At 65.5% G+C, this 56,269-nt stretch carries 55 protein-coding genes and 4 tRNA genes (1 of these 59 cut by a window edge); 19 read left to right on the forward strand and 40 right to left on the reverse strand.

All coding sequences use genetic code 11. The features are described 5' to 3' along the window. The first annotated feature begins 584 nt into the window (after positions 1-584). From J8I82_RS30695 to murI, 4 genes are all read left to right on the forward strand, one after another. A complete protein-coding gene (locus J8I82_RS30695; protein ID WP_280908553.1) occupies positions 585-1,505 on the forward strand; it encodes a DMT family transporter in 921 nt (306 codons plus the stop codon). A 109-nt stretch (positions 1,506-1,614) separates the two neighbouring features. Continuing rightward, positions 1,615-2,172 carry a TIGR00645 family protein gene (locus tag J8I82_RS30700; protein WP_209763320.1) on the forward strand — a complete coding sequence of 186 codons (558 nt, stop codon included), beginning with the start codon at positions 1,615-1,617 and terminating at the stop codon, positions 2,170-2,172. A gap of 192 nt (positions 2,173-2,364) precedes the next feature. Then, the gene (locus J8I82_RS30705; RefSeq protein WP_209763321.1) at positions 2,365-3,888 is read left to right on the forward strand and encodes a fumarate hydratase; all 1,524 of its coding nucleotides are present in this window, start codon (positions 2,365-2,367) and stop codon (positions 3,886-3,888) included. A 106-nt stretch (positions 3,889-3,994) separates the two neighbouring features. Then, entirely contained in the window at positions 3,995-4,804 is an 810-nt protein-coding gene (murI, locus tag J8I82_RS30710) for a glutamate racemase (RefSeq protein ID WP_209763322.1), read from the forward strand. A gap of 30 nt (positions 4,805-4,834) precedes the next feature. On the opposite strand, the gene J8I82_RS30715 is transcribed toward murI, so the two are convergent. Further along, positions 4,835-7,135 (reverse strand): AAA family ATPase, encoded by a 2,301-nt coding sequence (locus J8I82_RS30715; protein ID WP_209763323.1) that lies wholly within the window; start codon positions 7,133-7,135, stop codon positions 4,835-4,837. A 502-nt stretch (positions 7,136-7,637) separates the two neighbouring features. On the opposite strand from J8I82_RS30715, the gene J8I82_RS30720 reads away from it, so the two are divergent. The 4 genes from J8I82_RS30720 (at position 7,638) to J8I82_RS30735 (ending at position 10,118) form a co-directional block, all read left to right on the forward strand. Continuing rightward, positions 7,638-8,291, forward strand: coding sequence for an energy transducer TonB (locus J8I82_RS30720; protein ID WP_209763325.1), 654 nt, complete (start codon positions 7,638-7,640; stop codon positions 8,289-8,291). Between the two features lie 89 nt (positions 8,292-8,380). Further along, positions 8,381-9,109, forward strand: a complete 729-nt coding sequence (locus J8I82_RS30725; RefSeq protein WP_209763327.1) for a MotA/TolQ/ExbB proton channel family protein — start codon at positions 8,381-8,383, stop codon at positions 9,107-9,109. Between the two features lie 21 nt (positions 9,110-9,130). Next, positions 9,131-9,544 (forward strand): ExbD/TolR family protein, encoded by a 414-nt coding sequence (locus J8I82_RS30730; RefSeq protein ID WP_116322220.1) that lies wholly within the window; start codon positions 9,131-9,133, stop codon positions 9,542-9,544. 244 nt (positions 9,545-9,788) lie between these two features. After that, positions 9,789-10,118, forward strand: coding sequence for a hemin uptake protein HemP (locus tag J8I82_RS30735; RefSeq protein WP_209763329.1), 330 nt, complete (start codon positions 9,789-9,791; stop codon positions 10,116-10,118). Between the two features lie 286 nt (positions 10,119-10,404). On the opposite strand, the gene J8I82_RS30740 is transcribed toward J8I82_RS30735, so the two are convergent. The 3 genes from J8I82_RS30740 to J8I82_RS30750 form a co-directional block, all read right to left on the reverse strand. Next, positions 10,405-10,812, reverse strand: a complete 408-nt coding sequence (locus J8I82_RS30740; protein ID WP_209763331.1) for a heme-binding protein — start codon at positions 10,810-10,812, stop codon at positions 10,405-10,407. Positions 10,813-10,955: 143 nt separating this feature from the next. Further along, on the reverse strand, positions 10,956-11,213 hold the full coding sequence (locus tag J8I82_RS30745) for a hypothetical protein (RefSeq protein ID WP_209763333.1): 258 nt from the start codon (positions 11,211-11,213) through the stop codon (positions 10,956-10,958). Positions 11,214-11,488: 275 nt separating this feature from the next. Continuing rightward, the gene (locus tag J8I82_RS30750) at positions 11,489-11,821 is read right to left on the reverse strand and encodes a hypothetical protein (protein ID WP_209763335.1); all 333 of its coding nucleotides are present in this window, start codon (positions 11,819-11,821) and stop codon (positions 11,489-11,491) included. Positions 11,822-12,030: 209 nt separating this feature from the next. Between J8I82_RS30750 and J8I82_RS30755 the strand changes: the two genes are divergently transcribed. Next, positions 12,031-12,117, forward strand: a tRNA-Leu gene (locus J8I82_RS30755). 109 nt (positions 12,118-12,226) lie between these two features. Here the strand turns inward: J8I82_RS30755 and J8I82_RS30760 are convergent. Next, positions 12,227-13,330 carry a YeiH family protein gene (locus J8I82_RS30760; protein ID WP_209763337.1) on the reverse strand — a complete coding sequence of 368 codons (1,104 nt, stop codon included), beginning with the start codon at positions 13,328-13,330 and terminating at the stop codon, positions 12,227-12,229. Between the two features lie 94 nt (positions 13,331-13,424). Between J8I82_RS30760 and J8I82_RS30765 the strand changes: the two genes are divergently transcribed. Further along, complete coding sequence (locus J8I82_RS30765; RefSeq protein ID WP_209763339.1) at positions 13,425-14,354, forward strand: LysR family transcriptional regulator; 930 nt, start codon at positions 13,425-13,427, stop codon at positions 14,352-14,354. 57 nt (positions 14,355-14,411) lie between these two features. Here J8I82_RS30765 and J8I82_RS30770 read toward each other — a convergent pair whose 3' ends face one another. From J8I82_RS30770 to uvrC, 6 genes are all read right to left on the reverse strand, one after another. Beyond that, a complete protein-coding gene (locus tag J8I82_RS30770; protein WP_209763340.1) occupies positions 14,412-15,641 on the reverse strand; it encodes a cation:proton antiporter domain-containing protein in 1,230 nt (409 codons plus the stop codon). 420 nt (positions 15,642-16,061) lie between these two features. Next, a tRNA-Cys gene (locus J8I82_RS30775) sits at positions 16,062-16,135 on the reverse strand. A 107-nt stretch (positions 16,136-16,242) separates the two neighbouring features. Then, positions 16,243-16,318: transfer RNA gene (locus J8I82_RS30780), tRNA-Gly, on the reverse strand. 60 nt (positions 16,319-16,378) lie between these two features. Then, positions 16,379-16,454: transfer RNA gene (locus tag J8I82_RS30785), tRNA-Gly, on the reverse strand. Between the two features lie 172 nt (positions 16,455-16,626). Next, positions 16,627-17,226 carry a CDP-diacylglycerol--glycerol-3-phosphate 3-phosphatidyltransferase gene (gene pgsA, locus J8I82_RS30790; RefSeq protein ID WP_029046324.1) on the reverse strand — a complete coding sequence of 200 codons (600 nt, stop codon included), beginning with the start codon at positions 17,224-17,226 and terminating at the stop codon, positions 16,627-16,629. A 107-nt stretch (positions 17,227-17,333) separates the two neighbouring features. Next, positions 17,334-19,445: an excinuclease ABC subunit UvrC gene (gene uvrC, locus J8I82_RS30795; protein ID WP_245180311.1), complete on the reverse strand. Its 2,112-nt coding sequence runs from the start codon at positions 19,443-19,445 to the stop codon at positions 17,334-17,336. 112 nt (positions 19,446-19,557) lie between these two features. Between uvrC and earP the strand changes: the two genes are divergently transcribed. Next, positions 19,558-20,718 carry an elongation factor P maturation arginine rhamnosyltransferase EarP gene (gene earP / locus J8I82_RS30800; protein WP_209763341.1) on the forward strand — a complete coding sequence of 387 codons (1,161 nt, stop codon included), beginning with the start codon at positions 19,558-19,560 and terminating at the stop codon, positions 20,716-20,718. A 213-nt stretch (positions 20,719-20,931) separates the two neighbouring features. Then, positions 20,932-21,492, forward strand: coding sequence for an elongation factor P (gene efp / locus J8I82_RS30805; RefSeq protein WP_029046321.1), 561 nt, complete (start codon positions 20,932-20,934; stop codon positions 21,490-21,492). Between the two features lie 91 nt (positions 21,493-21,583). Here the strand turns inward: efp and nagZ are convergent, their stop codons facing one another. From nagZ to J8I82_RS30920, 23 genes are all read right to left on the reverse strand, one after another. Further along, the gene (gene nagZ / locus J8I82_RS30810; protein ID WP_209763342.1) at positions 21,584-22,633 is read right to left on the reverse strand and encodes a beta-N-acetylhexosaminidase; all 1,050 of its coding nucleotides are present in this window, start codon (positions 22,631-22,633) and stop codon (positions 21,584-21,586) included. Positions 22,634-22,647: 14 nt separating this feature from the next. After that, a complete protein-coding gene (gene acpS / locus J8I82_RS30815; protein WP_209763343.1) occupies positions 22,648-23,070 on the reverse strand; it encodes a holo-ACP synthase in 423 nt (140 codons plus the stop codon). After that, positions 23,067-23,849, reverse strand: a complete 783-nt coding sequence (gene pdxJ, locus J8I82_RS30820; protein ID WP_209763345.1) for a pyridoxine 5'-phosphate synthase — start codon at positions 23,847-23,849, stop codon at positions 23,067-23,069. The genes acpS and pdxJ overlap by 4 nt, the downstream gene beginning before the upstream one ends. Positions 23,850-23,884: 35 nt before the next feature. Next, a complete protein-coding gene (gene recO / locus J8I82_RS30825; protein WP_209763346.1) occupies positions 23,885-24,772 on the reverse strand; it encodes a DNA repair protein RecO in 888 nt (295 codons plus the stop codon). 29 nt (positions 24,773-24,801) lie between these two features. After that, positions 24,802-25,737, reverse strand: coding sequence for a GTPase Era (gene era / locus J8I82_RS30830; RefSeq protein WP_209763347.1), 936 nt, complete (start codon positions 25,735-25,737; stop codon positions 24,802-24,804). Further along, positions 25,734-26,504: a ribonuclease III gene (gene rnc / locus J8I82_RS30835; protein ID WP_029046315.1), complete on the reverse strand. Its 771-nt coding sequence runs from the start codon at positions 26,502-26,504 to the stop codon at positions 25,734-25,736. The genes era and rnc overlap by 4 nt, the downstream gene beginning before the upstream one ends. A 1-nt stretch (position 26,505) precedes the next feature. Continuing rightward, complete coding sequence (locus J8I82_RS30840; protein ID WP_209763348.1) at positions 26,506-26,919, reverse strand: DUF4845 domain-containing protein; 414 nt, start codon at positions 26,917-26,919, stop codon at positions 26,506-26,508. Positions 26,920-26,969: 50 nt separating this feature from the next. Beyond that, positions 26,970-27,869, reverse strand: a complete 900-nt coding sequence (gene lepB / locus J8I82_RS30845) for a signal peptidase I (protein WP_209763349.1) — start codon at positions 27,867-27,869, stop codon at positions 26,970-26,972. Positions 27,870-27,958: 89 nt separating this feature from the next. Continuing rightward, positions 27,959-29,752, reverse strand: coding sequence for a translation elongation factor 4 (lepA, locus tag J8I82_RS30850; protein WP_209763351.1), 1,794 nt, complete (start codon positions 29,750-29,752; stop codon positions 27,959-27,961). Between the two features lie 210 nt (positions 29,753-29,962). After that, positions 29,963-30,247 (reverse strand): glutaredoxin family protein, encoded by a 285-nt coding sequence (locus J8I82_RS30855; protein ID WP_209763353.1) that lies wholly within the window; start codon positions 30,245-30,247, stop codon positions 29,963-29,965. A gap of 19 nt (positions 30,248-30,266) precedes the next feature. Beyond that, on the reverse strand, positions 30,267-31,751 hold the full coding sequence (locus J8I82_RS30860) for a DegQ family serine endoprotease (protein WP_209763354.1): 1,485 nt from the start codon (positions 31,749-31,751) through the stop codon (positions 30,267-30,269). Positions 31,752-31,881: 130 nt separating this feature from the next. Then, positions 31,882-32,961, reverse strand: coding sequence for a MucB/RseB C-terminal domain-containing protein (locus J8I82_RS30865; protein ID WP_209763355.1), 1,080 nt, complete (start codon positions 32,959-32,961; stop codon positions 31,882-31,884). 8 nt (positions 32,962-32,969) lie between these two features. After that, a complete protein-coding gene (locus J8I82_RS30870; protein WP_209763356.1) occupies positions 32,970-33,593 on the reverse strand; it encodes a sigma-E factor negative regulatory protein in 624 nt (207 codons plus the stop codon). A 131-nt stretch (positions 33,594-33,724) separates the two neighbouring features. Beyond that, complete coding sequence (gene rpoE, locus J8I82_RS30875) at positions 33,725-34,324, reverse strand: RNA polymerase sigma factor RpoE (RefSeq protein ID WP_012353313.1); 600 nt, start codon at positions 34,322-34,324, stop codon at positions 33,725-33,727. Positions 34,325-34,451: 127 nt separating this feature from the next. Further along, complete coding sequence (locus J8I82_RS30880) at positions 34,452-34,982, reverse strand: hypothetical protein (RefSeq protein ID WP_245180312.1); 531 nt, start codon at positions 34,980-34,982, stop codon at positions 34,452-34,454. Next, a complete protein-coding gene (gene fabF, locus J8I82_RS30885; RefSeq protein ID WP_209763357.1) occupies positions 34,963-36,195 on the reverse strand; it encodes a beta-ketoacyl-ACP synthase II in 1,233 nt (410 codons plus the stop codon). The genes J8I82_RS30880 and fabF overlap by 20 nt, the downstream gene beginning before the upstream one ends. A gap of 189 nt (positions 36,196-36,384) precedes the next feature. Next, positions 36,385-36,624 (reverse strand): acyl carrier protein, encoded by a 240-nt coding sequence (gene acpP, locus J8I82_RS30890; RefSeq protein WP_008644813.1) that lies wholly within the window; start codon positions 36,622-36,624, stop codon positions 36,385-36,387. 180 nt (positions 36,625-36,804) lie between these two features. Then, positions 36,805-37,554, reverse strand: coding sequence for a 3-oxoacyl-ACP reductase FabG (gene fabG / locus J8I82_RS30895; protein ID WP_209763358.1), 750 nt, complete (start codon positions 37,552-37,554; stop codon positions 36,805-36,807). Positions 37,555-37,601: 47 nt separating this feature from the next. Continuing rightward, the gene (gene fabD, locus J8I82_RS30900) at positions 37,602-38,531 is read right to left on the reverse strand and encodes an ACP S-malonyltransferase (RefSeq protein WP_209763360.1); all 930 of its coding nucleotides are present in this window, start codon (positions 38,529-38,531) and stop codon (positions 37,602-37,604) included. A gap of 76 nt (positions 38,532-38,607) precedes the next feature. Further along, positions 38,608-39,588, reverse strand: coding sequence for a beta-ketoacyl-ACP synthase III (locus J8I82_RS30905; protein WP_209763362.1), 981 nt, complete (start codon positions 39,586-39,588; stop codon positions 38,608-38,610). Between the two features lie 52 nt (positions 39,589-39,640). After that, a complete protein-coding gene (gene plsX / locus J8I82_RS30910) occupies positions 39,641-40,720 on the reverse strand; it encodes a phosphate acyltransferase PlsX (RefSeq protein ID WP_209763364.1) in 1,080 nt (359 codons plus the stop codon). 163 nt (positions 40,721-40,883) lie between these two features. After that, positions 40,884-41,063, reverse strand: coding sequence for a 50S ribosomal protein L32 (gene rpmF, locus J8I82_RS30915; protein WP_029046300.1), 180 nt, complete (start codon positions 41,061-41,063; stop codon positions 40,884-40,886). A gap of 117 nt (positions 41,064-41,180) precedes the next feature. Beyond that, positions 41,181-41,771 (reverse strand): YceD family protein, encoded by a 591-nt coding sequence (locus J8I82_RS30920; protein WP_209763365.1) that lies wholly within the window; start codon positions 41,769-41,771, stop codon positions 41,181-41,183. Positions 41,772-41,966: 195 nt separating this feature from the next. Here J8I82_RS30920 and J8I82_RS30925 point away from each other — a divergent pair, with 195 nt between their 5' ends. Both J8I82_RS30925 and J8I82_RS30930 read left to right on the forward strand, forming a co-directional pair. Beyond that, positions 41,967-42,566 (forward strand): Maf-like protein, encoded by a 600-nt coding sequence (locus J8I82_RS30925; RefSeq protein ID WP_209763367.1) that lies wholly within the window; start codon positions 41,967-41,969, stop codon positions 42,564-42,566. A 16-nt stretch (positions 42,567-42,582) separates the two neighbouring features. Beyond that, positions 42,583-43,314 (forward strand): SAM-dependent methyltransferase, encoded by a 732-nt coding sequence (locus tag J8I82_RS30930; protein ID WP_209763369.1) that lies wholly within the window; start codon positions 42,583-42,585, stop codon positions 43,312-43,314. A gap of 65 nt (positions 43,315-43,379) precedes the next feature. On the opposite strand, the gene J8I82_RS30935 is transcribed toward J8I82_RS30930, so the two are convergent. From J8I82_RS30935 to J8I82_RS30950, 4 genes are read right to left on the reverse strand one after another with little or no spacing between them, the layout of a single operon-like run. Next, entirely contained in the window at positions 43,380-44,555 is a 1,176-nt protein-coding gene (locus J8I82_RS30935; RefSeq protein ID WP_209763371.1) for a S49 family peptidase, read from the reverse strand. A gap of 55 nt (positions 44,556-44,610) precedes the next feature. After that, positions 44,611-45,009, reverse strand: a complete 399-nt coding sequence (locus J8I82_RS30940) for a Rieske (2Fe-2S) protein (protein WP_209763373.1) — start codon at positions 45,007-45,009, stop codon at positions 44,611-44,613. Beyond that, positions 45,002-45,661 (reverse strand): HAD-IA family hydrolase, encoded by a 660-nt coding sequence (locus tag J8I82_RS30945; RefSeq protein WP_209763374.1) that lies wholly within the window; start codon positions 45,659-45,661, stop codon positions 45,002-45,004. Before J8I82_RS30945 ends, J8I82_RS30940 begins: the two co-directional genes overlap by 8 nt. Before the next feature lie 29 nt (positions 45,662-45,690). Beyond that, positions 45,691-46,695, reverse strand: a complete 1,005-nt coding sequence (locus J8I82_RS30950; protein ID WP_209763375.1) for an RluA family pseudouridine synthase — start codon at positions 46,693-46,695, stop codon at positions 45,691-45,693. An 813-nt stretch (positions 46,696-47,508) separates the two neighbouring features. Between J8I82_RS30950 and J8I82_RS30955 the strand changes: the two genes are divergently transcribed. The 5 genes from J8I82_RS30955 to J8I82_RS30975 all read left to right on the forward strand — a co-directional run bounded on the left by J8I82_RS30955 (position 47,509) and on the right by J8I82_RS30975 (position 54,400). Beyond that, the gene (locus J8I82_RS30955; protein ID WP_209763376.1) at positions 47,509-50,646 is read left to right on the forward strand and encodes an Rne/Rng family ribonuclease; all 3,138 of its coding nucleotides are present in this window, start codon (positions 47,509-47,511) and stop codon (positions 50,644-50,646) included. 213 nt (positions 50,647-50,859) lie between these two features. Then, a complete protein-coding gene (gene moaA / locus J8I82_RS30960) occupies positions 50,860-51,984 on the forward strand; it encodes a GTP 3',8-cyclase MoaA (protein WP_209763378.1) in 1,125 nt (374 codons plus the stop codon). A gap of 18 nt (positions 51,985-52,002) precedes the next feature. Further along, on the forward strand, positions 52,003-52,602 hold the full coding sequence (gene mobA, locus J8I82_RS30965; RefSeq protein ID WP_209763379.1) for a molybdenum cofactor guanylyltransferase MobA: 600 nt from the start codon (positions 52,003-52,005) through the stop codon (positions 52,600-52,602). A gap of 29 nt (positions 52,603-52,631) precedes the next feature. After that, positions 52,632-53,936 carry a molybdopterin molybdotransferase MoeA gene (moeA, locus tag J8I82_RS30970; RefSeq protein ID WP_209763380.1) on the forward strand — a complete coding sequence of 435 codons (1,305 nt, stop codon included), beginning with the start codon at positions 52,632-52,634 and terminating at the stop codon, positions 53,934-53,936. Between the two features lie 182 nt (positions 53,937-54,118). Continuing rightward, a complete protein-coding gene (locus tag J8I82_RS30975) occupies positions 54,119-54,400 on the forward strand; it encodes a hypothetical protein (RefSeq protein ID WP_029046288.1) in 282 nt (93 codons plus the stop codon). A gap of 83 nt (positions 54,401-54,483) precedes the next feature. Here J8I82_RS30975 and J8I82_RS30980 read toward each other — a convergent pair whose 3' ends face one another. Together J8I82_RS30980 and J8I82_RS30985 are read right to left on the reverse strand one after the other, a co-directional pair. Beyond that, positions 54,484-55,971: a DNA recombination protein RmuC gene (locus tag J8I82_RS30980; protein WP_209763381.1), complete on the reverse strand. Its 1,488-nt coding sequence runs from the start codon at positions 55,969-55,971 to the stop codon at positions 54,484-54,486. A 37-nt stretch (positions 55,972-56,008) separates the two neighbouring features. Continuing rightward, positions 56,009-56,269, reverse strand: partial view of a 2-hydroxyacid dehydrogenase gene (locus tag J8I82_RS30985; protein ID WP_209763382.1) — the end only. 735 nt of this gene lie beyond the right edge of the window; 261 of the gene's 996 nt are visible here — the last part of the coding sequence; its start codon lies off the right edge, out of view; it ends in the stop codon at positions 56,009-56,011.

The raw sequence follows: 56,269 nt of genomic DNA on the forward strand, positions 1-56,269 counted from the left end.
CGGGCGTGGCGCGCCCAGAAGCCTTCGTAGTCGCGTTCGGCTTCGTCGCACAGCGCCTGGTAGGCCTCCATGCTGGGAACCGCGGCCTGGCTGGCGAACGACTCGGGCGGGTTGAACACGCGGTGCTCGTGCATCACCGATTCGATGGCGGACATAGACTCGTCTCCTGATTTTGGACTGGCTTTGGCTGCCAAGTTACGCCCGACGGCTTACTTAAACCTGACGGTCGGCGGCTGCTGCTTGCGGTGATGGGGCACGAACCCGCTGCGATGCATGCTGCAACGCAACGGGAAAGATCCTGCCTTCGGGGGCGAAAGTGCAGCCTTCTCCATTAGGCTAGCACAGCTATAATGCCGCGAGCCCTATACCTGAACGCGGCGCTTACCCTTGCCGCGGCCAACTCCACGCTTGCACCGGCTTGATCCGCAATCCATCGCGCCACCCGCGATCGTGGCCGCCGGCTGACCAAGGCATCGAACGTGCCCGCCAACACCTCCCCCGCTGCGACTGCGACTGCGACTGCGACTGCGACTGCGACTGCCACTGCCACTGCCACTGCCCAACTTTTCTCCCCGGTCCATGCGCTGTTCCTGCTCGGATCGATGGCTCTGGTCGGCAGCAATGTGGGGCTGGGCAAATCGATCATCGCGCATGTGCCGGTGTTGCTGTTCGCGCTGCTGCGCTTCGTCATCGCCATCGTCTGCCTGGCGCCCTGGTACCGGCCGGCGCGCATGCGCCGGGTGTCGCGCGCCGAATGGCTGAACCTGTTCCTGCAGGCGTTCTTCGGCACCTTCCTGTTCACGCTGCTGATGCTCAACGGCGTGCGGCTGACCAGCGCCATGGCCGCCGGGGTCATCACCAGCACCATTCCCGCGACGGTGGCGATCCTGTCCTGGGTGGTGCTGCGTGAACGTCTGTCGCGGCGCACCGTGGCCTCGGTGCTGCTGGCAGTGGCGGGCATCACCGTGCTCAACATCGCCCGCGGCGAAGCGCACGGCGCCGGCGCGAACAGCCAGGCATGGCTGGGCAATCTGATGATCCTGGGCGCGGTGCTGTGCGAATCGATCTACGTCATCCTGTCGCGACGCCTCACGCAAACGCTGGCCGCCATCGAGATCTGCGCCTATACGCACCTGATCGGCGGCCTGCTGATGCTGCCCCTGGGGCTGGTGCCGCTGCTGACTTTCGACGCCTCCGCAGTGCCGGCGCAGACCTGGCTGATGCTGCTGTGGTATGCGCTGTCGGCCAGCGTGTTCTCGTTCTGGCTGTGGATGAAGGGCATCCGCCATGTGCCGGCGCAACTGGCGGGCGTGTTCACCTCGGTGCTGCCGGTGGCGGCGGCCACTTACGGCATCGTCGTGCTGGGCGAGCAGCCGCGCTGGCCGCATGGCGTGGCGCTGGCCTGCGTGCTGGCCGGAATCGTTCTTGCAAGCCGGCCGGGCCGGATTTCGCGCGGCGCCTGGCGCGGCAAGGCGGCGGGCGCCGATCCGGGCGCGGGGGCCTGACCGGCACGGCATGGCTGTGGTTACGGCTGGTAACACAGCATTGCCATCGTCGCTTGGTACAATCCACGCCGATTTTCAACTCGCCGCGGTTTTCAACTCCGCCCCGCCCATGGCTTCCAATCCAATGACCAAGCCGCAGGCCCAGAGCCTGCGGCCGATCCCGAGCATCATCTTCGCGTCGCGCTGGCTGCAATTGCCGCTTTACCTGGGCCTGATCGTGGCCCAGGGCGTCTATGTCTACCATTTCCTGATCGAAGTCTGGCATTTGCTGGCGCATGTAACCGAGTTCGACGAGAACAAGATCATGCTGGTGGTGCTGGGGCTGATCGACGTGGTCATGATCTCCAACCTGCTGATCATGGTGATCGTTGGCGGCTACGAAACCTTTGTCTCGCGCCTGGGCATCGACAACCACCCGGACGAACCGGAATGGCTGGACCATGTCAACGCAGGCGTGCTCAAGGTCAAGCTGTCGATGGCCCTGATCGGGATTTCGTCGATCCACCTGTTGAAGACGTTTATCGACGCGGAACAGCGCACCACCCACACCATCATGTGGCAAGTGGCCATCCATGTGGCGTTCCTGGCTTCTGCGGTGGCGATGGCGTGGGTGGACCGGATGGTGTCGCACCCGGTCGGCGCGCATGCCAAGCGCGAGTCGCATTAAGACCTGCACAAGCCGAGGCTTGCCTCCTGACCGCGGCCATGTGCCGCGGTTTTTGCTTTTGGCATGCCGCGGCCGCGTCATGAGATCCATGCGCCATATCTGAAGGCTGTAGACCAATGTATGCAGCCGGGCAGACTGCCCCGGCTCGGTGTATGATTTCGGGCTGTGTTTCACCGCTGCCCACCCCACAAAATGACAGTCATCAAGCAAGAAGACCTCATCCAGAGCGTCGCCGACTCCCTGCAGTACATCAGCTATTACCACCCGATGGACTACATCACCAGCCTGGGCCGCGCCTATGAGCTGGAGCAGAGCCCGGCGGCCAAGGACGCGATCGCGCAGATCCTGACCAACAGCCGCATGTGCGCGGAAGGCAAGCGCCCGATCTGCCAGGACACCGGCATTGTCACGGTCTTCGTCAAGGTGGGGATGGACGTGCGCTGGGACGGCGCCACCATGGGCCTGACCGACATGATCAACGAGGGCGTGCGCCGCGGTTACACGCACCCCGACAACGTGCTGCGCGCCTCGATCGTCAGCCCGCCCGAAGGCGGCCGCAAGAACACCAAGGACAACACCCCGGCCGTGATCCACTATGAAGTGGTGCCGGGCAATACCGTCGACATCCAGGTCGCGGCCAAGGGCGGCGGCTCCGAGAACAAGTCCAAGTTCGTGATGCTGAACCCGTCGGACTCGATCGTCGACTGGGTCCTGAAGACCGTGCCGACCATGGGCGCGGGCTGGTGCCCGCCCGGCATGCTGGGCATCGGCATCGGCGGCACCGCCGAGAAGGCGATGGTGATGGCCAAGGAATCGCTGATGGAATCCATCGACATCCAGGACATCATCGCCCGCGGCCCGAAGGACTGGGTCGAGGAACTGCGCGTCGAGCTGTACGAGAAGGTCAACGCGCTGGGCATCGGCGCGCAGGGCCTGGGCGGCCTGGCCACCGTACTGGACGTCAAGATCATGGCCTGCCCGACGCACGCCGCATCCAAGCCGGTCGCAATGATCCCGAACTGCGCCGCCACCCGCCACGTGCACTTCACGCTGGATGGCAGCGGCCCGGCGAAGCTGGAAGCGCCTGACCTGTCGCAATGGCCGAAGGTCGAGTGGGCACCGAACACCGAGACCTCAAAGCGCGTCGACCTGAACACGCTGACGCCGGAAGAAGTCGCCTCGTGGAAGCCGGGCCAGACCCTGCTGCTGAACGGCAAGATGCTGACCGGCCGCGACGCCGCGCACAAGCGCATCGCCGACATGCTTGCCAAGGGCGAGAAGCTGCCGGTGGACTTCAAGAACCGCGTGATCTACTACGTCGGCCCGGTCGACCCGGTGCGCGACGAGGCGGTCGGCCCGGCGGGTCCCACCACCGCTACGCGCATGGACAAGTTCACCGAGATGATGCTGGCCGAAACCGGCCTGATCTCGATGATCGGCAAGGCCGAGCGCGGCCCGGCGGCGATCGAGGCCATCAAGAAGCACAAGTCGGCCTACCTGATGGCCGTTGGCGGCGCCGCCTACCTGGTGGCCAAGGCAATCAAGGAAGCCAAGGTGGTCGGCTTCGAAGACCTCGGCATGGAAGCCATCTACGAGTTCGAAGTCAACGACATGCCGGTAACGGTCGCCGTGGACAGTGAAGGCACCTCGGTCCACAAGACCGGCCCCGCCGAGTGGCAGGCCAAGATCGGCAAGATCCCGGTCGCCGCGCTGTAAGCAGCGCCACACGCCGAGGCGGTAGAATCTGCCTTCGCGCTCGAAAAAGCCGGGTTCCGACCCGGCTTTTTTCTGCCCTCTTCTTTCCAGTCGTCCTCGCATCCCCGTGAACCCAGCACCCATCGGCGTCTTCGATTCCGGCCTTGGCGGCCTGTCCGTGTTGCGTGAGATCCGCGCGCTGCTGCCGCATGAATCGCTGCTGTACCTGGCCGACTCGAACTACGCGCCTTACGGCGAGAAGCCCGAGACGTTCGTCGAGGCGCGCACGCTGCAGGCTTGCGAATGGCTGCTCGGCCAGGGCTGCAAGGCACTGGTGATCGCCTGCAATACGGCGACCATGCACGCGGTGCAGACGCTGCGCGAGCGGCTGCCGGTGCCGATCATCGGCGTCGAGCCCGGCCTCAAGCCGGCCGCCGCGGCGAGCCGCAGCAAGGTAGTGGGCGTGCTGGCGACCGCCAACACGCTCAAGAGCGCCAAGTTCGGGCGGCTGCTGTCCTCGCTCGAAGGCGAAAGCCGCTTTATCTGCGAGGCAGGCCTTGGCCTGGTATCGCTGATCGAGCAAGGCGACCTCGACGGACCCGCCGTGCGCGAGCGCCTCGGTGCCTATCTCGCACCCATGCTCGAAGCCGGTGCTGACACGCTGGTGCTGGGCTGCACCCACTACCCTTTCCTGTCCGGCACGATCCGCGAGATGGTCGGAGACCAACTGGCGCTGGTTGACACCGGCAGCGCCATTGCGCGCCAGCTCGCCCGCAAGCTGGCCGAGCACGGCCTTGCCGCGGACGCCGGCGCGCTGCCCCGCGACCGCTTCTTTTCAACCAAGGACGCCGCGCACTTGCGTGCGATGGCGGCAGCGCTGCTGCGGGTGGACGCGGATGCGGAAACGGTGGTGATCGAACCGGCGCCGGGCTTCTAGCCGGCGCCTGCCCCCTGCTGCAGGTTGTCGTTATTGCAGGAAACCCAACGGCCGGTGCTCCCGCACCTCCGGCTTGATGGCATGTTCCTGGCGCAGCTGCGCCAGGAACTCGTCCGGCGTCAGGGCCTCGCCGAGCAGCACGCACTGGCGCTTGACGGTGGCGAAGTCTCCCGGCGTCAGGCAATCCATCGCGTCCAGCTCGCGCCGCATGCCATCGGTAAGCAGCGTGGCGTCGCCGCCCAGCGCTTCGTCGACGAACATCGCCGCCCGCTGCTCCGGCTTCAGCGACAGGAAGCGGATCTTGAACGAGAAGCGCCGCAGCGCGGCCTCGTCGATGCGGTCGAACAGGTTGGTGGTGCAGATGAAGATGCCGTTGAAGCGCTCCATGCCCTGCAGCATCTCGTTGACCTCGGAGATCTCATAGTTGCGCACCGCCTGCTGGCGGCTCTGCATGAAGCTGTCCGCCTCGTCCAGCAACAGCACCGCGCCGTCTTCCTCGGCGCGCGCGAACATGGCCGCGATCTGCTGCTCGGTCTCGCCCACGTACTTGCTCATCAGGTCCGAGGCACGGCGGATCATCAGCGGCAGGTCCAGCTCGGCGGCGATATGTTCGGCGAGCGCGGTCTTGCCGGTGCCGGGCGGCCCATAGAAGCACAGTGTGCCGCGCTGGCGCACGCGCAGTGCGTCGACGATCTTCGCCACCTCGTAGCGGGTTTCCAGGTGCAGGTTTTCCAGCCGGTAATGCGTGACCACCGGGCGGGCCTCGGCCTCCGGACGCAGGCCCATGGCGCGGTCGGCGTGCTCGAGCTGGCGCAGGATCAGCGCTTCGACCGGCTCCGCCACATCGGGCCGCGCCAGTTCGACAAAACGCGCCGCCGATTGCACTTGTGCCGGCGTCAGCGTCTTGCGCCCGGCCAGGCCGCTGATGAAGGCATCACTGACATCGAGTCCGCCCAGGTGCTTGCGGATGATGTTCTCGCGCACCAGCGGCGGCGGGATCTTCAGCTCGAGGTGAAACTGGAAGCGGCGCAGGTAGGCAGGGTCGATCTGCCGGATCGAGTTGGAGATCCAGATCACCGGCACGGGGTTCTGCTCGAGCGTCTGGTTGACCCAGGCCTTGCCATTGACCGACGCGCGCGTATCTTCCTGGCCAAACAGGCTCATGAGCTCGCGCGCGCTGCCTGGGAAAACGTCTTCCACTTCATCGAACAGCAGCGCGGTATGCGCACGGCCGCGCAGGAAGGCCTGCGACACCTGCAGCGAACGGTAGCGGTCCTTGCCCGACAGGCTGTTGCCGTCGCGATCCAGGCAATCCACCTCGTACAGCTCGCAACCGGCTTCGCGCGCCAGCAGGCGCGCGAATTCAGTCTTGCCGGTGCCGGGCGGCCCGTAGATCAACACGTTGACGCCGCTGGCGTGCTGGCGCGTGGCGTTGGCCAGCAGCGCGCACAGATAGCGAGCATCGGTCTCGACATGCGGGTAGTCGGCGACGGTCAGCGTGGGCGGCGCGGCCGGGCGGGTGAACACCGCCATCATCTCGGCTTCGTTGGCGTAATTGCCCAGCAGCACGTGCAGCAGGCGATCGGACAGGCGCATCAGGTCGCCCAGGTCGGTCACGCTGTTCTCGGGCAGCGGCTGCTCGATCAGGTTCAGCGTTTCGAGCCGCGAGCCCGGGCGCAGCGAAGCAGCCACGTCGGCGGCGCCGGCGCCGGTCAGGCCGGCGAGGATCTGGAAGGCTTCCTGGCTGTGCGCCACCTTGCAATCGACCATCACCGCGCGCAGGTCGCGCTTGTACTTGGCCAGGGCCGCGTACAGCAGCAGCTTGCGCTCGTGGTCGGGCAGGTCCAGCACACGGCTGAGCATGTCGATATTGCGCACCAGCAGCACGCGTTCGCCGTCCAGCCGCTGCGCGATGGCTGCGGCCGAGGCGTCAAACACGGCGAACATGTCCTTGGCGTGGTGCTTGACGTACTCGTCGAGGTAATAGAACAGCGCGCTTTCGTCGAAGGCGCTGTTCCACTGGCCGTGGCGGTCCAGGAATTCCTCGGGCGTCAGCCGCGCCGCCCCCTTCCAGGCGGGCATGTCGGCGCAGCGGGCAGCCAGAAAGCGCTGCACGCGCAGCACCACCCCGTATGGCCACACCATTTCCTGCGCGCTGACAGTCAGCACATCATTGATATTGCTGCGCAGGTTGAAACGCGGACCCAATGCGCACACCACGCGCAGGGCAAACTGCGCGCACATCCAGTCCAGCGCGGAACTGGACGACACCCCAGGCATGGAGCGCAGGAGCGTCGATCGGTCATCTTCAGCGGAACGTGTGAAATCCATGGACGGTTCCCCGAGCTCGCCGTGGCGGGGCCGACCGACCGGCGCACCGCCTCGTCTGCAGTTTCTTCCTATGCTAGCGCGCTTTGCCCCCCACCGCGCGGGGGTGGGCAAGCCTGCGGCCAGCGACTGTGGCCTGGGCCACCGAAGCTACGGATCCTTGCGGGCGCGCAAACCCGCCCAAGATAGCGCCAACCGCTCCACAATGCTGCCTGATCTGGCGGTATAACTTGCCGCGGCAGAAAATTCCAGTTGCGACGCACAAATCACAACAAATAAGAATCATTATCGTTTATACTAGCGAGCTGACACGCTGCCCCAGAGTGGCGCTCCCACGGCAACCCAGTTGAAGGAGCGTTTATTATGGAATTGCTGCTTAGCCTGCTGGTCGGTTGCGGCATCTCGCTGATCCTGTTCTACCGCAAGTGACGGCGCACGGTCGCTGCTGCTGCTTGTTCCGAGCCAGGCCATCCTGCGCCTGCCGGCAGACTTTTGTTGTTGACACATGTTCGACCAACGCTTCTTCAAGATTACGCTCGCCGTCCTGCTGTTCCACGCCGGCCTGCTCTACCTGATACAGAGCGGCCTCGCCCGCAAGCTGACCGAGGCAGTGATCGCCCCGGAGATCGTCGCGCGCATCATCCCGCTCGAACCGCCCAGGCAAGAGGCCCCGCCAGAGCCGCCCAAACCAAAGCCCAAGCAGGAAACGCCGCCGAAGCAGGTCAAGGTGACCACGCCCAAGCCGGCGCCGCAGCCAAAGCCGACTCCCCAGCCAGTCGCCAATCTGCCGCCGACCCCGAGCGCCCCGGAAGCGCCGGCTGCACCGCCTGCGCCGCCCGCGCCGCCTGAACCCGCGCCGGCGCCCGTTTCCGCCGCGCCGCGCGCCGTCGGCATCGGCGAAATCCAGTGCACGCCGCCGCAACCGAAGTATCCTTCCCAGTCGCGCCGCATGGGCGAGACCGGCAAGACGGTGGTGCGCCTGACGACAGATGAAGGCGGCAAGGTCATCAAGACCTCCGTGGTGTCGTCGAGCGGCTCGTCGCGCCTGGACCAGGCCGCGGTGGAAGCCGTGCAGGCCATGCGTTGCAAGCCTTACATGGACAACGGCCGCGCCGTCGCCGTCACGGCGCAGCAGCCGATCGGCTTCGAACTGAACTGAGCGCCGGTCCGCTGCGTGCCATACCGGCTTACCCGATTCCCGATCATCTGATCTGACCTAAACCAAGCGAACTCACCAGGAACCAACCCATGCAGGACCTCGGACTCTCCCACCTCTGGACGCAAGGCGACTTCGTCATGCGTGCGACCGCCATCATTCTGCTGATCATGTCGCTCGCCTCCTGGATCGTGATCTTCACCAAGGCCTGGGATCTGGTGCGCCTGAAGAAGATGGCGCAAGGCGCGGAAAAGCGCTTCTGGCACTCGGACGACTTCGACCATGCGCTGGAAACCCTGGGCGCCAATGACGCCAATCCGTTCCGCACGCTGGCCATCGCCGGCAAGGAAGCCGCCCAGCACCACCGCGCCAGCCAGCCGCAGCTGCATGACGTGATGGATATTTCCGACTGGCTGACCCGCTCGCTCAAGAGCTCGATCGACGAGGCCGTGGCGCGCATGCAGTCGGGCCTGGCTGTGCTGGCTTCGGTGGGCTCGACCGCGCCGTTCGTCGGCCTGTTCGGCACCGTGTGGGGCATCTACCACGCGCTGATCGGCATCGGCGCCTCGGGCGTGCCGACCATCGACAAGGTCGCCGGCCCGGTGGGCGAGGCCCTGATCATGACCGCCTTCGGCCTGGCCGTGGCAATCCCCGCGGTGCTGGGCTATAACGCACTGACGCGTGGCAACAAGGCAGTGATCTCCAAGCTCAACCGCTTCGCCCACGACCTGCACGCCTACTTCGTGACTGGCGCCCGCGTGCGTCCCACCGGTGCCCGCAACGAAGACGGCACCGTGCGCCTGGCCGCGGCCCAGCGCTAATCCGCAAGCAAGGAAGTCATCATGGCATTCGGTACTCTCGACGGTGACGACGACGAGGTGATGAGCGAAATCAACATGACGCCGCTGGTCGACGTCATGCTGGTGCTGCTGATCATCTTCATCATCACCATCCCCGTGATCAACCACGCGGTGAAGATCGACCTGCCGCGCGCCACCAACTCCCCGAACGATCCCAAGCCGCAGAACATCAACGTCTCGATCGACGCCAGCGGCAAGGTGTTCTGGAACCAGGTGGAAGTGGACCAGGCCACGCTGGAAAGCAATATCGCGCTGGCCGCGCAGCAGCAGCCGCAGCCTGAACTGCACCTGCGCGCCGACCGCGAGGTGCGTTACGAGCGCGTGGCCGAAGTCATGGCCGCCGCGCAGCACGGCGGCCTGGGCAAGATCGGCTTTATCACCGAACCCAAGCAGTAAGGCGCGCACCGGCAGGTGTTGCGCGCAAAGGAAGGGCATCCCGCGGGATGCCCTTTTTCGTTTACTGGCTGCACGCCGCTGCAAATCGCTGGTCCGGACCGCCGTTTGTCGAATTTTTGATCTGGATTATTGTAATGATAACAATTCTCATTTATTATTCTTCCATCGACTGCGCCATCGATGGCGCACCCCTGATGCCTTTCCCCTGCGCGCTTAAAGCGCCAGCCAGACCCGGAGCCAGATGATGAGCACTCTTTCCCTGCCGCTGTCGCAACCGCGTGAAGTCACCCGCCGCCGCCTGTCGCTGCGCCGTGTCGACGTGGCCCAGCCGCGCCGCGAGACGGCAGCCGCGAAAGCAGCCCCGTCGACGATCGCATCCATGAAATCGGCCGTAGCCGCCCTGCCCGCCCGCCTCGAGGCGTTGGTGCGCGACAGCCTGTCGTCGGCGCCCGCTGGCGAGCCGGTCGCACTGGACTCGATCATGCGCGGCAACAGCACGCTGCCCATCCTGCATAACGGCGAGGTCTACACGCTGCGCGTGACGCGCTACGGCAAGCTGATCCTGACCAAGTGACCCATCCTGGCGGCAAGGCCATGCGCTGAAGCCAACGGGAACAGTTCGACAATGTTTTGAGGCCCGCGTCTGCCGCGGGTGCCACGCAAGTGGCAGTACAGCTTTTGTGGGGACCACCTCGGAACGAGGTGTTGGGCAGTAGCCAGGTGCTTGCGCCGCGGCGGGAATTCCAGACCCCTCGCCATATCGACCGCACCCAGCCATGCCCTCTTTTATTCCGCCCCGCAGGCGTGGCCTGCGGGGCTTTTTCATGCGGCGGCAGGCGCCGCGCATCGGGATCCTGGTATTACAGGCCCAGAGCGGCGATGCCGGCGCGCGCAACCTGCGCGTCTTCGGTCGACTTCACGCCCGAAACGCCGACGGCACCGACCACCTGCTCGTTGGCGACGATGGGCACACCGCCCTCCAGCATGCCCTGCAGCACCGGCGCGGTCATGAACGAATAGCGGCCGTTGTTGATCATGTCTTCGTAGATCTTCGATTCACGACGGCCCAGGGCGGACGTACGGGCCTTCTCCGCGGCGATATGGGCCGAGATTGGCGCGGCGCCGTCCAGGCGCTGCATCGCCAGCATATGGCCGCCGTCGTCGACCACGACGATGGACACGGCCCAGTGATGGTTCTTCGCTTCGGTTTCCGCCGCGGCCATGATCTTCTTCACATCGTCTGCCGTCAGAACCGTCTTTTGCTGCATGCCACTCTCCTGGTCATTCATTTGGTTGGAGGTCGAAGTATACCCCGCACCCCCTGCCATCGTCATCGCGCCCACTCGGCAAGCGGCGGGCAAAAAAATGGCCCGCACCAGGCGGGCCATCCATCATGCAGACACTGCGTCGATCAGGCGCCGTCGGTGTACGGATCCGGCTTGCCCATACGGGCGCCGTCGGTGTAAGGGTCTGGCTTGCCGATGCGCGCGCCGTCGGTGAACGGGTCGGTCTTGCCGACGCGGGCGCCATCGGTGAACGGATCGACCTTGCCCATGCGGGCGCCGTCCAGGTACGGGTCAGGCTTGCCGGTCGCGGCGAACGAGGCGGTGGACACTGCGCACAGCGCGGCCAGCACGGAGGCGGCGGCAATCGATTGTTTGAGCTTCATGAGATTCCCCTAGCAATTCTGGTCGGTACGGGCACCGCGGCGACTTCTGAAACAAAGAGAGCCGCTGTCACCGCGATGTCATGCCTGTAGTTTAGGGAAAACCCTGATGACCATGGACGTGACGCTTTGAGCAGTCCGTTCAAATAATTTGACCAGGCTCAAGTTAGGGAATCATTCTGGGAACCGGCGCCCACGGCTCGTGTCGCCATTCGCAAGCGCAAAAGGAAAGGGCCCCGCAGGGCCCCTGTCATCCGCAGCGTATTGGCGCTGGCCGGTCAGTCGTGATGCCAGCGGCCATGACCGCGGTGGCCCGGCGGACCATAGTAGCCGCGGTGATGGCCATAGTAACGCGGCGGGCCATAGTAACGCGGGCCATAGTAGACCGGACGCGGACGCACCACCACTGCCGGCGGGCCGTAGTAGACCGGCGCCGGCGCGACCACCACCGGCGGGGGCGCATAATAGGCCGGAGCGGGAGGATAGTAGGCCGGTGCGCCAACCACGACGCCCGGAACGCCGATCGCGACGCCGACGCTCACATGGGCCATCGCGGCCCCGGATGCCAGCCCGGCTGCGACACCGAATGCTGCGAGCCACCAACGTTTCATATCCGCCTCTCTCAAAAGTGAGATTTCTCTTACCCGGTATTTTAGGGCGCCGGAATTTTCCAGGTGCAACCGAGCGCACGACATTGTTACCAGCCGTAACAGTGCGTCACTTTTTTCTTTCGCGACGCCATCTTCTTGACAAACCGAATTTAAGGCTGCGGCGCACTTGCATCCGGAATGCGAACCCACCACAATACCGGGCTTGCCGTGCGGCCGTGGAGAAATTGGTAGACTCAGCAGACTTAAAATCTGCCGCCTTTCCAGGCTTACGGGTTCGAGTCCCGTCGGCCGCACCAGGGCCACCGCAGCGGCAACCCTGCGCCCAAAGCAAAAGAGGAGGCCACTGCCCCCTCTTCAGATCCTTCGCGCTGCGCCGCGCTCCCGCGCCGCGCATCACGCCATCAGTTACGCCATCACGTAGCACATCAGCGCGCCGACGCCCATCAGGAACACAAACAGCACGCCGGCCAGTGCCAGCGGCTTGCGCCCGGCGCGCACCAGGTCGCCGATGCGGGTATGCAGGCCGATTGCCAGCATCGCACAGGCCAGCAGCCAGTTATCCAGCGCGATCAACGGGGCCTTCCAGGCAGCGGGCACGGTGCCGGCCGAATTGAGCGCCATCACCGCGACAAAACCCACCGCAAACCACGGCACCGACTTCAGAATCCCGGCGAAGCGGCCCTTGCCGGCGGACACCTGGCCTGCCTCGGCCTTGCCTTGCGGCCACAGCGCCATCACCAGCAGCAGCGGCCCCAGCGCCAGCACGCGCACCATCTTGGCCACCACCGCGGCATCGGCGGTCGGCTCGCTGATCATCTTGCCCGCGGCGATCACCTGTGCCACCTCATGCAGCGTCGCGCCGGTGAAGATGCCGAACATGCGCTCGCTGACCGCCCAGTGCCAATGGCCGTTGGCCAGTTCGAACAGGTAGGGATAGAGCAGCATGCCGACCGTGCCGAACAGCACCACCGTGGCGACCGCCACTGCGGTCTGGCGGTCGTCGGTGCGGACCACCGACGACACTGCGATGGCCGCCGCCGCGCCGCAGATGGCACTGCCGGAGCTGACCAGGATCGCTTCGCGGCGACTCAGCCCGAAGAAGGTCGATCCGACCCACGTGCCGAACAGCAGTGTGGCGACGAGCATCGTCAGCGGCACCACGATACCGGGCAGGCCCAGTGCGACGATGGACGCGAATGTCAGCCGCAGGCCGTACAGTGCCACGCCGAGGCGCAGCAGGTAATGGCGCGCCACCTGCATCCCGGGTGCCAGCGGTGCCAGCCAGTGCTTCGGCAGCGTATTGGCAGCGACCATGCCGGCGCACATGGCGAGCGTCAGTGCGCTCAGACCATAGCGGGCGATCGCCGGATGCTCGGCCAGCGCCAGTGCCAGCCAGGCAATGCCGCCAAGCGGCACAAGCGTCAGCAGGCGCTGGGACCAGGGCGGAGAAGCAACTGCCGGGTTGGCGGCTGCGGTGCGGGGGACGCTGCTGGAAGTGGCGGAAGACATGGGAGTTCACTTATTAGGTAGTGACTCCAGCGTACTGGCCCGCCCTTAACCCGTAAAACGGGTAATATCGTTATGCCTTATCTATTCTATCGATATGGAATACCGTCCAGAGCCCCGCCCCGAGCAGCGCCCCCTGCGTCTCACGCTGCGCCAGCTATCCGTCTTCGTCGCCGTCGCCCAGCACGGCAGCACCATGGCAGCCGCGCAGGCGCTGGCGATGTCGCAGTCAGCAGTCAGCGCTTCACTGGCAGAGCTGGAACGTGCGCTGGACAGCCCGCTGTTCGATCGCATCGCTCGCCGCCTCAGTATCAACGAGACTGGCCGCCAGTTCTTCCCGCGCGCGCTGGCGCTGCTGGATCAGGCGCATGAACTGGAGCGATTTGCCACGCAGACGGGGGTGCAGTTGCGCATCGCTGCCAGCAACACCATCGGCAGCTATATCCTGCCGCCTCTGCTGGCGGGATTCCGTCATTCGCGCAGCGGGCCCTGCACTCTCGACCTTCGCATCGGCAACACCCGCGAAGTGCTGCAGTCATTGCTGCAGTTCGAAGCTGACATCGGCCTGGTGGAAGGCGCCAGCCACGAGCGCGACCTGCGCAGCATGCACTGGTGCGACGACGAGATGGTGGTGGTGGTCGGCCCCTCACATCCGCTCGCGCTCACGCCGACCGACCTGGTGGCGCTGCGCGATGCCGAATGGATCGTGCGCGAACCGGGCTCGGGCACGCGCGAGGTGATCGAGGAACGCCTGGTGCCACTGCTGGGCGAACTGCGCTTTGCGCTGGAACTGGGCAATGCTGAAGCGATCAAGCGCGCGGTGATGAGCGGCTTTGGCGTCAGTTGCCTTTCGTTGCACGTGGTGCGCGATGAACTCGCGCAAGGTACGCTGGTGGCGATCCGTGAAGGATTGCCGCGCATCGTGCGGCCGCTGCAGCTGGTGGTGCACCAGGACAAGTTTCCGACGCAAGGCCTGCTGGCCTTCACCGAATACCTGCGCACCATGGCGCCGCGAATCGGCGCGTGATGCGCGTGCCCCATCGGTGGAGCATGATGCATGCAGCGGACCGCCAAAGCGCGACGGCTAGGCCGCCTGCGGCTCACCGCGCTTGCTGCGTGCGGTGTACAGGTCGAGGAGGTGGAACAGCACCGGGTTGAGCATGATCGACAGCAACGCGCCTGCCAGGATCAGTGCCTGGCCACGCTCGGGCAAGATGTTCAGGTAGACGCCCAGACTCGCCAGGATGAACGAGAACTCGCCGATCTGCGCCAGGCTGACGGCAATCGTCATGCCGGTCTGTCCGGAGTGCCCGAACACCCGGACAATGCCCATCGCCGCCAGCGATTTGCCGACCACGATGATAAACAGCGTCGACAGAACGCCCCACGGGTCGTTGACCAGCACCATGGGATCGAACAGCATGCCGACCGAGACAAAGAACAGCACCGAAAAGGCATCGCGCAGCGGCAACGATTCTTCGGCCGCGCGATGGCTGAATTCGGATTCGGCCAGCACCATACCAGCAAAAAACGCCCCCAGCGCGAAGGAAACGCCAAACAGTGAATACGCGCCATAGGCCACGCCCAGCGCCGTCGCCAGCACGCCCAGGCGGAACATCTCGCGATTGCCGGTCCAGACGATGCGCTCGAGCATCCACGGGATAAAGCGGCGCCCGATCAGCAGCATTACCGCGACGAAGGCAGCGACCTTGCCCAGTGTCGAAAACACCGCCAGCAGGACTTCGCCCGTGCCCGGACTGCCTTCGGCAGCGGTGTCCGGGGCGCCGGCAAGCAGACCCGCCATCGCCGGCAACAGCACCAACGCCAGCACCATGGCCAGGTCCTCAACAATCAGCCAGCCTACCGCGATCCGCCCCTGGGGCGACTCCACCAGGTCGCGCTCCTGCAGCGCCTTGAGCAGCACCACGGTACTGGCCACCGACAGCGCCAGCCCGTACACCAGTCCCTGCCCCCACGACCAGCCGAACCCCCACGCCACCAGCATGCCGAGGACGGTCGCGATTCCGATCTGCACGACTGCCCCGGGGATCGCGATGCGCTTCACCGCCATCAGATCCTTGATCGAAAAATGCAGCCCGACGCCGAACATCAGCAAGATCACGCCGAGCTCGGCGAGTTCCGGCGCGAGCGCCTGGTCGGCCGTGTAGCCCGGCGTATGCGGCCCCACCACGATCCCTGCGAACAGGTAGCCGATCAGCGGCGGCAGCCGCAGTTTGCTGGCGATGGCGCCAAGGACGAAGGCCAGGACGATACCGCCGACAATGGTGCTGATGAGCGGGGTGGCGTGATGCATGCGTGCGGGGTTCCTCGTGTCAGGGGCTGGACGGCGATGGCTGGATCCCACCCGCCCTCTCCACGCGCGCCACGATGCCACGAACCACCATGCGGCGCGCACCAGCGGTCGGTGCGGCCCAATCGGCAGACTCGGAACGGGACAAGCAGGGAAAGAACGGGAAGTGCCGCAGCGGCCCCGGACACGCTGGAGGCGCATCACGGATCGGGAATGGCGTATGACATGCTGCGCCGCGATCCACCGCGCGGCGCACCCCGAAAAAGCGTACGACAGGGGTAATGTAACATGCCCGCCACCCGCTCAAAGCGCAGAAATGCAAGGCAATTCGTGGCGAGGAGTGCCTGTGCGAGGCGGAAGGAACAAGCGCAAACCACGCGCAAAACAAAAACGGCGCCCAAAGGCGCCGTTCTGCATTGCAACTGGAGGCGGAGGTCGGAATCGAACCGGCGTACACGGCTTTGCAGGCCGCTGCATAACCACTCTGCCACCCCGCCAGGTGACGTGATGCTGGATTGTAGCCGCATTCAGCCGATGCTGCCGGCTGGCCTGTCACGGCACTTCAACCCAAACAAAAAGGGAAGCGTCGCTTCCCTTTGGGGATTGGAGCGGGAGACGAGTCTCGAACTCGCGACCTCAACCTTGGCAAGGTTGCGCTCTACCAACTGAGCTACTCCCGCGTACAACTTTTTGCTGCCAGCCCGGCCGGTGCCATGCACGTTGCCGAACCTTCCATAACCTGGAGCGGGAGACGAGTCTCGAACTCGCGACCTCAACCTTGGCAAGGTTGCGCTCTACCAACTGAGCTACTCCCGCAGGGTACTGCACAAAAACTTTTTAAGGCATTTTGTTTCGCAATTTGCCGCTATCACACAACATCTTGCGCTAAACCCGCCTTATTTCGCTGCTTTCGTTTATGTCGTCAGCAACGAGAATGAGATTATGCAAAAAGCTCCTCTCTGCGTCAACACCTTTTTGGATTTTCTTTTCACTTCCGGGCGCCGGCACCCGCCACGACACTGCTGCGCTCCCGGATCTGCGGCCAGGCCAGCTTCATGTAATAGATCATCGACCACAGCGTCAGCACAGCGGCCAGATAGATCATCCAGGTGCCCAGCACGTAGGCATCGAAGCCGAGCAGTTGACCGCTGAACAGCAGCAGGGGGATCGCGATCATCTGCACGGTGGTCTTGAGCTTGCCAAGGAAGTTCACCGCCACGCTCTTGGACGCGCCGATCTGCGCCATCCACTCACGCAGCGCCGAGATCGTGATCTCGCGCCCGATGATGACCAGCGCGATCAGGTCGGTGACCCGGTCCAGCGCCAGCAGCGACAGCAGCGCGGCCGTCACCATCAATTTGTCGGCGACCGGATCCAGGAATGCGCCGAACGACGAGGTCTGGTTCCACCGCCGCGCCAGGAAGCCGTCGAGCCAGTCCGTCACCGCGGCGATGATAAAGAACGCCGCTGCCGTCAGGTTCTTGGTGTGCATGGGAAGCCATGCGTCGGGCAGGTAGAACACGCCCACCACCAGGGGAATCATGGCGACACGAAGCCAGGTCAGCAGGATCGGGATATTGAAAGGCATGGAGCTCGGGCGGCGGGGGAACGTGACCAATCCCGCGATTGTCGCCGATTTCCGGACCAATCGACCATCATTGGTCATTTTCGTGCCCGCGACAGCAACTGCCGGGGTCAATGCAACTGCCGGTAGATCTCCTCGGCCAGCCCGCGCGAGATGCCCTCTACGCTGGCCAGCTCGTCGATGCTGGCGGCCATCACGCCGCGCAGGCCGCCGAAGCGGGTCAGCAGCTTCTGGCGCCGGCGCGCGCCCACGCCTTCGATCTCTTCCAGGCGCGAGGTCGTGCGCGCCTTGGCCCGGCGCGCGCGCATGCCGGTGATGGCGAAGCGGTGGGCCTCGTCGCGGATCTGTGCCACCAGCATCAGCGCCGCGCTGCCCTGCCCCAGTTCCAGCGACGCTCGGCGGTCAGCGAACACCAGAGTTTCCAGGCCGACCTTGCGCCCCTCGCCCTTGGCCACGCCGACCAGCAGGCCGATATCGAGCCCCAGTTCCTCGAACACCTGGCGCGCCACCTCGACCTGGCCCTTGCCGCCGTCGATCAGCACGATCTGCGGCAACAGCGACGTGGCTTCGCTGCCTGCCTGCGCGCCGCCGTCTTCCTGCATCTGCTCGACCAGCTTCTGGTAGCGGCGCGTCAGCACCTGGCGCATGGCGGCATAGTCGTCGCCGGGGATGATGTCCTGGATGTTGTAGCGGCGATATTCGCTGTTCTGCATGTCATGGTGGTGATAAACCACGCACGACGCCTGCGTCGCCTCGCCGGCGGTATGGCTGATATCGAAGCACTCCACCCGCAGCAGCGCCAGGTCTTCCAGGTCGAGGCCGATGGTTTCCGCCAGCGCGCGCGTACGCCCTTCCTGGCTGCCCTGTTCGGCCAGCCTGCGCGCCAGCGCCAGCGCGGCGCCCTGCTGCGCCATCTCCAGCCACACCTTGCGCTGGCCCTGCGGCTGGCGCACCAGCGTCACCTTGCGGCCGGCATGCAGCGACAGCGCCTCCAGCACCGCACCATCGTCCGGCACATGGCTCACGACGATGATGGGCGGCGCCGGTTGCTCCAGGTAGTGCTGCACCATGAAGGCGGACAACACCCGCGCGGCGATGCGCTCGACGGTGAGCGGTAGCGTGGCTTCGGCGGCCTCGGCGGCGGCGGCTTCGTCCAGCGTGTCGCGCTGGTCGGCATCCTCGACGATCAGCGCGGCCTCGTCGGCATGGGCCGGGAAATAGGCCTTGTCGCCGAGATGTCGGCCGCCGCGCACCATGGCCAGGTTGACGCAGGCGCGCCCGCCTTCCACCGCCACGGCCAGCACGTCGATATCGCGCGCCTGCCCGCCCACTTCCTCCACCGCCTGGCGCTTGAGCACGGTCGACAGCGCCGCGATCTGGTCGCGCACGGCGGCGGCCTGCTCGAACTCCAGCCGCTCGGCATGCTGCTCCATCTTGCCCTGCAGGCCTTCCAGCACTTCGGTCTGGCGGCCCTGCAGGAAGTGCGCCGCGTTGGCGACGTCACGCGCGTAGTCCTCTTCGCTGATGGCATTGACGCACGGGCCCGTGCACCGATGGATCTGGTGCAGCAGGCAGGGCCGCGTACGGTTGTTGAAGACGGTGTCCTCGCAAGTGCGCAACTGGAACACCTTCTGCAGGATCTGCATGCTCTCGCGCACCGCATAGGCGCTCGGGAACGGGCCGAAGTACTGGTGCTTGCGGTCAGTGGCGCCGCGGTAGTACGCCATGCGCGGAAAGCGGTGCCCGGTCAGCTTGAGAAACGGGTACGACTTGTCGTCGCGAAACAGGATGTTGTAGCGCGGTGCCAGCGCCTTGATCAGGTTGTTCTCGAGCAGCAGTGCCTCGGCCTCGGTGCGCACCACCGTGGTCTCGATACGGGCGATGCGCGCGACCATCATCGCGATGCGCGGCGACAGCTGGGTCTTGGTGAAATAGCTCGAGACCCGCTTCTTCAGGTCGCGCGCCTTGCCGACGTACAGCACATTGCCGGCGGCATCGAAATAGCGGTACACGCCGGGCAGGCCCGGCAGGCGCGAGATGACCGGCTTGGGGTCGAAGGGCTCCGGCGGCAGGTCGCCCCGAGCTTCGGCGGCGATCTCGGGCTGCACCTCAGCCGGAACTTGGGCCGGAACTTCGGCCGAACCTGCGACTGGAATTTCGGCCGGCGCTGCAGCCGCCACATCGGCCTCGGGTTTCGGTGAATCGGATTGCTGGTCGGACATTGGGGGACGGTGACCGCTTCACGGCCCGCGCGCAACAAAGTGGCGCGGCCTCTAAAATCGCAAGTTTAGAGCAATTCAGCGCGCATCCCGCTCGTGGGCGCCTTTACCCGCCATGCCTATCCGCTCCTGGGACATCTTCTGCACCGTGATCGACAATTTCGGCGACATCGGCGTCTGCTGGCGGTTGGCGCGCCAGCTCGCGCAGGAGCACGGGCACGTGGTGCGGCTATGGGTCGATGATCTGGCGAGCTTCGCGCGGCTGGCGCCTGAACTCGATACCGGAGCCACCGTGCAGCGCCTGGAGGGCGTGGAAATTCGTCCGTGGCGGCCGGGAGGCGACACTGACGTGGATGACACCGCCGGGGTGGCGCCACACGACGCCGTTATCGAAGCCTTCGCCTGCGAAGTGCCGCCAGCCTTCCTGGCGCGCATGGCCGCACGCGACCCCAGACCCGCCTGGATCAACCTGGAATACCTGAGCGCCGAGCCATGGGTGCGGGAGCACCATGCGATGCCCTCGCCTCATCCACGGCTGCCGCTGGTGAAGCACTTCTTCTTCCCCGGCTTCGAGTCCGGCACCGGCGGCCTGCTGCGGGAATCGATGCTGGGCGCGCAGCGCGCCGCCTTCCTCGGCGGCAAAGCCGGCCAGGCAGCCTTGTGGCATCGGCTAAGCGTGACGCCCCGGCCTGACGCACTGCGGGTAAGCCTGTTTGCCTATCGCAACCCGGCCCTGCCCGCGCTGCTGGAGCAATGGCGCGATAGCACCGAGCCGGTCCATTGCCTGGTGCCCGCCGGCCTGGCCGCTGACCAGGTCGCAGAATGGCTGGACGCGCCGCTGCGGATCGGCGACCCGGCCGAACGTGGCAGCCTGTGCGTGCAGCTGATCCCGTTCGTACGCCAGGAGCACTTCGACGAACTGCTGTGGGCCTGCGACCTGAACTTCGTACGAGGCGAGGACTCTTTCGTACGTGCGCAGTGGGCAGCCCGGCCACTCGTCTGGCATATCTATCCCCAGGACGATGCGGCACATCAGGTCAAGCTCGACGCCTGGCTCGACCTGTTCCGCCAAAGCGGCGTGGCACCCGACGCGGCCGCAGCGTTGACGGGCTTCTGGCACGCCTGGAACGGCTATGGCGTCCCGGTCGAGTGGCCGCGCCTGCGAGCGCATCTGGCGGCACTTGCCGCAATCGCACCACGCTGGGAGCGACGCTTGCAGCATCCCGGAGATCTTGCCGCCAACCTGGTGGCGTTTTGCGAAAATCAGGTAAAATAACCGGTTGATCCAAATGGCGACCGGGCCGGAGAACCAGGTCCTCTCCCAAGCGTCGAACGCGTGGGATGAAGACCTGAATGCAAGCTGAGCACGGGGTCGCGAGCGCGTGGATACGGGCTTTCGGCGGAGCATCTGGCCGATCGCAGCGGTAATGCCGGCAGCGCGCCTTCGCCATTCCAAATTCCTACTTTCTTATTCAGGAAAACAGTTCAGATGAAAATCGCACAGGAACTCCGCGTCGGTAACGTGTTCATGATCGGCGGCGATCCGATGGTCGTGCAAAAGGCCGAGTACAACAAGTCGGGCCGCAACGCAGCCGTGGTCAAGATGAAGTACAAGAACCTGCTGACCGACGCCCCGGGCGAGTCGGTGTTCAAGGCCGACGACAAGTTCGAAGTGGTGGTGCTGGAGCGCCGCGAGTGCACCTACTCGTACTTCGCCGACCCGATGTACGTGTTCATGGACACCGACTACAACCAGTACGAAGTCGAGAAGGACAGCATGGGTGACTCGCTGAACTACCTCGAAGACGGCATGAACGTTGAAGTCGTGTTCTACAACGACAAGGCCATCTCGGTCGAAATGCCGACCACGCTGGTCCGCGAGATCGTCTACACCGAGCCGGCTGTCAAGGGCGACACCTCGTCGGGCAAGGTGCTCAAGGGCGCCAAGATCAACACCGGCTTCGAACTGCAAGTGCCGCTGTTCTGCAACATCGGCGACAAGATCGAAATCGACACCCGTACCGGCGAATACCGCAGCCGCGCCAACTAAGGCGTACGCAAGGTCCCGGCTGGCACAGCGGGACCGGCAAGGAAAAAAGGCAGCCTCGGCTGCCTTTTTCTGTTTCTGTACACTCAGCGGATCAGCCGAGCAGCTCGAACTCGTGCAGTGTGCGCAGCGCGGCGCGGTATTCGCCTTCGCCCTGCAGCTTGTTCCAGTCCATCGGCTTGCGGCGCGGGAACAGCTTGCGGACGCGGCGCTGCGAGGCCTTGTCGATGCCCGCGTCAAGTTCGGTCAGCAGCTGGTCGGCGCGATCCGGGTGGTTGCAGATCAGCACCATGTCGCAGCCGGCCGTCAGCGCGGCGCGCGCGGCCTCGGTCACGTTGCCGGCCACGCTGGCGCCCTCCATGCTGAGGTCGTCGCTGAAGATCACACCCTCGAAGCCTAGTTGCGCACGCAGCACGTCCTGCAGCCAGTAGCGCGAAAAGCCGGCCGGATTCGGGTCGACCTTGGGATAGATCACGTGCGCCGGCATCACCGACGACAGGCCCAGGCCCAGCCATTCGTACGGACGCGCGTCATGTTCGAGGATCTCGTCCAGCGTGCGCTCGTCGACCGGGATCGCCACGTGCGAGTCAGCCTCGACATAGCCGTGGCCGGGGAAGTGCTTGCCGCAGTTGCTCATGCCGGCCAGCAGCAGGCCGTGGTTGAGGTGGCCGGACAGCATCGTCACCACGCGCGGGTCGGCATGGAAGGCGCGGTCGCCGATCACGGCACTGCGCCCGTAGTCGAGATCCAGCACCGGCGTGAAGCTGAAGTCGATGTCACAGGCGCGCAGCTCGGCCGCCAGCACGTAGCCGCATGCCACCGCAGCGCGCGTCGCCGCCAGTACATCGCGGTCCCACAGCTCGCCCAGCCTATGCATCGCCGGCAAATGGGTAAAGCCATCGGTCTTGCAGCGCTGCACGCGGCCGCCTTCATGGTCGATGCAGATCAGCACGTCGTCGCGCACCGCGCGGATTGCGCGCGTCAGCGCCTGCAGCTGCGCGCGCGATTCGAAGTTGCGAGCGAACAGGATCACGCCGCCGGTCAGCGGATGCGCGATGCGGCGCGCATCGTCGGTATCGAGCTGCTTGCCGACGACGTCGAGGACCACCGGGCCCGGCCGCTTGCCGGAGTTCTTCTTTGACATTGAAGGGGTTGGATTCACAAGTCTTTGGTTTGAGGAGCTACCTCGCCGATGCGCTCGGCAATGGCGAAGGCGACTGCATAGTCATGTTCGTCACTGACACTGACCCGCACGGTGAGGCCGCGTTCCGCGAGCCATGCTGCCAGTTCTCCGTGGCATACCGGCGAAGGCTCGCCCGAAGGCAGGTTCATCAGCTCCATCGCGCGCCACGTCATCGGCCAGCGCATACCAAGGCCGATGGCCTTGGAAAAGGCTTCCTTGGCGGCAAAGCGCGTGGACAGGAAGGCGAGTCCGCGCTTCTCGGAACGCGCCTTGCGCGCGTGGTATTTGGCCAGCTCGTTCGGTCCTAGCACCTTTTCCGCGAAGCGGCCATGGGTGCGTTCCATCACGCCCTGCACGCGGGCGATCTGGATGATGTCGGTGCCGACGCCGTAGATCACGCCGGCGCGCCTGCGACGGGATATCGGGTGCCCAGGCGCGCGGCCACCATGATGGCCTTCATCTCGCGCACCGCGTTCTGCCAGCCGACGAACACCGCATGCGCGACGATGGCGTGGCCGATGTTCAGTTCCTTGATGCCGGGCAGCGCCGCGATGGGCTGTACATTGGTGTAGTGCAGGCCGTGTCCGGCGTTGACCACCAGCCCGTGCTTCAGGCCCGCGTCGACACCTTCCGCGATGCGGCGGAATTCCGCCGCCTGCTGGTCGGGCGCATGCGCATCGGCATAGGCGCCGGTATGCAGCTCGATCACCGGCGCACCGCACGCGGCCGCGGCGGCGATCTGGTCAGGGTCGGCATCGATGAACAGCGACACGCGGATGCCGGCGCCGGCCAGTTGCGCGCAGGCGGCCTTGACCTGCTCGAAGCGCCCGGCCACGTCGAGGCCGCCTTCGGTGGTCACTTCCTCGCGGCGCTCGGGCACCAGGCATACGTCCTGCGGACGGATCTCGCAAGCAATATCGAGCATCTCCTGCGTGATCGCGCATTCCAGGTTCATGCGCGTGGCGAGTTGCGGGCGCAGCGCGCGCACGTCGGCGTCGCGGATATGGCGGCGATCCTCGCGCAGGTGCAGCGTGATCAGGTCCGCGCCGGCTTCCTCGGCCTGCAACGCGGCCTGGATGGGGTCGGGATACACGGTGCCGCGCGCGTTGCGCAGCGTAGCCACGTGGTCGATATTGACGCCAAGGTCGATGACGCCCGGATTTGCGTGGAAGATCATGCGAGCAGGAGAGATTCGGATTGGAATGGGTTTGGTCACAGATACTGCAGGTCGATCAGTATCTGGCGCGTTTTCAGCGGTTCGCCTTGCAGATAATAATGCAGCAGGAAGCGCATCAGTGCCCGGCTTTGCGCCGCGGTCTGTGCGCGGCTGTAATCGTCCTGCGCCATGTCGAGCAGCGTCTGGCCCGACACCACCGGCCACGACGACGGGTCGCTCGGCTGGGCGCGGCGCACGCCGCGTTCGGGCTGGTAGACATAGTCGAGCCCCGGCTGCACGCGCTCCCCGGTGCTCAGGCACTGGTCGAAGCCCACCGCGAAGCCGGTGTCCTGCAGCAGCACGCGCTCGAAGCTGCGCAGCACCAGCCCGGCGGGCTCGCCGTGCGCCAGCCGCGTGAGCGTGGCCAGGTAGTGGCGGAACAGCACGGGGTACGCATCTTCGCGCGGGCAGAAGCGCATCAGCAGTTCGTTCAGGTAGAACGCGGACAGCAGCGCATCGCCCGCCAGCGGCGGCATGCCGCCGACCCATTCGGCCTTGGTCAGCGTCTTGACCTCGCCGCGGCCGCTCCACGACACCGAAACCGGATGGAAATGCTGCAGCACCGCGCGCAGCGCCGAATGCGGGCGCTTGGCGCCCTTGGCCACCATCGACATGCGGCCATGGTCGCGCGTGAAGACATCGAGGATCAGGCTGGTCTCGCGATACGGCCAGGCATGCAGCACAAAGCCCGGCTGGTCGGCGACGCGCGACTCGGGCCGGGCCGGCACGATGCGCATGGCGCGGTCCATCATGGCCCGTGCCGCCGCATCGGACATGCCGGGCAGCGCCTTGCTGTCGAGCAGTTCGGCCGCCTCGTCCACCACAGGATCGGCGCGGCGGGCGCGGGGCGCCGGCGCGCGCGCGATGTCAGCCGTCTTGCTCAATGGTCGCCCGCCTTTCGCTCGCAGTGCGGTCACTCGTAGCCGTAGGCCCGCAGTCCGGCTTCGTTGTCGGCCCAGCCGCTCTTCACCTTGATCCACATCTCGAGGTAGACCTTGCCGTCAAAAAGCTTTTCCATGTCGAGGCGCGCCTCGGTGGAGATCTGCTTGAGCTTGCTGCCCTTGTTACCGATGATCATGGCCTTGTGTGCGTCGCGCTCGACCAGGATGGTGGCAAACACGCGGCGCAGCCGGCCTTCGGTCTCGAACTTGTCGATGACCACGGTGCTGGTGTACGGCAGCTCGTCGCCGGTCCAGCGGAACACCTTCTCGCGGATGATCTCGGAGGCGAGGAAGCGCTCACTGCGGTCGGTCATCGCATCGGCGTCATACATCGGCTCGCCTTCCGGCAGGTAGGGCCTGATGATGTCGAACAGCCGCGCGATATGGTCGCGGGTCTTGGCCGACATCGGCACCACTTCGCGGAACGGGAACAGCTGCCCCACCTTTTCCAGGAAGGGCATCATCACTTCCGAGCGGTTCTCGCCGATGCGGTCGAGCTTGTTGGTCACCAGCAGCACCGGCGTATTCTTAGGCAACAGCGACAGCACCTTCTCGTCGTCGGCGCCGTAATAGCCGGCCTCGACGACGAACAGGATCAGGTCCACCGACGACAGCGTCGACGTGACCGCGCGGTTCAGCGAACGGTTCAGCGCGCTGGCGTGGCGGGTCTGGAATCCGGGCGTATCGACGAACACATACTGCGCGTCGTCCGTGGTCTGGATGCCGACGATGCGATGCCGCGTAGTCTGCGCCTTGCGCGAGGTGATGCTGATTTTCTGGCCGACCAGCGCGTTCATCAGCGTGGACTTGCCCACGTTGGGACGGCCGACAATGGCCACGGTGCCGCAGCGGAACGCCGCGGCCGGGTTATCCGCCGCGTCTTGCTGCGGATGGTTAGATTCGGTCATTCCTTCAACCTGAGAGACAGCTGCGGGTCCTGCGGCTGGGGTTGCTTGCGGGTCTTGCCGGTGCGCTCGGCGCGGCTGCGCTTGAGCAACTGCGGCACCAGCTTCTGGACTTCGTCCAGCGCCAGCTTGGCAGCGGCCTGCTCGGCGGCACGCCGCGAAGCACCAGTGCCGAACACCCGGACTTCCAGTTTAGGCACCGTGCACTCGACTTCAAACTGCTGGCTGTGCGCGGCCCCGTGGGTGGCGATTACGTTATATTGCGGCAGCGCGATCTTGTGGCCCTGCAGGTATTCCTGCAGCAGGGTCTTGGCGTCCTTGCCCAGCGTACGCGGATCCACCTGCTCCAGGATGGGGATATAGAGCTTGCGGATCAGCGCGCGCGCGGCCTCGAAGCCGGTATCGAGGAAGACCGCGCCAACAATGGCTTCGAGCGCGTCGGCGAGAATCGACGGGCGGCGGAAACCGCCGCTCTTCAGCTCGCCCTCCCCCAGGCGCAGCGTGTCGGACAGCTGCAGCATCTGGGCGATCTCATACAGGGCCTGCTGCTTGACCAGGTTGGCCCGCACACGCGACAGGTCGCCTTCGTCGAGCTTGCCGAACATGCCATAGAGCATGTCCGCCACGGCACAGTTGAGCACCGAATCGCCCAAAAATTCGAGGCGTTCGTTGTGCTGGGCGCTGTGGCTGCGGTGCGTCAGCGCCTGCTGCAGCAATTCTGGCTTGCTGAATCGGTAGCCGAGTCGTTGCTGCAAGGCGTCGAGGTTCATATCAGTGCTGCGTTCCCGAATAGGTGATCAGAAGACTCAGGGGTCCGTAGACGGGCACTTCGGTCCGGTACGAAAAATCGACCGAGCGGATGGTGCCGTTATCGTCCTCGCGGACCAGCAGGTCTTCGCCTTTGACTGCGGCAATCCGGTCGATGGCTGCCTGTTTGTCGAAATACTCGACGACTTCACGTTTGTTGACAGCGCGCTGCTTCGCGTAGCTGGCGGCGCGCTTCACTGAAAAATACTCCACCAGGCTCGGGATCGAGCGCACGGCCGGCAAGGCCACGCCGATCACGAAAACCACGACGACCAGCAGCGTCCAGACGGAAAATCCGCCCTGCCCGCGGTGCCGCGATCCGGCCTGCCTGTACTTCAGGCCTGGCTCTTTCCTCTTACCCTTCCCGGTCTGACCCATTTGCGCTTGCCCTCTATTGTGTTGAGCGTTCTTGCGCCGCGCGGATTGAGTTATTTAAACGAGCCCACGCGTCCGAAATTGCCCAGGTTCATCCAGATGACAAAGGCCTTGCCGACGATATTCTCGTCCGGCACGAATCCCCAGTAGCGGGAGTCGAGGCTGTTGTCCCGGTTGTCGCCCATCACAAAATAGTGACCTGCAGGTACCTTGCACGTCACACCCTGCTGATTGTAAGTGCAGTTTTCCCGGTAAGGGAAATCCGGGTCGGCGCCCGCGACGAACGCCGGCCGTTCGGCATCGTTAAGGATGCCATGGTCGACGCTGCCGGGCAGCTTTTCGCGGAAATGCTTGGAATATGCCAGGCGCTCTTCGTCCAGGAAATCCGGCAGCACGGTGTACTCGGCCGGCTTGCCATTGATGGTCAGCCGCTTGTTGAAATACTGCACCGTGTCGCCCGGCACGCCGATGACGCGCTTGATGTAATCGAGCGACTGGTCCTTCGGGTAGCGGAACACCATCACGTCGCCGCGCTGAGGCTCGCGCATGTCCATGATCTTCTTGTTCACCACCGGCAGCCGGATGCCGTATTCATACTTGTTGACCAGGATGAAGTCGCCGATCAGCAGCGTCGGGATCATCGAGCCCGACGGGATCTTGAACGGCTCGACCACGAACGAGCGCAGCACGAACACCGCCAGGATCACCGGGAAGAAGCTGGCCGAGTATTCCAGCCACCACGGCTGGCGCAGCTTTTCTTCGGCCAGGCGCTTGCGCGTGGCGTCGGCATCGGTCGCGCCGAAGCCGCCTTGCAGCGCCGCCTGGCGGGAATCGAACTCGGCCAGCGCCAGCCGCGCCGAGGCGCGGCGCTGCCGCTCGAACACGAGCTTGTCCGCGACCCACGCAACACCCGTAATCACCACCAGCACAAAAAGGATCAGTGCAAAATTCATGACGGCTTCTGGTTCTTGGAAATCCTGGTACAGCCTGTTCTGTTACGCGCGCATTGAATCGCCGCGAGTGGCATCGTACTGCCGCTGCCTTACTTGTCGTCCACCTGCAGGATGGCCAGGAAGGCCTCTTGCGGGATCTCGACCGTACCCACCTGCTTCATGCGCTTCTTGCCGGCCTTCTGCTTTTCCAGCAGCTTCTTCTTGCGGGTGATATCGCCGCCGTAGCACTTGGCCAGCACGTTCTTGCGCAGTGCCTTGACGTTCTCGCGGGCAATGATATTCGAGCCGATCGCCGCCTGGATCGCCACGTCGTACATCTGCCGCGGAATAATCTCGCGCATTTTCGCCGCGACTTCGCGACCGCGGTATTGCGAGTTGGAGCGATGCACGATTACCGACAGCGCATCGACCTTGTCGCTGTTGATCAGGATGTCGACCTTGACCACGTCGGACGGACGATATTCCTTGAACTCGTAGTCCATCGACGCATAGCCGCGCGACACCGACTTCAGGCGATCAAAGAAGTCCATCACGATTTCCGCCATCGGGATCTCATAGGTCAGCTGCACCTGCTTGCCGTGGTAGCTCATGTTGATCTGCGAGCCGCGCTTCTGCGTGCAAAGCGTGATCACCGAGCCGACATATTCCTGCGGCATATACAGGTTGACGGTGACGATCGGTTCCAGGATCGCTTCGATCTTGCTCGGGTCCGGCATCTTCGCCGGATTTTCCACGGTGATCATGGTGCCGTCGCGCATCTCGACCTGGTACACCACCGTCGGCGCGGTCGTGATCAGATCCATGTCGAACTCGCGCTCCAGGCGCTCCTGCACGATTTCCATGTGCAGCAGGCCCAGGAATCCGCAGCGGAAGCCGAAGCCCAGTGCCTGCGACACTTCCGGCTCGAACATCAGCGATGCGTCGTTCAGGCGCAGCTTCTCCAGCGACTCGCGTAGCGCTTCATACTGGTTGGCCTCGACCGGATACAGGCCGGCAAACACCTGCGGCTTGACTTCCTTGAAGCCCGGCAGCGGCGCCTCGGCCTTGCGCTGCACGGTGGTGATGGTGTCGCCCACCTTGGCGGCCTTCAGTTCCTTGATGCCGGCGATGACGAAGCCCACCTCGCCGGCGGTCAGCGCATCGCGCTGGATCGACTTGGGCGTAAACACGCCCACCTGCTCGACCAGGTGCTGAGCGCCGGTGGCCATCAGCAGGACCTTGTCCTTGGTGCGCAGCGTGCCGTTGACCACGCGCACCAGCATCACCACGCCGACATAGTTGTCGAACCACGAATCGATGATCAGCGCCTGCAGCGGTGCGTCGGCGTCGCCCTTGGGCGGCGGCACCTTGGCGATCAGGGCTTCGATCACGTCTTGCACGCCCTGGCCGGTCTTGGCAGAGCACGGCGTGGCGTCCTGCGCGTCGATGCCGATGACGTCCTCGATCTCCTGGATCGCGTTGTCGGGGTCGGCCTGCGGCAAATCGATCTTGTTCAGCACGGGCACCACTTCCACGCCCAGCTCGATCGCGGTGTAGCAATTGGCCACGGTCTGCGCCTCAACGCCCTGCGAGGCGTCGACCACCAGCAGCGCGCCTTCGCAGGCAGACAGCGAGCGGCTGACTTCATAGCTGAAGTCGACGTGTCCCGGGGTATCGATCAGGTTCAGGTTGTAGACCTTGCCGTCGCGCGCCTTGTAGGTCAGCGCGGCGGTCTGCGCCTTGATGGTAATGCCGCGCTCTTTCTCGATATCCATCGAGTCGAGGACCTGCGCTTCCATCTCCCGATCCGACAGCCCTCCACAGAGCTGAATGATCCGGTCGGCCAGGGTGGACTTCCCATGGTCGATATGGGCAATGATCGAGAAATTACGGATATGGTCCATCTAGTGTTCAGGGGAGCGCCGGCAGCAGGGCCCGGGCGGCAACAACGGTTCGTCGCAGTTCGAAAATGGCCCGGCGCCGCGCGCCGACAGGCGTGCGCGGGCGTGCCGCAAAGGTCAGGGGTGCAATTTTTGCGCCAATCCGCAATTTTACCGGATTTTCAAAGGCTTCCGGGTCGTGAAATGGCCACGCCGTATGCGTGCCAGGCACACTCAGCGGTTGGCGCGCACGCCGCCGTGTGCCGCAAGCCATACCCGCACTGCGCCATCATCCAGGAAATAGTGACAAAGCTGCGCAGCACCGCTGTCGAGCGCCTCCGGCGGCCCTGGCATCAATACTGGGACCAGTTCGCCGAAGCGGTCTTCCAGGCCGGCGTCGCTGTCGACATCCACCTCATGCAGCACGAAAGAAAAATCGCGCCGGAGCAACTCCAGCGCGAGCTTCATGTCGTCGCACAGATGGCAGTATGCCCGGCCGTAAAGCGTCAGCGCGGGCATGCCATCGAGGCGGAACGGATCAGCGGTTGGCGGTGGCACCCGGGCGCAGCGTCAGCACCTGGGTGGCGTCGCCGCGCCGCACGAACACCGCGGCGATCCGGCTCTTGTCCAGCCCGCGCACCAGTTCGTTGAACTGGCGGGCGTTGGTCACGTCCGTGTCGCCCAGGCGCAGGATAATGTCGCCCGGACGGATGCCGGCGCGCAGCGCAGGGCCGTCGGCCAGCTCTACCTCGACGCCCGACTTGAGCTTGAGTTCCTTCAGGCGCGCGTCAGGCAGGTCGTTGACCACCAGACCCAGCGCGTTGGGCTTGCTGGCCTGTGCGCTGTCTTCCTTGGGCGCAGCGCTGCGGCTGGCGCGCGCCTTGCCGTCCGGCTCCAGCTCGGCGACGGTGATGGTGACCTCGCGGGTCGCACCCTTGCGCCACAACTGCAGCGGCACGCGCGCGCCCGGCTTGGTGTCGCCGACCATGCGCGGCAAGTCCGAAGCGCGCTCGATATCGCGGCCGTTGAACTTCAGGATGATGTCGCCGGCCTCGATCCCTGCCTTCTCGGCGGGGCCGCCCGGCTCGACGCTGCCAACCAGTGCGCCGCGCGCACGGCCCAGTCCCAGCGAATCAGCCACTTCCTTGGTGACATCGCCGATCGCCACAGCGATGCGGCCGCGGGTCACGCGCCCGGCGGTCTTGAGCTGCTCCGACACGCGCATCGCCTCGTCGATCGGGATTGCAAAGGAAATACCCATATAGCCGCCGCTGCGGCTGTAGATTTGCGAGTTGATGCCGATCACTTCGCCGCGCAGGTTGATCAGCGGGCCGCCCGAGTTACCGGGGTTGACCGCCACATCGGTCTGGATAAACGGCACATAATCGCCGGTATCGCGCCCCTTGGCCGAGACGATGCCGGCAGTCACGCTGTTATCGAGCCCGAACGGCGAGCCGATGGCCAGCACCCACTCTCCGGCGCGGACTTTTTCCGAGTCGCCCAGCGGCAGGCGCGGCAGGTTGTTGGCATCCACCTTCAGCAGCGCCACGTCGGTACGCTTGTCCGAGCCGATCAGCTTTGCCTTGAACTCGCGCTTGTCCGGCAGCGTCACGTAGATGGTTTCGGCGTCCGCCACCACATGCGCATTGGTCATCACATAACCATCGGCACTGATAATGAAGCCCGAGCCTACGCCGCGGCTTTGCTCTTCCTGCTGCGGCGGCTGGTTACGGCGGGGCGGCGTGCCGGGGGACGGCGCGCCCGGCATGGGCACGCCAAAGAAGCGCCGGAAGAACTCGGCCATTTCATCATCGCCGGGGGCGCCGCCGCGTTGGCGCACGCGCTCGGTGGTGCGGATATTGACCACCGCGGGGCTGGCCTTTTCCACCAGGTCGGTGAAATCAGGCAGGTTGTAGCTGTTGGCGGCAGTCTGGGCGTGGCTGACTTCGGCCACGGTCGGGCCGAGCACCAACATGGCAGCCATGACCACGGCACGCGCCAGGGCTGGAGATCTGAAAGTCATCGACAACTCCCGGGATTCAGCGAAAGAAGAAAAACCGAAATGATCCCGTGGCTGGGACCCCTTGCGCAGGTTTCATGGGCCGGGCACCCGGAACGGGCATTCCGAGGCGCCGGCTGCACCCGCGTCAGGCTCAGTGTACCGCCTTGGGCTGCCGGTACTCTACGGCCGTCGCAAACTGGCGTACGGTGCTCGCCGGCACTTCGCCGACCACGGTGATCCAGTAATCGGCTATCCGGCGCACCACGACCTGGGTCGCGCCGAGCGCGGCTACGCCCTCGCGGCGCACTCGCTGCTCGGAAACCGGCTCGATGAAGACCGAGAGGCCGGTCAGCCCGTCGCTGTAGACCACCTGCAGAACTTCGAAGACCTGACCGCGGCTGTTGCCGGGCGCCGACGCCCGAAGCTCACCCAGCGGACGGCGCACCTCGCGGATTTTCTGGAAACCCTTCAGCGGCACCGCGATCGTCCATCCTTCGTCGGCGATATTGGTCGGCTGGTAATTTACCTCGTAGTGGTTCCAGTTGCTGGAACTCTTGATGGCTGCGAGGATGCGCTGCTTTTCAGACGGCACCCCGATCTGGACTTGCGAGAACGCCACCTGCTCCAGCACCTTGCCGCCGTCGCCAACGGTCTGCGCACGCATCAGCAGGCCGGAATTCTTCTCGGCCCACAGGCGCACCGCATAGCGCGCGGCATCGTGCGGCTCCAGCGCGAACACCTCGCAATCCATGCCGGCGACGCGCTCCGCGGGCATCCTGCGCATGTCATAAAGTTCGAGCACATCGTTCTTGTTGGTGGCAAGCAGCGCCGGGAAGCGGTCCTTGGCTTCCTGCTTCTCCACCACCACCAGCTTGGCTTCCGGAATCAGGCTGTGCACCACGTCATTCTGGCGCAGCACCTCGCGCGGCTTGCCGTCCAGCGTTTCCAGGCGCTCGTACTCGTTGTTGACCAGATCGCTGTAATGCTGGATGCGCGACGCATGCATGACGCTGCCGCGCTGATAGATCAGCGTGCCGACATAGTTTTCGCGTTGCGCGGCTTTGTGGATCTTGTTGAGCCAGGCGGTGGCGTCGCGTCGGTTCAGCGTATTGTCCGAGGGCTGCGCGGTTGCCGCTGCAGCAGTCAGACACAAGGCCAGAAAAAGGGACCTACGCAGGGCCCCAATTCTCTGTGCGCCCGCTACATAGGCGGACGACCGTCCCTTAAGCATGTCCGGCATTATTCCTGCGTATTTTCCTGAGAGAAGCTGGCGCCGTTGGCAACCGTGCGCATGGTCGGCACGAACGCATCCGTTGCCACCGAGGTGCGATGGGCACGCAGATATTCGTCCAGGCGCGGGTCGCGGATCATCTGGGTATCGGCTACGGTGACGATGCCGGCAGCCGGCGCGGCTGCGGACGGTTCCGCACGCGCCACCACGGCTTCGGGCACGGCCAGGCCAGCGGGTCCGCGCATCTGCGGCACGACCACCCAGCTGACCGCCGCCACTGCGGCAGCGATCGCGGTACCAGGCAAGGCGCGGCGCACCCACGATGGCCTGACCAGCAGGCGGTGGCGTGCACTGGCTTGCGCCACGGCCGGCACCAGCACGTGCGGCTCGGCCTCCAGGCGGGCGGAGAAGCGAGTAAGGAAATCGGCGGTGGAGCCTGCGTGCGTCAGGTCTTCCGAGCGCAGCGCATCGCCGATCAACTGGTATGTGCTCCAGTCGGCCATGCCGTCGTCGCTTTTTGCGAGATCGAGCACGGCATTGACTTCGTGCGGCGCCAGTTCGCCATCCATCAGAACGGAGATCTGCTCCGCTGCTTCCACTACATGAACCGACTGCTTATGAGCCTGACCCATTTCCCACCCCAAGACATTCCATTGAACACCGATAATCCCGTCTACTGCTGTCGCTTATCGATGCAGGAATAGGCTGCAACGCTGGCCGCACGACATCGTTCTTTGCTACCGAACTACTACCACCGGAACCACTACCACCGCTTGCCCTCTGCCGTTCCCAGCAGCGGGCGCAATCTTTCGGCAATCGCCTCGCGCGCGCGGAAGATCCGCGAGCGCACCGTGCCGATCGGACATCCCATCGCCTCCGCGATTTCCTCATAGCTGAGGCCCTCGATCTCGCGCAGCGTGATGGCGGTCCGCAATTCCTCCGGCAGTGCTTCCATGGCGCGGTTCACCGTCTCGGCAACCTGGCGCGTGTGGAGCATCGACTCCGGCGTATTGATATCCCTTAGTTGCTCACCGTCCGCAAAAGTTTCAGCCTCTTCTGCATCGATGTCGCTCGACGCTTCCGGACGGCGGCCCTGGGTAGCCAGGTAGTTCTTGGCCGTGTTGACGGCGATCCGGTACAGCCACGTGTAGAAGGCCGACTCCCCGCGAAACTGGGGCAAGGCACGATATGCCTTGATAAAGGCATCCTGCGCCACATCCTCGACTTCGGCGGGGTCTCTGACCAGGCGCGAGATCAGGCGAATGATCTTCCGATGGTATTTGGTCACCAGAAGTTCAAAGGCCCGCTTGTCGCCCTGCTGGACGCGTTCAACTAGGAGCTGATCGGCTTCGCGTTCGCTCACGTATGGCTCACCTGCAGTGTATCTCTTGGTTTGGTCGTCACGACAAACGTTGTATTTTACCTACGATTCTCCGCCCGCCCCGTCGAGCAACGCGCATCCTGTGACCGTGAATTAACAATTTCGTTCCCTAGGCAGCCGTGTCGGGTTGCACCTGCAGTGCAACTCTGGCGGCGCACTGCAACCGCCGCGAGAGTTCCAGCGACACAGCTTGCCAGGGAAGGAAGACGGCGCCTGGCAGGCCGGGCGAACGGGCGGAAAGGCGCAAGACAGCGATGCCGCCCGCCTGCCAGAATCCGCTCACCACAACTTCGTGGCGGCTGCCACCGGGTGCTTCAATACGGACCCGCAGCGGCCCCTTGCCGTCGGGCGCCTGCAGCAGCGCCGTGCAACACCAGCGCAGGGCACGCATCCATCGGCACCAGTGGCGCACCATCGCCACGCCGGCTGCGACGGGTAGCAATGCCAGCGCGCCATGCCACCACAGCATGCCGGCAGGGGTGGCGGCAACGGTGTCGGCCAGCACAGACGCGAGCAATACCACCGCAGCCGTTTCACCGGCGCAGAACAACAACAGGGCCCACCGCAAGGGGTGGACCCTGTCCTGGCGCAGCCCGCGCAGGGCCCGCCTCAACCACGGATCAGACGCGGCGGAAGACAAGCGTGCCGTTGGTACCGCCGAAACCGAAGTTGTTCTTCACCGCAACGTCGATCTTCATTTCGCGCGCCGTGTTGGCCACGTAGTCCAGGTCGCATTCCGGATCCTGGTTGTCGATGTTGATCGTCGGCGGTGACACCTGGTTGTGCACGGCCAGCACGGTGAAGACCGATTCCAGGCCGCCGGCGCCGCCCAGCAGGTGGCCGGTCATCGACTTGGTCGAGTTCACCACCATCTTGTAGGCCTGGTCGCCGAACGCTGCCTTGATGGCATCGGATTCGTTCTTGTCGCCGAGCGGCGTCGAGGTGCCATGCGCGTTCAGGTAATGGACCTGGTCCGCATTGATGCCTGCGTCCTTCAGCGCGTTGACCATGCAGCGGCGCGGGCCGTCCATGTTCGGCGCGGTCATGTGGAACGCATCGCCGCTCATGCCGAAGCCGATCAGCTCGGCATAGATGCGCGCGCCGCGCGCCTTGGCCGACTCGTACTCTTCCAGCATCATCACGCCGGCGCCCTCGCCCAGCACGAAGCCGTCGCGGTCCTTGTCCCACGGGCGCGAGGCCGCGGCCGGATCGTCGTTACGGGTCGACAGCGCGCGGGCCGCGGCAAAGCCGCCGATACCCAGCGGCGACACCGTCGACTCTGCGCCCCCTGCCAGCATGGCATCGGCGTCGCCGGCCTGGATCAGGCGGGCGGCCAGGCCAATGCTGTGCAGGCCGGTCGTGCACGCGGTCACGGCAGCCAGGTTCGGGCCCTTGATGCCGTGGATGATCGACAGATGGCCGGCAATCATGTTGATGATCGAGCCCGGCACAAAGAACGGCGAAATGCGGCGCGGACCGCGTTCGGTCAGCACGGCATGGGTGTCTTCGATCATCGGCAAGCCGCCGATGCCCGAGCCGACCAGCACGCCGATGCGCTCGGCGTTGGCTTCGGTCACTTCCAGGCCGCTGTCCTTCAGGGCCTGCGTACCCGCGGCGATGCCGTAATGGATAAAGGTATCCATATTGCGGGCTTCCTTGGCCGGGATGTAGTCCTCGGCATTGAAGCCCTTCACTTCACCGGCGAAGTGCACGGAAAGCGCGGAGTGATCGAATTTGGTGATGGTGGCGATGCCGGACTTGCCGGCTACCAGGTTGGCCCAGCCTTCGGCAACCGTGTTTCCGACCGGAGACACAAGGCCAAGCCCAGTGACGACGACGCGACGACGGCTCACTATGTTTTCCTACGGGTGCGTGAAGAGGCAACGGAACGACGGATCAGCCTGCTGGCGTGCCACGGCGCGGCGGACAGGCGCGTTCCATTCTGCGTCTTCGAACAGACGAAAGCCACAGAAAACAGCAAGGCAAGGCCGCGACGGCCCGCCCACCTGCCTTCTGTGGCTCGGAATTCAGATACGACGGGCTCAGGCCTTGACGTGCGCGGTGGCGTAGTCGATTGCCTGTTGCACGGTCGTGATCTTTTCGGCTTCCTCATCGGGAATTTCCATGCCGAATTCATCTTCCAACGCCATCACGAGTTCAACCGTGTCCAGCGAGTCCGCACCGAGGTCGTTCACGAACGAGGATTCGTTCTTGATGTCTGCCTCGGCCACGCCAAGCTGTTCTGCCACGATTTTCTTGACGCGTTGTTCGATATTGTCCATGTAACCCTCCAGGGAAGTTCGACAAAAAGTGGGCGCATTTTAGCAGGTTTGGGACGACAGAAATGCCGCCTGCCAAGCTTTGCAAGAATCGCGCCCGTTTGGTTCGGAAAACTACGACTTCACCACGGCTTCAAGCAGCTTCTTCCGGCTTCTCACCGAAAAACCGCCACCCAACACCGATTAATTCATGTACATCCCGCCGTTCACATGCAGCGTGGTGCCGGTGATGTAGGCGGCTTGCGGACCGGCCAGGAAGGCCACCGCATTGGCGATATCCTCAGGCTGGCCCAGTCGGCCCAGCGGGATCTGCTGCTTGAGCGATGCATGCTGCTCTTCGGACAGCGCCTTGGTCATGTCGGTATCGATGAAACCGGGCGCAACGCAGTTGACCGTCACGTTTCGGCTGCCGATCTCGGCGGCCAGCGAGCGAGTCATGCCGGCCACGCCCGCCTTGGCGGCCGAGTAGTTCATCTGGCCGGGGTTGCCCACCGAGCCGACCACCGAAGTGATATTGATGATGCGGCCCTGGCGGGCCTTCATCATCGGACGCAGCACCGCGCGCGACAGGCGGAAGACCGAGGTCAGGTTGGTCTGGATGACCGCGACCCAGTCCTCGTCCTTCATACGCATCGCCAGCTGGTCTTGCGTGATACCCGCATTGTTGACCAGCACGCCGATGCCGCCATGGGTCTTCACGATCTCGTCGATCAGGGCATCGCAAGCCGCCGCGTCGTTGACGTTCAGTACTGCGCCCTTGCCCTTCAGGCCTTCGGCGCCGAAGTATTCGGTGATGCCAGCAGCGCCGGACTCGCTGGTGGCAGTGCCGATCACGGTGGCGCCCTGGCGGGCGAGTTCCAGCGCGATGGCGCGGCCGATGCCACGCGAGGCGCCGGTGACCAGCGCAACCTGGTTATCGAGAAGTTTGGTCATGCAGAATGTCCTTTCGTGCTCTTTTGTCCTGGGCTGACTTCCCTGGCTCACTTCAACAGGGCCAGCGTGTCCTGCAGCGAGGCCGGATCGAAGATCGCGCCGCCGGTCAGGTTGCCGTCGATGCGCTTGGTCATGCCGGCCAGTACCTTGCCCGGGCCGCATTCGATCACATGCGTGACGCCTTCGGCAGCCATTTTCTGCACGCACTCGACCCAGCGCACCGGCGCCGCGGCCTGGCGCACCAGCGCGTCCTTGATCGCTTCCGGATCATTGACGATCGCAACGTCGACGTTGTTCACCAGCGGAATCGACGGCGACGAGAACGGCAGCGCGGCCATCCGCTCGCGCAGGCGGTCCGAAGCGGGCTTGAGCAGCGATGAGTGGAACGGCGCCGACACCGGCAGCGGCAGCGCTCGCTTGGCCCCCTTGGCCTTGGCGATCTCGCATGCTTTCTCGACCGCACCCTTGTGGCCGGCAATCACGACCTGCGACGGGGCGTTGAAGTTGACGGCTTCGACCACGCCGGCGGCAGCCGCCTCGGCGCACGCGGCACGGACGTCGTCATCGGACAAGCCCAGGATCGCGGCCATGCCGCCCTCGCCCACCGGTACGGCTTCCTGCATGGCCTGCGCGCGGAAACGCACCAGCGGCACCGCGTCGGCAAACGGGATCACGCCCGCGGCCACCAGCGCCGAGTACTCGCCCAGGCTGTGGCCGGCCACCAGCGCCGGCGCCGGGCCACCGGCGTCCAGCCACGCTCGGTAGACCGCCACGGCGGCGGTCAGCATCACCGGCTGGGTATTGGTGGTCAGGTTCAGTTCTTCGGCGGGACCTTCGGCGATCAGGCGGCCGAGGTCCTGGCCCAGCGCGGCCGAGGCTTCTTCCACCGTGGCGCGCACGACTGCGTTATCCGCGAAGGCATTGAGCATGCCGACCGACTGCGAACCCTGGCCGGGAAATACGAAAGCGAATTTCATCGGATTGGAACCCTTTATGGAACGGGAAGCCGGCGCGGCGGCACGCGGCTTGGCGCGCACCAGGCACCGGCCGCGATTACATGCGCAGCAGCACCGCGCCCCAGGTGAAGCCGCCGCCGACGCCTTCCATCAGCACGGTCTGGCCTGGGCGGATGCGGCCGTCGCGCACGGCGACGTCGAGCGCGAGCGGGATCGACGCAGCCGAGGTGTTGCCGTGCTCGTGCACGGTGGCAACCATGCGCTCGGCGGGCAAGCCCAGCTTTTTGGCCGTGCCCTGCATGATGCGGATATTGGCCTGGTGCGGGATCAGCCAGTCGATCTGCTCGGGCTGCATGGCCGCCAGTTCCATGGCTTCGCGGGCAACCTTGTCGAGCACGGTCACGGCAAGCTTGAACACGGCCTGGCCGTCCATGTGCAGGAATGCGTTGCCGGTGATATTGCCGCCCGAGACATTGCCTGGCACGCACAGGATGTCGACGTGGCTGCCATCCGAGTGCATGGCGCTCGACAGGATGCCGGGCTCTTCCGAGGCGGTCAGCACCACGGCGCCGGCGCCGTCGCCGAACAGCACGCAGGTAGTACGGTCGTTGAAATCCAGGATGCGCGAGAACACTTCAGTGCCGATCACCAGCACATTGCGGTGCGAACCGCTGCGGATGAACTTATCGGCCGTGGCGAGCGCATAGACAAAACCCGAGCACACCGCCTGCAGGTCGAACGCCGCGCAGTGGTTGGTGATGCCCAGCTTCTGCTGCACCATGCAGGCGGTGCTGGGGAAGACGAAGTCAGGCGTGGACGTGGCGACGATGATCAGGTCGATGCTCTGCCGGTCGATGCCGGCGGCTTCGATGGCCTGCTCCGCGGCCTTGACCGCCAGGTCGCTACTGGTCACCTCGGGCTCCGCCCAGTGGCGCGCCGAGATGCCGCTGCGCGAGACGATCCACTCGTCGCTGGTCTCGATGCCCTTTTCGGCAAGCTGCGCCGCCAGATCATGGTTGGTCACGCGCCGCGGGGGCAGGTAGCTCCCGGTACCGATGATTTTTGCGTACTTGGTCATGTAGTGTCGGATCGTATGGACCGCAGTTCCCGCTGGCTGGCGCGCTAGGCGCTCAGGCGGCGTGGGTACTGGGATGCGCGCTGGGCGCGTCTGTCTCCGGGGCGGTCTGCGCCACGCCAGCGGCGCTGGACTTATCGGCGAAAGCCCGTGCGATACGGGGAATCACGCCATTCTTGGCGGCATCATACCCGCGTTTGATAGCCCACTCAAAAGAATGGGCATCGGCCGAACCGTGGCTCTTGATCACCAGGCCGCGCAGGCCCAGCAGCGACGCACCGTTGTAGCGCGCCGGGTCAAGCCGCTTGGCGAGCCGCGACAGCACCGGCATGGCCACCGCCGCGAGCAGCTTGGTGAACCACGAGCGGGTGAATTCTTCCTTGATCATGCCGCCGATCATCTTGGCGAGGCCCTCGGTGCTCTTGAGTGCCACATTGCCGACAAAGCCGTCGCAGACGACGATATCGGTCGTTCCCTTGAAGATGTCGTTGCCTTCCACGTTGCCGTAGAAATTGAGCTCGGAAGCGCGCAACAGCTCGCCGGCGCGCTTGACCACCTCGTTGCCCTTGATGACCTCCTCGCCGATATTCAGCAGGCCGACGGTCGGGCGGTCCTTGTGGTCCACCACTGCCACCATGGCCTCGGCCATGCGGGCAAACTGCAACAGGTGTTCGGGCTCACAGTCGGCGTTGGCGCCGAGGTCCAGCACGGTGGTGCCCCAGCCTTCCTGGTTCGGGATGGTGGTGGCGATGGCCGGCCGCTCGATGCCTTCGAGCGTTTTCAGCACATAGCGCGATACCGCCATCAGCGCGCCGGTATTGCCGGCGGAGATGCAGGCACCGGCATGGCCTTCCTTGACCTGGGTGACGGCCACGCGCATCGAAGAATCCTTCTTCTTGCGCAGCGCCACCTCGACCGGGTCATCCATGGTGATGACCTCGGTGGCCTCGACGATGCTCACACGGGGATGATCCAGCGCATGCAGCTTTTTCAGCTGCGTGCGGATGGCTTCCGACAGGCCCACCAGCACCATTTCGGCATCGTCGTGGCGGGATAGAAAACTGATCGCCGCGGGCACGGTCACGGACACGCCGTGGTCGCCGCCCATGCAGTCGATAGCGATTTTGATCGTCATTGTTCCTGGTACGGATAGCGCGGCAGCGCACACCACGCCCGGCGGTTATCCCGAGCGCCCAACAAAAAAGCGGCAACGATCTTGCCGCTTTTTTGTGTCTGACCGTCTTGTGTCCGACTTACAGGCATGCGCGAGCGAGACGCAATGTCACGCCACGAAGCTATCAGTCGTTCTTGGTCTTGATGACCTTGCGGCCACGGTAGTAGCCGTTCGGGCTGACGTGGTGACGCAGGTGGGTTTCGCCGGTGGTCGGCTCGACGGCCAGCGGGGCGACCGTCAGGTGGTCGTGCGAACGATGCATGCCGCGCTTGGACGGCGACTTCTTGTTCTGTTGAACAGCCATGATGACTCCTTCGAGAATTTTTCAATATTAACACACGCATCCCGCCCAAGGCGTAGCCGGGGCCCGGCCGGATGCTTCAACTACCACCTGCGGAACACGCCGTCGGCCCGGTTGGCCTCAGTGCTTGTTCTTCAGGCCGGCCAGCGCCGCAAAGGGCGAAGGCCGCTTTTCTTCCTCTGGCTCAGCCTCGGGCTGGGCCTCGCCGTCCGTGCCGGTCACGAGGCTTTCGTGCACCGACGGGCAGGCGTCATGCTTGGGGGCCACCGGCAGCGCCAGCAGCACTTCATCTTCAATCAATTCCAGCAGCGAAAAGCGCTTGGAGCCGGCGATCACGTCGACTTCGTCGTCGTCCATCGGTGCGGCGTCGGCTGCCTCTTCGCTCTCCACCACCTCGAAGCGCGTAGCCGTATCGATCGGCTCGGCATAAGGCGCCAGGCAGCGCTGGCAATCCAGCCACATCCGGCCCTTGATGGTCACATCGAGGAACAGTCGCCGCGCCACCGGGGCGCCCGGCTCGGCCGCCTCTTCGCGCACGAAGCCGGTAGCCGTATAGGCAAGCGTCTCTTCGGGGGCCGAGGCTGGCGCTTGCGCAGCGGTCTCGGCTAAGATGCGCGGCAAATCCCGCACCGCCACGTCGCCGCTCAGGCTTTCGCTCTTGCGGCAGAACGCGAAGAGATCAAGCGCGCGCAGGTCAATAGGCTGGGTCATGTGCGTGGCTCCCGTCGTATTGCAATGACTGGCTCGCCACACCCCACGCCTGCGCTGACAGCGGCCGCTCACCTTGGCGGCACAGCGCCCAAGTGCGGATGCGGCAAAGCGCGCGATTATACGACGTAAACCTTGTGGAGGTCAAAGGTCTTGCCAGTCAAACCTTGCCTCATTCCTGTTACGCTTCAATCACTTATGCATCAAGAACCCCTCCCCAGGCTGATCCTCGGCTCCGGCTCGCCCTACCGCCGCGAGTTGCTCGAGCGGCTGCACATCCCCTTCGAAGTAGCCATCCCGGACATCGACGAAACCCCGCTCGCCGGAGAAGCGCCGGAGGCTACCGCCCTGCGCCTGTCGCAGCGCAAGGCCGAGGCCATTGCCGCACGGCACCCCGGTGCGCTGGTGATCGGCTCGGACCAGGTGCTGACGCTGGACGGGGCGCAGATGGGAAAGCCCGGCACGCACGACAAGGCCGTCGCGCAGCTGCGCCGCATGCGCGGGCGCACCGCCACCTTTCATTCGGCTTTGTGCCTGCTGGACGGGCGCAGCGGCAACGCGCAACTGGCCGACGTACAGACGCGCGTGACCATGCGCGACCTGAGCGACGCCGAGATCGAAGCCTACCTGCAGCTGGAACGTCCCTATGACGTGGCGGGCAGCGCCAAGTCCGAAGGGCTCGGCATCACGCTGCTCGCGCGCGTCGAGTCCGACGACCCCACGGCGCTGGTCGGGCTGCCGCTGATCGCGCTGACCGGCATGCTGCGCCAGGCGGGCTACCCGCTGCTCGCGGCATGACGCATCGGAGCCAACCATGAGCGGCAATCTTTTCCTGATCCCCAATACCCTCGGCAAGCGCGACGAAGCCGATCCGCTGGCCGACGTCATTCCCGCCGGCGTGCAGCAGATCGCCGCGGGCCTCGGCTACCTGGTCGCCGAGAACGCCAAGACCGCCCGCGCCTTCCTGAAGAAGCTGGGCGAAAGCACCCCGCTGGCACGACCGATCCAGCAGATCGAGATCCGCGAGCTGAACGTCAACACCCGCGCCGATGCGCTGGCCGAGTTGCTGGCGCCGATCCAGGCCGGCCGCGACGGCGGCCTGCTGTCCGAAGCAGGCGTGCCGGCGGTGGCCGATCCAGGCGCCGAGCTGGTCCGGCTGGCGCACGCGCGCGGCATCCGGGTGCGGCCGCTGGTCGGGCCCAGTTCGATCCTGCTGGCGGTGATGGGCTCGGGCCTGAACGGCCAGAGCTTTGCCTTCAATGGCTACCTGCCAGTCGACGCCGGCGAACGCGCGCAGCGGCTGCGCGAACTGGAACAGCGTTCGCGCAAGGCCAGCCAGACGCAGGTGTTCATCGAAACGCCGTACCGCAACGCCGCGCTGCTCGAAGCCATGCGCGAGCATTGCGCCGGCACTACGCTGCTGTCGGTGGCGGTGGACCTGACGCTGCCGACCGAAACCATCGTCACGCTGCCGCTGTCGGCGTGGAAGGCAGACCGGCTTGCGCTGCACAAGCGGCCCGCGATCTTCTCGATGCTGGCGGCCTGACCACGCCAGAATGTGTAGAAAGGGGCGCAACGGCGCCCCTTTTTTATCTGGCGAAGCGCACCGCCTCAGTGCATGCCTTGCATGCGCGTGCTCCACAGCATGGTCTTCATCGCCGCGGTGCCGACCGCGGCACCGAAGCGCTTGGCCACACGCTCGGCGATATTTTCCTTGACCGTATAGTCGACGATATCCTCGGCCTTGAGCACGTCGCGCGCGACGGAATCGGCGGTCCCCAGCGCGTCGGCCAGCCCCAGTTCGATGCTGCGCTCTCCCGACCAGAACAGCCCGGAGAACAGCTCCGGGTCGTCCTTGAGCCGGTCGCCCCGGCCTTCCTTGACCACGTCGATGAACTGCTCGTGGATTTCCTTGAGCATCGTCTCGGCGTATGCCTTCTGCCTGGGCACCTGCGGCGAGAACGGGTCCAGCATGCCCTTGTTTGCGCCCGCCGTGTACAGCCGGCGCTCCACGCCCAGCTTGTCCATCAGGCCGGTAAAGCCGAAACCATCCATCAGCACGCCAATCGAGCCAACGATGCTGGCCTTGTCGACATAGATCTTGTCAGCCGCCGCGGCCACGTAATAGCCACCCGAGGCACAGATTTCCTCGATCACGACGTAGAACGGCTTGGACGGATAAATTCCGCGCAGCCGGTGGATCTCGTCGTTGATAATGCCGGCCTGCACCGGCGAGCCGCCCGGCGAGTTGATCTTGAGGATCACGCCGGCGGCATTGCTATCGGCGAATGCCGCCTGCAGCGAGGCATTGATCGACTCGGCGCTGGCCGGCGTACCGGCCGCGATCTCGCCCTCCAGCGTCACCATCGCGGTATGGCGGCCGGACGTGTTGATGCCGTCGCCCTTGAAATCGAACAGCGCGATGAAGATCAGCGCCAACAGGGCCAGCCCCACGAAGCGGAAAAAGATGCGCCAGCGGCGTGCGGCGCGCTGCTCGCGCAGAGATGCCGTCAGCACCTTTTCCAGGACGTCGCGCTCCCAGCTGGTCGCGCCCACCGGACCGCCGCCGACCGTTCCTTCGCCCCCAGCCATGCGGGCCTTGCGTTCGCGCTGCTCGCGCCGCGCCGCGTCGTCGCCAGCGCGCAGTTCGCTTTCCAGCGGATAGTCGGCCTGCTTCGCGGTGACCAGGCGTTCAGACTCTGGCCGGTTCGCATCGTCTTGCCCAGGCTCATGCGATTCGCCCGATGCTCCCGGTTGACCAATAGGCGGCTTCTGTTCTTCTGTCATGCAACTCGCTCGTGGAAAGCTTGGAAACAGAACGGGCGGCCAGGCCGCCCGTCATTCAGGCGCCGTCCGCCTGGACGGCGGCCCGGTACGGACCTTCAGGAAACCAGAAGACCTGGCCATCGCGCTCTTCGATACGCAGCTTGGCCAGCGCCGCGCCGCGGCAGGGACCGCCGACGCACTCGCCGCTATCCGGCGCATAAACCGCGCCATGTGTGGCGCACATCAAGTATAGGCCCGAGCTATCGAAGAACCGCCCCTCCTGCCAGTCGAGCTCCATCGGCACATGCGCGCACTGGTTAAGGTAGCCATGCGCGGCACCGTCGAAGCGCACCACGAAGGCACCGATCTCGCGGCTGTCCAGCACCACCGAAAAGCGCACCCCTACGCCGCCTTCTTCCAGGTCTGCCGCGGCGCAAAGCCGCACCGCGCCCTGGTCGGTCGTGCTATCAGGCATGGGCCAGCAGCCAGTCGGTCAGGTCGGCGATCGATGTGGCGCAATGCACCGGCGCCATCGCCCGCAGCGAGTCGCCCGGATGTGCACCATAACATACCCCAATGCCCGCAGCGCCAGCATTGACCGCCATCTGCAGGTCATGGGTGGTATCGCCCACCATGACGGTGCGCTCCATGTCCTGGCCCAGCTCGCGCGTCAGCTCTTGCAGCATGGCCGGATGCGGCTTGGAGAAGGTTTCGTCGGCACAGCGCGTCGCGTCGAAGAGTTGCGTCAGGCCGCTGGCAGCCAATGCGCGCTGCAGGCCGACGCGGGTCTTGCCGGTGGCGACGCCGAGGAAATAGTGCTCGCCGCGCAGGGTTTCCAGCATCTCGCGCACGCCGTCGAACAGCACCAGGTCGGCGTCGCGGGCCAGGAAATGGTAGCGGTAGCGCTCCGCCAGGCGCGGGTAGTCGACGGGATCCAGCGTCGGCACGGCGTACGACAATGCATCCTTCAGCCCCAGCCCGATTACATGGCTGGCCGCACTGTCGTCCGGCACAGGCAGCCCCAGGTCGCGGCTGGCGAGCTGGATGCACTTGGCGATGGTCGGGGTCGAGTCCATCAGCGTCCCGTCCCAGTCGAAAACGATCAGGTCAAATTGTTGCCTGGCCATGGTTGTCCTTGTGGCGTTGACGCGCGGCCCTACTCCGGGGCGCGCAGCTGTCGCAATTGTTGCAGGAATCCGACGCATTCGTCCGGCAACGGTGCCTCGACGGTCAGCGGCGCCCCCGTCGCCGGGTGGACGAACACCAGCCGGTGGGCGTGCAGGAACATGCGCTTGATGCCGGGATTGGCGGCGGAACGCGCCAGCGACTTGTTCAGGGGGAAGTCGCCGTACTTCTCGTCGCCGACGATCGGGAATCCCGAATGGGCCAGGTGGACGCGGATCTGGTGCGTCCGGCCGGTCTTCAGCTCGGCTTCCAGCAGGGTAAAGCCGGGAAACGCCTCGATCCGGTTGAATACCGTGTGCGACGCCAGCCCGTCGGCCTGTACCCGCACGCGCCGCTCGCCGTCGGGCGTGGTGTATTTATATAGAGGCAGCTTCACGTGCTGGCGGTTATTCGGGAATTCCCCGGCCACGCAGGCGAAATACCGCTTGTCCATGCTGTTGCCGCGGATCTGCTCATGCAGGTGGACCAGCGCGGAGCGCTTCTTGGCCAGCACCAGGATGCCCGAGGTCTCGCGGTCAAGGCGGTGCACCAGCTCCAGGAACTTGGCCTCAGGCCGGGCCTGGCGCAGTTGCTCGATCACGCCGAAGGCAACACCCGAGCCGCCATGGACCGCCACGCCGGCGGGCTTGTTCACCACCAGCAGCTGCGCATCCTCGAACAGCACGGGAAATTCGCTGGCTGGGACCGGCTGCGCCCCGGCGGATTGAGACGAAGTCGCCACACGCATCGGGGGAATTCGCACCACGTCGCCCGATTGCAGGCGATAAGTGGCATCGATACGCCCCTTGTTGACCCGCACTTCGCCCGACCGCAGTACGCGGTAGATATGGCTCTTGGGTACGCCCTTGGCGACCTTCAGCAGGAAGTTGTCGATGCGCTGGCCTTCGGAGCCTTCGTCGATCGTGACATACGCCACCTGCGGGCTTGCCGGCGCTACATCGGCAGGCTTTTCAATTTGATGGCGTAACTCATTCATTTTCAATATAATTTCCTCGCTGTTCCGGCCGGGGGCCGGCAGCGCAAGACCTGTGTAAGCGATCAATCCCGTGATTAATCTTGGATTGACCGCATTCTACACTTGGGGTCGCCGCCAGCCCGGCCGTCTTCTGCCCTGCGCCGCTTCATTGCGTGATCCGCGCGGGCGCCAGACAGCCAAATGGCAGTAAAGCAGCACGCACGATATCGCCGGCACGCAGGAAGTCGCCCATAGGAGGCTTCGGCGCAGCAGGCGATGACGTGGGAACAGAGTGTTCAGGTAAAACAGAATTTAAGAGTGGATGCCCCTGCCGGCATCCGCTTCGGTGAGAGAAGTCCCGCCTGCACCGGGAAACGGTGCCGGCCGGCAGGCCAGCCTGCCGCCTGACTGGAAATACCGGCGCCCGGTCGCAGAACTCCAAGAAGTAGTAGGTGCGCCCGCCAGGAGATGTCAGGCAGCATCGGCAGCCTTGCCGTGTCCGAAAAATTTGCTCTTTGACGCGTCTAGGCCTTCCGCGGCCCGGCCGCGATGCCACCGGCGCCGCGCCGGTGCCGGCCATGCCGGCGTCATGCATCGCCTCCGGAACGGGAACGCGCCAGTGTCTGCCAGAGCAGCCGCCGGCGCCCTCTCCCGCCCCACGGACGTTACCCCGACGTCATCGCCTCTCTTTCACCCGCGCCCAGCCGCTCGCCTTTGCGCGAAACGGCGCTTTCCGGCAATTCTCGCGCCTTCGCTCGCTCCCTCGCGTGCTCCATGAATCGCCGCGGAAACCGCTCAGACGGTACAACCGCGGCACCGGAGTGAGGTATTGCGATGAAACGCATGCTGTTTAACGCGACGCAACAGGAGGAATTGCGCGTCGCCATCGTCGACGGTCAGAAACTGATCGATATCGACATCGAGACTGCCGGGCGCGAACAGCGCAAGGGCAATATCTACAAGGGTGTCATCACCCGCATCGAACCCTCGCTGGAAGCATGCTTCGTCAACTACGGCGAAGAGCGCCACGGTTTCCTGCCGTTCAAGGAAGTCGCCCGCGCCTTCTTCAAGGAAGGCATCGATGTGCGCAACGCGCGCATCCAGGATGCCCTGCATGAAGGCCAGGAACTGATCGTCCAGGTCGAGAAGGAAGAGCGCGGCAACAAGGGCGCGGCCCTGACCACCTTCATCTCGCTGGCCGGCCGCTACCTGGTGCTGATGCCCAACAACCCGCGCGGCGGCGGTGTGTCGCGCCGCATCGAGGGCGAAGATCGCCAGGAACTGCGCGAGACCATGGCGCAGCTGACCGTGCCGGAAGGCATGAGCATCATTGCCCGGACCGCGGGCATCGGCCGCTCGGCCGAGGAACTGCAGTGGGACCTGAACTACCTGCTGCAACTGTGGAAGGCCATCGACGGCGCCGCCGGCGACAACAAGGCCCCACTGCTGATCTACCTGGAATCGAGCCTGGTGATCCGCGCCATCCGCGACTACTTCCAGCCGGATATCGGCGAGATCCTGATCGATACCGACGAGATCTACGAGCAGGCCCGCGCCTTCATGAGCGTGGTGATGCCTGACAACATGAACCGCGTGAAGAAGTACCGGGACGACGTGCCCCTCTTCTCGCGTTTCCAGATCGAGCACCAGATCGAGTCGGCCTACTCGCGCATGGTCATGCTGCCGTCCGGCGGCGCCATCGTGATCGACCACACCGAGGCGCTGGTCTCCGTGGACGTGAACTCGGCCCGCGCCACCAAGGGCGCCGACATCGAGGAAACAGCGCTGCGCACCAACCTCGAAGCCGCTGACGAGATTGCCCGCCAGCTGCGCCTGCGCGACCTGGGCGGCCTGATCGTGATCGACTTCATCGACATGGAATCGGGCAAGGCCCAGAAGGACGTGGAAACGCGCCTGAAGGACGCGCTGCGCCATGACCGCGCCCGTGTGCAGATGGGCAAGATCAGCCGCTTCGGCCTGATGGAGCTGTCGCGCCAGCGCTTGCGTCCGTCGCTGTCGGAGGGCTCGCACATCACTTGCCCGCGCTGCAACGGCACGGGTCATATCCGCGATACCGAATCGTCCGCCCTGCAGGTGCTGCGCATCATCCAGGAAGAGGCGATGAAGGAAAACACCGCCGCCATCCACTGCCAGGTGCCGGTGGAGGTCGCCGCCTTCCTGCTGAACGAGAAGCGCCAGGAAATCAACCTGATCGAGCTGCGCTTCAAGGTCAACGTGCTGCTGATCCCGAACAAGCACCTGGAAACGCCGCACTACAAGCTGGAGCGCCTGCGCCACGACGACCCGCGCCTGGAAGACAGCACCGCCAGCTACAAGATGGCCGAGGCTGCCGCCAAGGAACTGGAAGCCGACACCAGCTACAGCAGCCGCCGCAAGGAAGAAGCCAAGCCGCGCCAGGAAGCAGCGGTCAAGGGCATCACTCCGGAACAGCCGGCTCCGGTCTCCGTGCCGCGTCCGGAGCGCGCTCCGCGTCCGGAAGCTGCCCCGGCCGCTCCGCCCGTCCCTGCCACCAAGCCGGTGGAAGCCGGCGGCTTTATCGCCTGGCTGAAGGGCCTGTTTGGCGCGCGTCCGGCGCCTGCGCCGGTGGTTGAGCCGGCCAAGCCGGTGGCGGCCGCCGAAAGCCGCGGTGGCGAAGGCCGCCGCGAGCGCGGCCAGCGCGGCGAAGGCCGTGGCCAGCGCGGCGAACGTGGCGAACGTGGCGAGCGCGGTGAACGTACCGAACGCGCCGAGCGCGGTGAGCGTGGCGAGCGCCAGGATCGCGGCGACCGCCAGCCTCGCGGTCAGCGTGCAGAGCGCCAGCAAGGCGAGCGCGGCGAACAACGCGAAGGCCGTGGCGAGCGCCAGGGCCGCCAGCCGCGCCAGCAGGACGGCCAGGCCACTCCGGCCGTCGCCCGCCAGGCTGAAGCCGCCCAGGGTGAACGTGCCCAGGGCGAGCGCGCCGAAGCCCGCCAGGAAGGCCGGCGCGAACGCGGCCAGGAACGCCGCGAGCGCCAGCGCGATCGCCAGCGCGAACGCAGCGACCTGCGTGAAGCCGAGGTCGGCGAAGCGCCGCAGCCGGAAGCCGTAGCCGCCGCCCAGGCGCTGGGCGTGCTGCCGCATGCCGCCGCAGACGAAGTGCCGGCCGTGCGCGCCGAACTGACGGAAGGTGCCGAAGGATTCGCGGAAACCGCCGAAGGCGAAGAGCGCCGCCGCCGTAACCGCCGTGGCCGCAACCGCTATCGCCGCGAACGCGACGAGGCCGGCCTGGGCACGCACGGTGAAGGCGAAGCCGCTCCCGAAGGCGTTGCCGAAACCGCCGAAGGCATCGCTCCCGTGGCCGCCGAGGCCGCCGAGGCCGTAGAGGCCGTAGAGGCCGTAGAGGCGGCCGCGCAAGCCGCACCCCAGCCCGCCCCGCAAGCCGAAGCGGCACCGCAGGCTGCGGTCACTGTTGCCGCCGCGGAAAGCGTCGAGGCAATCCGCATCGCCGTGCCGGAAGGCGTGACGCCTGCCCCTGCCGCTGAACCGGCACCGGCACCCGTGGCCGAACCTGCCCCGGCCGCCGTGGCCGTGCAGGCGGAAACCGCCGCAGCCGTGACCGAGGCGATCGCCGCCGAAGCCGTGGCCGAGCCGGTCGTGGCCGCAGCGGTGGCACCCGCCCCTGCCGTGACCGCGCCCGAGGCCGAACCGGCCGCCGCGCCGGCCCAGGCGGCCCACACCGCACCTGCAGCGCCCGCTACCCCGGCCGCTGCCCCGGTAGCGATGGAAAGCCTCGAGCCGATGCTTGCCGGCGCCGGCCTGCAATGGGTCCACACCGATGCCGACAAGCTGCGCTCCGCCCAGGAAGCCGCCGCCCGCATCGTGCCCGCGCCGCGCGTGCCGCGCGAGCGCAAGCCGCTGCCGCCTCTGCCCCAGGGTCCGATGATCCTGGTCGAGACCGGCCGTCGCGAAGTGGACATGGCGTCGCAGCAGTAAGCCTGCCCGGGTGCCGCCGCTGGCACCTGCGTCGCTGTAGAAGGGACAGCCTGGCTGTCCCTTTTTTCATGCACCGAAAATCCCCGCGATTCGCGGGATTGCGGCTCCCCGGGCGCCCACTCGGCTAGAATGGCAGCAAATGCGCCGGGCTCCCGGAGTCCCCCGGCCTGGCCTTGCCAGGCCACTCGCCGGAGCGGCGCCCACCCACAGGCCATGACCGAATCCGTCATTCCGATCTTCGACTTGCGCGACCATCGCTACCATTCGATGACGCCGCGCATCCCCGGCAAGCTGGAAACGCCCACCGGCCTGGTGGCCGACACCCGCGGCCGGCCGCTGCATGACCTGCGCATCTCGGTGACGGACCGCTGCAACTTCCGCTGCGTCTACTGCATGCCGAAGGAAGTGTTCGACAAGGACTACACCTTCCTGCCGCACTCGGAACTGCTCAGCTTCGAAGAAATCGAGCGCACCGCGCGCCTGTTCGTCGCGCACGGCGTCGAGAAGATCCGCCTGACCGGCGGCGAGCCCCTGCTGCGCAAGAACATCGAGCATCTGGTCGAGATGCTGGCAAGGATCGAGACTGTCTCTGGCAAGCCGCTTGACCTGACGCTGACTACCAATGCCTCGCTGCTGGCGCGCAAGGCGCGCTCGCTGCGCGACGCCGGCCTGACGCGCGTCAGCGTCAGCCTGGACGCGATCGACGACGCCACCTTCCGCCGCATGAACGACGTCGACTTCGCCGTTGCCGACGTGCTGCACGGCATCGAGACCGCGCAGGCCGTGGGCCTGGCTCCGATCAAGGTCAACATGGTGGTCAAGCGCGGCACCAACGACCAGGAAATCGTGCCGATGGCGCGCCATTTCCGCCACAGCGGCATCATCATCCGCTATATCGAGTTCATGGACGTCGGCGCCAGCAACCACTGGCAGATGGACGAGGTGCTGCCCTCGGCCGAGGTCGTGCGCCGCATCGATGCCGAGTTCCCGCTGGAACCCGTGCAGGCCAACTACACCGGCGAGACCGCCGAGCGCTGGCGCTACCGCGACGGCAGCGGCGAAATCGGCGTGATTTCCAGCGTCACCCATGCGTTCTGCGGCGATTGCAGCCGCATCCGGCTGTCCACGGAAGGCCGCCTTTACCTGTGCCTGTTCGCCACCGAGGGCTATGACCTGCGCGCGCTGCTGCGCGGCGGCTACAGCGACCTGGAGATCTCGAACGCGATCGCGCAGGTGTGGCAGGGCCGTACCGACAACTACTCCGAGCAGCGCGGCGACCCGGCGGTGCGCCAGGCGCGGGCCGAGCGCAAGATCGAGATGTCCTATATCGGTGGCTGAACCCGCCGCCGCACCTTCATGATTGCACGCGACGACATCACCGGCCTGATTCTCGCAGGCGGCAGGGGCAGCCGCATGGGCGGCACCGACAAGGGGCTGCAGCCGCTGCACGGCATGCCCATGGCGATGCATACGATGATGCGCCTCGGCCCGCAGGTCGGCGGCCTGATCATCAACGCCAACCGCAACCTGGCGGCCTATGAATCGTTCGGCGTGCCGGTCTACACCGACTCCGTGCCCGACTTCGCCGGGCCACTGGCCGGCATGCTTGCGGGACTGGAACAGTGCGGCACATCCTGGATGGTGACGGCGCCATGCGACTCGCCTTTCCTCCCCACCGACCTCGTGTTGCGGCTGTCTCAGGCAATCGAGTCCGAGGGCGCGGAGCTGGCGATCCCGGTGACGCTGGATGAAACCGGCAAGCGCCAGACCCAACCCGTGTTCTGCCTGATGCCGGTCAGCGCGCTGGACAGCCTGGTGGCGTATCTTTCGGGCGGCGGCCGCAAGATCGAGACCTGGGCCGCCTCGCACCGGCTGGCCGAGGTGATGTTCGACGACGCCGCGGCCTTCGCCAATATCAATACGCTGGACGAACTGCGCACGCACGAAAGCCGCTAGTCGCCGCAACCACCCGCCGCCGAGCCAACATGCCTTCCCTGCAATCCGTCATTTCCTGCCTGTCCGACTATGATCCCACCGCGCTGCCGGTGGACCAGGCCAACCGCATCATCGGCGAGGTGGTGGAGCCGGTGCGCGGCATCGAACAGCTGCCGATCCGCAGCGCGCTCGACCGCGTGCTGGCCGAAGACATTGTCTCGTCCATCGACGTGCCGGCCCATGACAACTCGGCCATGGACGGCTACGCCTTCCGCAGCGAAGCACTCGCCGCCGCGCAGACTGACATGGTCGAACTGGAAGTGATCGGCAGCGTCTTCGCCGGCGGCGCCGGTGCGCTCGCGCCCACGGCCGTGCAGGCGGTACGCATCATGACCGGCGCGGTAATGCCGGCCGGTTGCGACACAGTGGTGCCGCAGGAATTCGTCGAAACCGTGGCGGACGGCGCACGCATCCGCTTTGCCGCCGACTGTGTACGCGCCGGCGACAACCGCCGCCTGCGCGGCGAAGACCTGGCGCGCGGCCAGGCCGCACTGCCGGCCGGCCGCATCGTCCAGCCCGCCGACCTGGGCCTGCTGGCCTCGCTGGGCATTGCCGAAGTTCGCGTGCGCCGGCGCCTGCGCGTGGCCTTCTTCTCCACCGGCGATGAACTGCGCTCGATCGGCGAGCCGCTGGAGGCTGGCTGCGTCTACGACTCGAACCGCTATACGCTGCACGGCATGCTGCGCCGGATGAACGTCGAACTCCTCGACATGGGCGTGGTGCGCGACGACCCCGAGGCGCTGGAAACGGCTTTCCGCACTGCCTGCGAAAGCGCCGACGCGGTCATCACCTCGGGCGGCGTCTCGGTCGGCGAGGCCGACTACACCAAGCAGATCATGGCGAGCCTGGGGGATGTCACCTTCTGGAAGATCGCCATGCGCCCGGGCCGGCCGATGGCGTTCGGGCGTATCGGCAGCGGCGAGGGCCGGGAGGGCCGGGATTCGGCGCTGCTGTTTGGACTTCCGGGCAACCCCGTCGCGGTGATGGTCACCTTCTACCACTTCGTGCGAGCTGCGCTGCACCGGCTGATGGGTGCCAGCGTGCCATCGCTGCCGCTGCTGCAAGTGCGCAGCGCGCAGGCAATCCGCAAGAAGCCTGGCCGCACCGAATACCAGCGCGGCATCCTGGGCCGGGCGACTGACGGGAAGTGGGAAGTGCGCATCACCGGCCAGCAGGGTTCGGGCGTGCTGCGCTCGATGAGCGAGGCCAACTGCTTTATCGTGCTCGGTCACGAGCAGGACTCGGTCAAGGCCGGCGATCCGGTCGAGGTCATGCTGTTCGACGGGCTGGTCTGAAGGTTGCAACAGGCTGGCCGCCTGGCTGCGGCTGCAATGTGTCGCATTTGTGCTGCACATTTGCCGCCGTGACGCGTCCGGCGCTTGGCTTTCGGCCGCGGCACGGGCAGCGGACTATGCTTGGGGTCGGGCAATCGCTACACTTGGCGCACGATTCAGCAACAATCAAGTTATCCCCAGTCATGAATCAGGAGATCGCCTACCTCCACCCCGTGAAGACCGCCCGTGCGCTGGTGCTGGTCTACCTGTGCTTCTCCCTGCCGATCGTCTCGCTGGGCCTGTTCGTTACCTTTATCCGTTACGGCGACCTGCCGGCGATCACGGTCTTCAGCGCGATCATCCTGAATGCGCTGATCGGCTTCGGCCTGCTGTGGCTGGCGTGCAAGGCCTACAACTGGGTGGCCGCCCGCTTTGGCGGCATCGAAGTCCACGTGCGCGAGCTGGCGCCGGAAGACGACCGCTGAACCCTCGCTGACCACGGGCCGGCAGGCTGCCGGCCAACTCCCCGGCCTCGCCCGCCACGCGGGCCTTCCCTGCTACGGCGCGCTCAGCCGCCGCTGTCGTCCGGCGTTTCGGCCGTTTCCACTCCGTTAAGTCCCAGCAACTGCTGCGCGGCATCGCCCGGCAGCGCTTCCACCGTCCGCAGCTTGCGCGCCATCTGGCGCGTGCGCACCTCGGCTTGCTCGATATTGCGCGCCGCGCGCTCGAGCGTGTCGCGGGTCTTGGCCAGCACGTCGCCGAACTTGCCAAACTCGGTCTTGACGGCGCCGAGCACCTCCCACACTTCGCTCGAGCGCTTTTCCAGCGCCAGCGTCCGAAATCCCATTTGCAGGCTGTTCAACAGCGCGGTCAGCGTGGTCGGGCCTGCCACAGTGACACGGTAGTTGCGCTGCATCAGGTCGGTCAGGCCGGGGCGCCGCAGCACTTCGGCATACAGGCCTTCGGTCGGCAGGAACAGGATGGCGAAATCCGTGGTCTGCGGCGGCGCCAGGTACTTTTCGGCGATGGCCTGGGCCTCGCGCCGCAATGCAACTTCCAGTTCGCGGCCAAAGGCGATGACGCCCTCCGGGTCGCCACGCTCCTGGGCATCGACCAGTCGCTCGTACTGCTCCTTGGGGAACTTGGCATCGACCGGCAGCCACACTGGCGCGCCGCCGTCGCCACCGCCGCCCGCGGCCTTGCCGGGCAAGCGGATGGCAAATTCCACCCGGGCGCCGGAGTTGCGCACTGTCTCTACATTCTTGCCGTACTGGTCTGGCGTAAGCATCTGTTCCAGCAGCATCTCAAGCTGGACTTCGCCCCAGGTGCCGCGCGACTTTACGTTGGTCAGCACCTTCTTCAGGTCACCCACCCCCTGCGCCAGTGCCTGCATTTCGCCCAGCCCGCGATGCACCTGCTCGAGGCGATCCGAGACCAGCCGGAACGACTCGCCCAGGCGCTGCTCCAGCGTCGCATGCAGTTTCTCGTCGACGGTGCGGCGCATCTCCTCCAGCTTGGCGGCGTTGTTGGCCTCGATGTCGCGCAGCTTCTGCTCCAGCGTGGCGCGCACTTCCGCCAGCCGGCGCTCGTTGGCTTCGGACATCTGCGCCAGCTGCTGCTGCAAGCCGTCGCCGAAGCGGCGCAGCGCTCCCGCCTGTTCGTCGCGCGCCTGCTGGCCTTGCAGCATCAGGTGCTGGCGTACGTGCTCGAGCTGCTGCGTGTTGGATTCGGTCAGCTTGGCGAGCTGCTGCGCGAAGGTGTCGATCTGGTTGTTCTGCAGCGTGGCGATGCCGGTCAGCTGCGACGACAGCGCCTGCTGGAAGCGCAGCATCTGCTGCGCCGACTCGTCGCGATTGCCGCGTGCGGCCTCGGCTACGTCGGTACGGACCTCACGCTCCACGCGCTCCATGCCGCGCGCCCCTTCGACGCGCAATTCGGCAAGCTGGCGGGCCAGCTCGGCGCCGGGCGAGGCGGCCTGCTGGCGCAACAGCACGATCACTAGCAGGACAACCGCGAGCAACGCCACGGCCAGCGTCAGGTACGGAATCAAGGACATGCAGCAACAGGTTGAGCGACAGACAACCGGCCGCGCGTCAGCGGCGGTTCGGCATGACTTCGGGGTTGATCACGGTGGGCGGATGGCCGGCCTGCGGGCCCTGGTCGAGCGCGGCGATCAGGTTGTCGGCGGCCAGCATCGCCATGGCGCGGCGGGTCTTCTCCGAGGCGCTGGCGATATGCGGTGTCAGCACGACGTTGGGCACCGTCAGCAGGTCCGGATGGACACTGGGCTCGCCCTCGAACACATCCAGCCCGGCGCCGAAGATGCGCTTGTCGCGCAGCGCCTGCGCCAGCGC

The organism is Cupriavidus consociatus, assembly GCF_017814975.1.
Lineage (GTDB): Bacteria > Pseudomonadota > Gammaproteobacteria > Burkholderiales > Burkholderiaceae > Cupriavidus > Cupriavidus consociatus.

Coding starts and splice junctions, on each gene's coding strand:
- J8I82_RS30940 (WP_209763373.1), bottom strand. CDS start 45,009: ATGCCTGATAGCACGACCGACCAGGGCGCGGTGCGGCTTTGCGCCGCG.
- nagZ (WP_209763342.1), bottom strand. CDS start 22,633: ATGTCAAAGAAGAACTCCGGCAAGCGGCCGGGCCCGGTGGTCCTCGAC.
- pdxJ (WP_209763345.1), bottom strand. CDS start 23,849: ATGATCTTCCACGCAAATCCGGGCGTCATCGACCTTGGCGTCAATATC.
- J8I82_RS30765 (WP_209763339.1), top strand. CDS start 13,425: ATGGAATACCGTCCAGAGCCCCGCCCCGAGCAGCGCCCCCTGCGTCTC.
- efp (WP_029046321.1), top strand. CDS start 20,932: ATGAAAATCGCACAGGAACTCCGCGTCGGTAACGTGTTCATGATCGGC.
- J8I82_RS30840 (WP_209763348.1), bottom strand. CDS start 26,919: ATGGGTCAGACCGGGAAGGGTAAGAGGAAAGAGCCAGGCCTGAAGTAC.
- J8I82_RS30975 (WP_029046288.1), top strand. CDS start 54,119: ATGAATCAGGAGATCGCCTACCTCCACCCCGTGAAGACCGCCCGTGCG.
- J8I82_RS30930 (WP_209763369.1), top strand. CDS start 42,583: ATGAGCGGCAATCTTTTCCTGATCCCCAATACCCTCGGCAAGCGCGAC.
- J8I82_RS30740 (WP_209763331.1), bottom strand. CDS start 10,812: ATGCAGCAAAAGACGGTTCTGACGGCAGACGATGTGAAGAAGATCATG.
- J8I82_RS30855 (WP_209763353.1), bottom strand. CDS start 30,247: ATGCCCGCGCTGACGCTTTACGGCCGGGCATACTGCCATCTGTGCGAC.
- lepB (WP_209763349.1), bottom strand. CDS start 27,869: ATGAATTTTGCACTGATCCTTTTTGTGCTGGTGGTGATTACGGGTGTT.
- J8I82_RS30720 (WP_209763325.1), top strand. CDS start 7,638: ATGTTCGACCAACGCTTCTTCAAGATTACGCTCGCCGTCCTGCTGTTC.
- pgsA (WP_029046324.1), bottom strand. CDS start 17,226: ATGCCTTTCAATATCCCGATCCTGCTGACCTGGCTTCGTGTCGCCATG.
- J8I82_RS30705 (WP_209763321.1), top strand. CDS start 2,365: ATGACAGTCATCAAGCAAGAAGACCTCATCCAGAGCGTCGCCGACTCC.
- J8I82_RS30735 (WP_209763329.1), top strand. CDS start 9,789: ATGAGCACTCTTTCCCTGCCGCTGTCGCAACCGCGTGAAGTCACCCGC.
- J8I82_RS30955 (WP_209763376.1), top strand. CDS start 47,509: ATGAAACGCATGCTGTTTAACGCGACGCAACAGGAGGAATTGCGCGTC.
- J8I82_RS30935 (WP_209763371.1), bottom strand. CDS start 44,555: ATGACAGAAGAACAGAAGCCGCCTATTGGTCAACCGGGAGCATCGGGC.
- J8I82_RS30860 (WP_209763354.1), bottom strand. CDS start 31,751: ATGACTTTCAGATCTCCAGCCCTGGCGCGTGCCGTGGTCATGGCTGCC.
- J8I82_RS30700 (WP_209763320.1), top strand. CDS start 1,615: ATGGCTTCCAATCCAATGACCAAGCCGCAGGCCCAGAGCCTGCGGCCG.
- moaA (WP_209763378.1), top strand. CDS start 50,860: ATGACCGAATCCGTCATTCCGATCTTCGACTTGCGCGACCATCGCTAC.
- J8I82_RS30950 (WP_209763375.1), bottom strand. CDS start 46,695: ATGAATGAGTTACGCCATCAAATTGAAAAGCCTGCCGATGTAGCGCCG.
- earP (WP_209763341.1), top strand. CDS start 19,558: ATGCCTATCCGCTCCTGGGACATCTTCTGCACCGTGATCGACAATTTC.
- J8I82_RS30945 (WP_209763374.1), bottom strand. CDS start 45,661: ATGGCCAGGCAACAATTTGACCTGATCGTTTTCGACTGGGACGGGACG.
- J8I82_RS30750 (WP_209763335.1), bottom strand. CDS start 11,821: ATGAAACGTTGGTGGCTCGCAGCATTCGGTGTCGCAGCCGGGCTGGCA.
- J8I82_RS30725 (WP_209763327.1), top strand. CDS start 8,381: ATGCAGGACCTCGGACTCTCCCACCTCTGGACGCAAGGCGACTTCGTC.
- lepA (WP_209763351.1), bottom strand. CDS start 29,752: ATGGACCATATCCGTAATTTCTCGATCATTGCCCATATCGACCATGGG.
- moeA (WP_209763380.1), top strand. CDS start 52,632: ATGCCTTCCCTGCAATCCGTCATTTCCTGCCTGTCCGACTATGATCCC.
- era (WP_209763347.1), bottom strand. CDS start 25,737: ATGACCGAATCTAACCATCCGCAGCAAGACGCGGCGGATAACCCGGCC.
- J8I82_RS30745 (WP_209763333.1), bottom strand. CDS start 11,213: ATGAAGCTCAAACAATCGATTGCCGCCGCCTCCGTGCTGGCCGCGCTG.
- mobA (WP_209763379.1), top strand. CDS start 52,003: ATGATTGCACGCGACGACATCACCGGCCTGATTCTCGCAGGCGGCAGG.
- fabG (WP_209763358.1), bottom strand. CDS start 37,554: ATGACCAAACTTCTCGATAACCAGGTTGCGCTGGTCACCGGCGCCTCG.
- acpP (WP_008644813.1), bottom strand. CDS start 36,624: ATGGACAATATCGAACAACGCGTCAAGAAAATCGTGGCAGAACAGCTT.
- J8I82_RS30920 (WP_209763365.1), bottom strand. CDS start 41,771: ATGACCCAGCCTATTGACCTGCGCGCGCTTGATCTCTTCGCGTTCTGC.
- J8I82_RS30760 (WP_209763337.1), bottom strand. CDS start 13,330: ATGTCTTCCGCCACTTCCAGCAGCGTCCCCCGCACCGCAGCCGCCAAC.
- plsX (WP_209763364.1), bottom strand. CDS start 40,720: ATGACGATCAAAATCGCTATCGACTGCATGGGCGGCGACCACGGCGTG.
- uvrC (WP_245180311.1), bottom strand. CDS start 19,445: ATGTCCGACCAGCAATCCGATTCACCGAAACCCGAGGCCGATGTGGCG.
- J8I82_RS30730 (WP_116322220.1), top strand. CDS start 9,131: ATGGCATTCGGTACTCTCGACGGTGACGACGACGAGGTGATGAGCGAA.
- J8I82_RS30925 (WP_209763367.1), top strand. CDS start 41,967: ATGCATCAAGAACCCCTCCCCAGGCTGATCCTCGGCTCCGGCTCGCCC.
- J8I82_RS30905 (WP_209763362.1), bottom strand. CDS start 39,588: ATGACCAAGTACGCAAAAATCATCGGTACCGGGAGCTACCTGCCCCCG.
- fabD (WP_209763360.1), bottom strand. CDS start 38,531: ATGAAATTCGCTTTCGTATTTCCCGGCCAGGGTTCGCAGTCGGTCGGC.
- J8I82_RS30715 (WP_209763323.1), bottom strand. CDS start 7,135: ATGGATTTCACACGTTCCGCTGAAGATGACCGATCGACGCTCCTGCGC.
- J8I82_RS30770 (WP_209763340.1), bottom strand. CDS start 15,641: ATGCATCACGCCACCCCGCTCATCAGCACCATTGTCGGCGGTATCGTC.
- rnc (WP_029046315.1), bottom strand. CDS start 26,504: ATGAACCTCGACGCCTTGCAGCAACGACTCGGCTACCGATTCAGCAAG.
- J8I82_RS30980 (WP_209763381.1), bottom strand. CDS start 55,971: ATGTCCTTGATTCCGTACCTGACGCTGGCCGTGGCGTTGCTCGCGGTT.
- rpmF (WP_029046300.1), bottom strand. CDS start 41,063: ATGGCTGTTCAACAGAACAAGAAGTCGCCGTCCAAGCGCGGCATGCAT.
- J8I82_RS30865 (WP_209763355.1), bottom strand. CDS start 32,961: ATGCTTAAGGGACGGTCGTCCGCCTATGTAGCGGGCGCACAGAGAATT.
- J8I82_RS30870 (WP_209763356.1), bottom strand. CDS start 33,593: ATGGGTCAGGCTCATAAGCAGTCGGTTCATGTAGTGGAAGCAGCGGAG.